The sequence below is a fragment of the Brevibacillus aydinogluensis genome, assembly GCF_961514395.1.
Classification (GTDB): Bacteria; Bacillota; Bacilli; order Brevibacillales; family Brevibacillaceae; genus Brevibacillus; species Brevibacillus aydinogluensis.
Genome location: NZ_OY569118.1, coordinates 2,592,501 through 2,650,171 on the forward strand (window position 1 = coordinate 2,592,501; position 57,671 = coordinate 2,650,171).

At 58.1% G+C, this 57,671-nt stretch carries 56 protein-coding genes, 1 pseudogene and 1 riboswitch (2 of these 58 cut by a window edge); of the genes and pseudogenes, 3 read left to right on the forward strand and 54 right to left on the reverse strand.

The window, feature by feature from the left end; all coding sequences use genetic code 11:
* From Q7F15_RS12800 to rpsU, 29 genes are all read right to left on the reverse strand, one after another.
* Positions 1–797, reverse strand: the 5' portion of a protein-coding gene (locus Q7F15_RS12800; RefSeq protein ID WP_171565299.1) for an alkaline phosphatase family protein. 685 nt of this gene lie to the left of the window's left edge; 797 of the gene's 1,482 nt are visible here — the first part of the coding sequence; it begins with the start codon at positions 795–797; its stop codon lies off the left edge, out of view.
* A gap of 110 nt (positions 798–907) precedes the next feature.
* A complete protein-coding gene (locus tag Q7F15_RS12805; RefSeq protein ID WP_171565300.1) occupies positions 908–2,419 on the reverse strand; it encodes a S41 family peptidase in 1,512 nt (503 codons plus the stop codon).
* On the reverse strand, positions 2,416–4,410 hold the full coding sequence (locus Q7F15_RS12810; protein ID WP_171565301.1) for an S-layer homology domain-containing protein: 1,995 nt from the start codon (positions 4,408–4,410) through the stop codon (positions 2,416–2,418). The genes Q7F15_RS12805 and Q7F15_RS12810 overlap by 4 nt, the downstream gene beginning before the upstream one ends.
* A gap of 110 nt (positions 4,411–4,520) precedes the next feature.
* Positions 4,521–5,636: a Nif3-like dinuclear metal center hexameric protein gene (locus Q7F15_RS12815; RefSeq protein WP_212132398.1), complete on the reverse strand. Its 1,116-nt coding sequence runs from the start codon at positions 5,634–5,636 to the stop codon at positions 4,521–4,523.
* On the reverse strand, positions 5,612–6,349 hold the full coding sequence (locus Q7F15_RS12820) for a tRNA (adenine(22)-N(1))-methyltransferase (RefSeq protein ID WP_171565303.1): 738 nt from the start codon (positions 6,347–6,349) through the stop codon (positions 5,612–5,614). The genes Q7F15_RS12815 and Q7F15_RS12820 overlap by 25 nt, the downstream gene beginning before the upstream one ends.
* Before the next feature lie 119 nt (positions 6,350–6,468).
* On the reverse strand, positions 6,469–7,608 hold the full coding sequence (locus Q7F15_RS12825; RefSeq protein WP_212132399.1) for an acyl-CoA dehydrogenase: 1,140 nt from the start codon (positions 7,606–7,608) through the stop codon (positions 6,469–6,471).
* Between the two features lie 161 nt (positions 7,609–7,769).
* Entirely contained in the window at positions 7,770–7,934 is a 165-nt protein-coding gene (locus Q7F15_RS12830; RefSeq protein WP_171565305.1) for a hypothetical protein, read from the reverse strand.
* A gap of 67 nt (positions 7,935–8,001) precedes the next feature.
* The gene (locus Q7F15_RS12835) at positions 8,002–8,907 is read right to left on the reverse strand and encodes a hypothetical protein (RefSeq protein ID WP_171565306.1); all 906 of its coding nucleotides are present in this window, start codon (positions 8,905–8,907) and stop codon (positions 8,002–8,004) included.
* Between the two features lie 131 nt (positions 8,908–9,038).
* Positions 9,039–10,163: an RNA polymerase sigma factor RpoD gene (rpoD, locus tag Q7F15_RS12840; protein WP_171565307.1), complete on the reverse strand. Its 1,125-nt coding sequence runs from the start codon at positions 10,161–10,163 to the stop codon at positions 9,039–9,041.
* Between the two features lie 34 nt (positions 10,164–10,197).
* A complete protein-coding gene (gene dnaG, locus Q7F15_RS12845; protein ID WP_171565308.1) occupies positions 10,198–12,078 on the reverse strand; it encodes a DNA primase in 1,881 nt (626 codons plus the stop codon).
* Between the two features lie 193 nt (positions 12,079–12,271).
* On the reverse strand, positions 12,272–13,102 hold the full coding sequence (locus tag Q7F15_RS12850) for a pyruvate, water dikinase regulatory protein (RefSeq protein WP_249178960.1): 831 nt from the start codon (positions 13,100–13,102) through the stop codon (positions 12,272–12,274).
* 17 nt (positions 13,103–13,119) lie between these two features.
* A complete protein-coding gene (gene ccpN, locus Q7F15_RS12855) occupies positions 13,120–13,767 on the reverse strand; it encodes a transcriptional regulator CcpN (protein ID WP_029097288.1) in 648 nt (215 codons plus the stop codon).
* Positions 13,768–13,887: 120 nt separating this feature from the next.
* Entirely contained in the window at positions 13,888–15,960 is a 2,073-nt protein-coding gene (gene glyS / locus Q7F15_RS12860) for a glycine--tRNA ligase subunit beta (RefSeq protein WP_304414448.1), read from the reverse strand.
* Complete coding sequence (gene glyQ / locus Q7F15_RS12865; RefSeq protein ID WP_171565310.1) at positions 15,953–16,900, reverse strand: glycine--tRNA ligase subunit alpha; 948 nt, start codon at positions 16,898–16,900, stop codon at positions 15,953–15,955. Before glyQ ends, glyS begins: the two co-directional genes overlap by 8 nt.
* A 483-nt stretch (positions 16,901–17,383) precedes the next feature.
* Entirely contained in the window at positions 17,384–18,136 is a 753-nt protein-coding gene (gene recO, locus Q7F15_RS12870) for a DNA repair protein RecO (protein WP_171565311.1), read from the reverse strand.
* Positions 18,127–18,279, reverse strand: coding sequence for a YqzL family protein (locus Q7F15_RS12875; protein ID WP_171565312.1), 153 nt, complete (start codon positions 18,277–18,279; stop codon positions 18,127–18,129). Before Q7F15_RS12875 ends, recO begins: the two co-directional genes overlap by 10 nt.
* A 91-nt stretch (positions 18,280–18,370) precedes the next feature.
* Complete coding sequence (gene era, locus Q7F15_RS12880; RefSeq protein WP_171565313.1) at positions 18,371–19,285, reverse strand: GTPase Era; 915 nt, start codon at positions 19,283–19,285, stop codon at positions 18,371–18,373.
* Positions 19,278–19,676: a cytidine deaminase gene (locus tag Q7F15_RS12885; RefSeq protein ID WP_171565314.1), complete on the reverse strand. Its 399-nt coding sequence runs from the start codon at positions 19,674–19,676 to the stop codon at positions 19,278–19,280. Before Q7F15_RS12885 ends, era begins: the two co-directional genes overlap by 8 nt.
* 124 nt (positions 19,677–19,800) lie before the next feature.
* Positions 19,801–20,184, reverse strand: a complete 384-nt coding sequence (locus tag Q7F15_RS12890; protein WP_171565315.1) for a diacylglycerol kinase — start codon at positions 20,182–20,184, stop codon at positions 19,801–19,803.
* Between the two features lie 10 nt (positions 20,185–20,194).
* On the reverse strand, positions 20,195–20,674 hold the full coding sequence (gene ybeY / locus Q7F15_RS12895) for an rRNA maturation RNase YbeY (protein ID WP_171565316.1): 480 nt from the start codon (positions 20,672–20,674) through the stop codon (positions 20,195–20,197).
* A 16-nt stretch (positions 20,675–20,690) separates the two neighbouring features.
* On the reverse strand, positions 20,691–21,665 hold the full coding sequence (locus Q7F15_RS12900) for a PhoH family protein (RefSeq protein WP_171565317.1): 975 nt from the start codon (positions 21,663–21,665) through the stop codon (positions 20,691–20,693).
* A gap of 38 nt (positions 21,666–21,703) precedes the next feature.
* Positions 21,704–22,918, reverse strand: a complete 1,215-nt coding sequence (yqfD, locus tag Q7F15_RS12905; RefSeq protein ID WP_171565318.1) for a sporulation protein YqfD — start codon at positions 22,916–22,918, stop codon at positions 21,704–21,706.
* Between the two features lie 42 nt (positions 22,919–22,960).
* Positions 22,961–23,245, reverse strand: coding sequence for a sporulation protein YqfC (gene yqfC / locus Q7F15_RS12910; RefSeq protein WP_171565319.1), 285 nt, complete (start codon positions 23,243–23,245; stop codon positions 22,961–22,963).
* A gap of 165 nt (positions 23,246–23,410) precedes the next feature.
* Positions 23,411–23,608: a sigma-70 family RNA polymerase sigma factor gene (locus tag Q7F15_RS12915; RefSeq protein WP_171565320.1), complete on the reverse strand. Its 198-nt coding sequence runs from the start codon at positions 23,606–23,608 to the stop codon at positions 23,411–23,413.
* Between the two features lie 166 nt (positions 23,609–23,774).
* Positions 23,775–24,287 (reverse strand): hypothetical protein, encoded by a 513-nt coding sequence (locus tag Q7F15_RS12920; RefSeq protein ID WP_171565321.1) that lies wholly within the window; start codon positions 24,285–24,287, stop codon positions 23,775–23,777.
* A 13-nt stretch (positions 24,288–24,300) separates the two neighbouring features.
* Positions 24,301–25,308, reverse strand: a complete 1,008-nt coding sequence (gene floA / locus Q7F15_RS12925) for a flotillin-like protein FloA (protein ID WP_230076759.1) — start codon at positions 25,306–25,308, stop codon at positions 24,301–24,303.
* 7 nt (positions 25,309–25,315) lie between these two features.
* Positions 25,316–26,659 carry an NfeD family protein gene (locus tag Q7F15_RS12930; protein ID WP_171565323.1) on the reverse strand — a complete coding sequence of 448 codons (1,344 nt, stop codon included), beginning with the start codon at positions 26,657–26,659 and terminating at the stop codon, positions 25,316–25,318.
* A gap of 171 nt (positions 26,660–26,830) precedes the next feature.
* Positions 26,831–27,277, reverse strand: a complete 447-nt coding sequence (locus tag Q7F15_RS12935) for a GatB/YqeY domain-containing protein (RefSeq protein WP_171565324.1) — start codon at positions 27,275–27,277, stop codon at positions 26,831–26,833.
* Positions 27,278–27,294: 17 nt separating this feature from the next.
* Positions 27,295–27,468 carry a 30S ribosomal protein S21 gene (rpsU, locus tag Q7F15_RS12940; RefSeq protein WP_029097302.1) on the reverse strand — a complete coding sequence of 58 codons (174 nt, stop codon included), beginning with the start codon at positions 27,466–27,468 and terminating at the stop codon, positions 27,295–27,297.
* A gap of 650 nt (positions 27,469–28,118) precedes the next feature.
* On the opposite strand from rpsU, the gene Q7F15_RS12945 reads away from it, so the two are divergent.
* Entirely contained in the window at positions 28,119–29,498 is a 1,380-nt protein-coding gene (locus tag Q7F15_RS12945; protein ID WP_212132404.1) for a UDP-N-acetylmuramoyl-tripeptide--D-alanyl-D-alanine ligase, read from the forward strand.
* Between the two features lie 101 nt (positions 29,499–29,599).
* Here Q7F15_RS12945 and Q7F15_RS12950 read toward each other — a convergent pair whose 3' ends face one another.
* Positions 29,600–30,718: a D-alanine--D-alanine ligase gene (locus Q7F15_RS12950; RefSeq protein ID WP_212132405.1), complete on the reverse strand. Its 1,119-nt coding sequence runs from the start codon at positions 30,716–30,718 to the stop codon at positions 29,600–29,602.
* 232 nt (positions 30,719–30,950) lie between these two features.
* On the opposite strand from Q7F15_RS12950, the gene Q7F15_RS12955 reads away from it, so the two are divergent.
* Positions 30,951–31,442 (forward strand): hypothetical protein, encoded by a 492-nt coding sequence (locus Q7F15_RS12955; RefSeq protein ID WP_171565327.1) that lies wholly within the window; start codon positions 30,951–30,953, stop codon positions 31,440–31,442.
* A gap of 86 nt (positions 31,443–31,528) precedes the next feature.
* Here the strand turns inward: Q7F15_RS12955 and Q7F15_RS12960 are convergent, their stop codons facing one another.
* On the reverse strand, positions 31,529–32,986 hold the full coding sequence (locus Q7F15_RS12960; RefSeq protein ID WP_212132439.1) for an alpha/beta hydrolase: 1,458 nt from the start codon (positions 32,984–32,986) through the stop codon (positions 31,529–31,531).
* Between the two features lie 274 nt (positions 32,987–33,260).
* Positions 33,261–34,556 carry a class I SAM-dependent rRNA methyltransferase gene (locus Q7F15_RS12965; RefSeq protein ID WP_171565328.1) on the reverse strand — a complete coding sequence of 432 codons (1,296 nt, stop codon included), beginning with the start codon at positions 34,554–34,556 and terminating at the stop codon, positions 33,261–33,263.
* 150 nt (positions 34,557–34,706) lie between these two features.
* Between Q7F15_RS12965 and Q7F15_RS12970 the strand changes: the two genes are divergently transcribed.
* On the forward strand, positions 34,707–35,648 hold the full coding sequence (locus Q7F15_RS12970; protein ID WP_304414449.1) for a Na/Pi cotransporter family protein: 942 nt from the start codon (positions 34,707–34,709) through the stop codon (positions 35,646–35,648).
* 6 nt (positions 35,649–35,654) lie between these two features.
* On the opposite strand, the gene Q7F15_RS12975 is transcribed toward Q7F15_RS12970, so the two are convergent.
* The 22 genes and pseudogenes from Q7F15_RS12975 to Q7F15_RS13080 form a co-directional block, all read right to left on the reverse strand.
* Complete coding sequence (locus tag Q7F15_RS12975) at positions 35,655–36,320, reverse strand: LrgB family protein (protein ID WP_171565330.1); 666 nt, start codon at positions 36,318–36,320, stop codon at positions 35,655–35,657.
* A complete protein-coding gene (locus Q7F15_RS12980; protein WP_171565331.1) occupies positions 36,313–36,705 on the reverse strand; it encodes a CidA/LrgA family protein in 393 nt (130 codons plus the stop codon). Before Q7F15_RS12980 ends, Q7F15_RS12975 begins: the two co-directional genes overlap by 8 nt.
* A gap of 174 nt (positions 36,706–36,879) precedes the next feature.
* A complete protein-coding gene (gene deoC / locus Q7F15_RS12985) occupies positions 36,880–37,545 on the reverse strand; it encodes a deoxyribose-phosphate aldolase (protein WP_171565332.1) in 666 nt (221 codons plus the stop codon).
* A 5-nt stretch (positions 37,546–37,550) separates the two neighbouring features.
* On the reverse strand, positions 37,551–37,979 hold the full coding sequence (locus Q7F15_RS12990) for an NUDIX hydrolase (protein WP_171565333.1): 429 nt from the start codon (positions 37,977–37,979) through the stop codon (positions 37,551–37,553).
* Positions 37,976–39,334: a tRNA (N(6)-L-threonylcarbamoyladenosine(37)-C(2))-methylthiotransferase MtaB gene (gene mtaB, locus Q7F15_RS12995; protein WP_171565334.1), complete on the reverse strand. Its 1,359-nt coding sequence runs from the start codon at positions 39,332–39,334 to the stop codon at positions 37,976–37,978. The genes Q7F15_RS12990 and mtaB overlap by 4 nt, the downstream gene beginning before the upstream one ends.
* A gap of 46 nt (positions 39,335–39,380) precedes the next feature.
* Positions 39,381–40,124 carry a 16S rRNA (uracil(1498)-N(3))-methyltransferase gene (locus Q7F15_RS13000; RefSeq protein WP_171565335.1) on the reverse strand — a complete coding sequence of 248 codons (744 nt, stop codon included), beginning with the start codon at positions 40,122–40,124 and terminating at the stop codon, positions 39,381–39,383.
* Positions 40,125–40,142: 18 nt separating this feature from the next.
* A complete protein-coding gene (prmA, locus tag Q7F15_RS13005) occupies positions 40,143–41,084 on the reverse strand; it encodes a 50S ribosomal protein L11 methyltransferase (protein ID WP_304414450.1) in 942 nt (313 codons plus the stop codon).
* Positions 41,085–41,149: 65 nt separating this feature from the next.
* Positions 41,150–42,280 (reverse strand): molecular chaperone DnaJ, encoded by a 1,131-nt coding sequence (gene dnaJ, locus Q7F15_RS13010; protein WP_304414451.1) that lies wholly within the window; start codon positions 42,278–42,280, stop codon positions 41,150–41,152.
* Positions 42,281–42,389: 109 nt separating this feature from the next.
* Positions 42,390–44,228 (reverse strand): molecular chaperone DnaK, encoded by a 1,839-nt coding sequence (gene dnaK / locus Q7F15_RS13015; RefSeq protein WP_212132406.1) that lies wholly within the window; start codon positions 44,226–44,228, stop codon positions 42,390–42,392.
* A gap of 50 nt (positions 44,229–44,278) precedes the next feature.
* On the reverse strand, positions 44,279–44,863 hold the full coding sequence (gene grpE, locus Q7F15_RS13020) for a nucleotide exchange factor GrpE (protein WP_230076757.1): 585 nt from the start codon (positions 44,861–44,863) through the stop codon (positions 44,279–44,281).
* Positions 44,864–44,934: 71 nt separating this feature from the next.
* Complete coding sequence (gene hrcA, locus Q7F15_RS13025) at positions 44,935–45,963, reverse strand: heat-inducible transcriptional repressor HrcA (RefSeq protein WP_171565339.1); 1,029 nt, start codon at positions 45,961–45,963, stop codon at positions 44,935–44,937.
* Between the two features lie 122 nt (positions 45,964–46,085).
* Positions 46,086–47,228 carry a radical SAM family heme chaperone HemW gene (gene hemW, locus Q7F15_RS13030; protein WP_212132407.1) on the reverse strand — a complete coding sequence of 381 codons (1,143 nt, stop codon included), beginning with the start codon at positions 47,226–47,228 and terminating at the stop codon, positions 46,086–46,088.
* A gap of 58 nt (positions 47,229–47,286) precedes the next feature.
* Positions 47,287–49,104, reverse strand: coding sequence for a translation elongation factor 4 (lepA, locus tag Q7F15_RS13035; protein ID WP_171565341.1), 1,818 nt, complete (start codon positions 49,102–49,104; stop codon positions 47,287–47,289).
* A gap of 223 nt (positions 49,105–49,327) precedes the next feature.
* Positions 49,328–50,341, reverse strand: a complete 1,014-nt coding sequence (locus tag Q7F15_RS13040) for a hypothetical protein (protein ID WP_304414452.1) — start codon at positions 50,339–50,341, stop codon at positions 49,328–49,330.
* Positions 50,311–50,859 (reverse strand): sigma-70 family RNA polymerase sigma factor, encoded by a 549-nt coding sequence (locus Q7F15_RS13045; RefSeq protein WP_212132409.1) that lies wholly within the window; start codon positions 50,857–50,859, stop codon positions 50,311–50,313. Before Q7F15_RS13045 ends, Q7F15_RS13040 begins: the two co-directional genes overlap by 31 nt.
* 97 nt (positions 50,860–50,956) lie before the next feature.
* Positions 50,957–51,112 (reverse strand): annotated as a pseudogene (locus Q7F15_RS13050) (iron chelate uptake ABC transporter family permease subunit); the annotation flags it as partial.
* 165 nt (positions 51,113–51,277) lie between these two features.
* A riboswitch (cobalamin riboswitch) is annotated at positions 51,278–51,480 on the reverse strand.
* A gap of 14 nt (positions 51,481–51,494) precedes the next feature.
* Positions 51,495–52,589 (reverse strand): M24 family metallopeptidase, encoded by a 1,095-nt coding sequence (locus Q7F15_RS13055; protein ID WP_230077883.1) that lies wholly within the window; start codon positions 52,587–52,589, stop codon positions 51,495–51,497.
* Positions 52,590–52,744: 155 nt separating this feature from the next.
* The gene (gene nikC / locus Q7F15_RS13060) at positions 52,745–53,638 is read right to left on the reverse strand and encodes a nickel transporter permease (RefSeq protein ID WP_304414453.1); all 894 of its coding nucleotides are present in this window, start codon (positions 53,636–53,638) and stop codon (positions 52,745–52,747) included.
* A gap of 12 nt (positions 53,639–53,650) precedes the next feature.
* Positions 53,651–54,661 carry an ABC transporter permease gene (locus Q7F15_RS13065; RefSeq protein WP_171565343.1) on the reverse strand — a complete coding sequence of 337 codons (1,011 nt, stop codon included), beginning with the start codon at positions 54,659–54,661 and terminating at the stop codon, positions 53,651–53,653.
* A gap of 78 nt (positions 54,662–54,739) precedes the next feature.
* Entirely contained in the window at positions 54,740–56,389 is a 1,650-nt protein-coding gene (locus Q7F15_RS13070; protein WP_171565344.1) for an ABC transporter substrate-binding protein, read from the reverse strand.
* Positions 56,390–56,545: 156 nt separating this feature from the next.
* A complete protein-coding gene (locus Q7F15_RS13075; RefSeq protein ID WP_304414454.1) occupies positions 56,546–57,517 on the reverse strand; it encodes an ABC transporter ATP-binding protein in 972 nt (323 codons plus the stop codon).
* Between the two features lie 18 nt (positions 57,518–57,535).
* Positions 57,536–57,671, reverse strand: the end of a protein-coding gene (locus tag Q7F15_RS13080; RefSeq protein ID WP_171565346.1) for an ABC transporter ATP-binding protein. The gene runs 833 nt beyond the window's last position; 136 of the gene's 969 nt are visible here — the last part of the coding sequence; its start codon lies off the right edge, out of view — the gene reads right to left on this strand; the stop codon is at positions 57,536–57,538.

Genomic DNA, 57,671 nt, shown 5'->3' on the forward strand with positions numbered 1-57,671 from the left:
TTACGCTCCAGCACCTGTTCCCAGGAACTGTAGCTGTCCAAAAAACGCACCAACTGCTCATCCACTTCGGCCAGGTGCTCAACCGCCTCATGCGGCGAGACGTGCAGCTTGTGGTCGTTCTCCGGGAGATAGATCAGGGTAAAATCCGGCTGTTGGCCGCTGTTGATCACTTCGATCAGGACGTCAATGGCGTACGTATCGTTGATGCCGTACCCCTTGGCGGCAGACTGGGCCCAATTCCACACAATCGGGCGAAACAGGGCAGGGCGGACCAGCGTGCCCAGGCTCATGATCGTGGGGCCGCTAGCTTTTTCGCGCAGGTTGAAGCGGGTAACGGCATCCAGCACGGGCGGCATGTGCACCTTGTGGCGTTTGTGCCCGCGGTGGGCAATCACGTTGATCGAGCCAGAGACAAGCCCGTTTTCCTCCAGCACCTCGTGTATCGTCTTTACGTCCCGACTGAGGTGGCGTTCGTTCAAGTCGAACAGCACGTTTTTTGCGCAGTGTTCAAAGCCGAGTTTTCCAACCGAAGCGGTTCCGTTTATGTAGTTGATCATCTCGTTCGTCTCGGGATCGTACCAGACCAGTCCCGGCACCTTGTGCTGATCGGGGTATACACCCGTGATAAGCGAACAGTCGACGGAAGCGGTCATGGTCGGAAACACGGTCACGCAGTCCGAAATGTACTGCCCCCGCTCCATGAAAAACTGCAAACCGGGCGCTTTCCCCATCGCCACGCATCGCTCCAGCACATCCGACATCATGGAGTCGATGAGGAAGAGGAGAACTTTTTTCATCCGTCTGTCTTCCTTGTCCGTTAGTAGTTGTCGCACATGTTAGTGTTTGTCTTTTCATGTGCTCTATACAAAAAGGAAAAGCCCTGCCGAAGAAGGCAGGGGCTTCAAATTCATCGGGACGCGGCCGGTATTGGCGCCGTGTAGACGAGCACCGGCTCGTCGTTGATTTGTTGCAGTTTAAGCGTTTGGTGCCGCTGCAGGTACGGAGCGATCGGCACGTACTCCTGCTCCCCGACAGCGGCCTCGCCGAGCAGCGTGGAGAGAACGGCCGTCCTCACCAGCCACTGGCCGTTTTCCCGTTTGAACAAGGGATCGACCGCAGGAAACGCGATGCCGTTTATCACCGTGTCGCCGTTTTCTTCCGTCAGGCGATACGTCTGTACATGAAGCGATCGCAGGGCTTCCACAACCTGTGCCGCGTAGTCCTCCACCGCAAGGTCCGGCTCCAGACCGACGTGATTGACCACGGTGTGCTTGGGAGTAAAGTACTCGTGCAGCGTCAGCTTCAGCGCATCCCCGTTGGACAGCGGAATGATCTGTTGTGCGCTGCCTTTCCCGTAGGTTTTGCTGCCCACCAGCACGGCAATGCCGTGTTCGCGCAGGGCCCCCGCCACCAGTTCGGATGCAGAGGCAGTCCCTTCATTGACGAGTATGCGGACAGGATACCCGACGTTTCGGCCGTTGCGAACCCAGGTCTCTACTTCCACGCCGTTGCGGTTGGTCGTGTACATCAACAGACCTTCTTCCATGAACAAGCTGGCCACGTCACGAGCAGTGGACAGGTAACCGCCGCTGTTGTCGCGCAAATCCAGGATCAGCCCTTTCAAGGGGCGAACGCGGGAAAGCTGCTCCAGCTTGTCACGAAGCTGTACGGCCGCTGCCGATCCGAAGGTGGACAGGCTGACGTAGCCAATCGCGCTGCCTTCAAACAGGTCTCCTTCCACCTCGGGCATCGTCACGGCAGCCCGTTTCAGGCGGACCTGTTTTTCCCGTTTTTCTGAAGGGCGGTAGATGGTCAAAACGGCTTCGCTGTCTTCTTCTCCTTGCAGCAAGGCGAATGCTTCCTCAAAACTTTTGCCCTTGAGGGACTTGCCGTCTACTGCCAGCAATTGATCTCCTTTCCGCAGTTCGGAAGCGGCAGCCGGCGATCCCGGCACGATGTCACGGATCACCAGCAGTCCATCCAGCATCCGCAGACGGAAACCAAAGCCGACAAACTGGTTTTCGACGTCCGCCGCAAACACCCGTAACTCGTCCCGGGTGAAATACATCGTGTGCGGGTCGTCCAGCGTGGCAAGCATCCCGTCAATCGCCCAGCGGTTCAGCAGCGATTGATCCAGTCGTGCGGTACGCTGCCATTCCGCCAACCGCTGCACCATCTCCGGCAGCGTGTCGTCATCCTCCGAAGGTTTCAGCGTCAGGTGGGCTTGTTTGCCTGCCTCCTCGCTGACGTGACTGAGCGCTCCCTGTACCAACTGCTTGGCAGTGGGCTTGGTCAAATGATTGTCCAGTACATATTGAAATACTTCTGCTGTCACCGCAAACGGCTGTTCCTCCGCCTGCACGGGGACGGAAACGGCCGTCAGAACTGCGGCGAGCAGGCCCATGATCAAGCGCTTCATCGTGTCGCCCCCTTCACCGCTTCGTCCGGAATGCGCACATGCACCTCATAGGGGAAGGAATACGTTTCCTTGCCCGCAAAAGCCACGTACTCCTCGGTATCGTAAATCTCTTCATAGCGCCAGACCCGCTGCACCAGCAAATCCGTGTCGCGGTCGATGTAGTACTTGTTCATAAACACCGGGATCTGCTTCACCTTGCCGGCCTTAAACGAGCGGTTCTTCACCTGCTCCACCAAAGCGGGCCCGGGAATCCACTCGGTGATGACGTCGTAACGGCCGAGTGACTGCTTGAAATAGCGGGCGTGCAGGAGTTTCGCCCGTTCCGCGACGCTGAGTTCGGGTACCCATTCGTAGAGGAAATCAGCCTCGCCAATGCTGCTTTTTTCCCAGACTCCGCGTTCAACGTCTCGTTCGTAATGCAGTTTCTTACGGAGGTCCGTATAGCTCTCCCACTTGTCCAGCACGAGCTGCTGCGGGGACTGGAAGATACCGGACGTGTGGCCGATCCGTTCGCGTTGGTCCACTTCCTGTGTGTACTTCAACAAAAAGCCGCGCAGAACGGCCTCCCCGCGAGCGATGTAGCCGTCCTTGTTGTCCATCCGTTTGAATGTATGCGCAAGGTCCGTAATCAGCGAAGGCTGCTGCCGCAGCACAGCCAACTCCTGGGACAGCAGCTGCGCCAACTGCTGGACTGCGTCTGCCGCATCGGAGATGTCCGGACTGGCCAGCAACTTCTCCGCTTCATCCAGTCGGTTGGTTTCCACCAGATAGTACACCGCGTTGAGCAGTGCCTCCGTCTTTTTGTCGGCAAACGAGCGGTAGCGGGCCAGGGCTGCTTCCGTTTTGCCGCTTTTCACTTCCAACGCGGCCAGGTAAACGGCCAGCGATTGCCATTCTTCGGAACCTTGCCGCACTTTCGGTTCGTAGCTGCCCAGACGCTCCAGGATCTGCCCGTACACCGCAGGGTCTTCTGCCCCCATTTGCACCGCGATGTCGTAGACGTTGGCACAGAGCAGGCGAAGCGTGTCGGGCAGAATGATCTTGTCGGCGAAATACGCGTCGATGGCCAAAAATGCCTGGTCCAGATTGTCCGCAAGCGTGGTCCCCGAATTCCAGCTCAGGTAGTAGTGCACACCGACCTGGTTGTCAAACGTGGACCCGGCCAGACGCTCCAGGTCTGCAAACGTCTCCTCGCTGTCTTCGTGGTTGCGGATCGCTTCCACCGCTTGGACAAATGTCTCTTCGTCCTTGGTCAGCTGATTGGTGTAAGCCGCGAACATCGGAAACAGTTCCTGAATCTCCGGAATCGCAGGAAACTTTTGGCCGTTGTAATCAAGCAACGGCAGCAGCAAGTCCCCCTGCATGGAGGCGAGCAGCCGGTCGGCCACGACGGCAGCCTCACCCCGCTTCAGCTTCTGCTCCGGCCGACCGTCCATCCAACCAGTTTTGGAAATATTCTGCCAGGCCTGCTCCCCGTCTGTGCCCATCGTGTACATCTGCAGCAGTTTGGCCGCTTCCTCGCGGGTGATAGGCTGGTTGGGATGCAGTTCCTTGCCGGGAAACACCTGTTGAATCGCCCCGGGGCCGTACAGGCGCTCCAGCAAAACAGAGACGCGCAGGATCGGATCGTACATCCAGGTCAGCCGGTCCACATCCGCGTATGGCAGATACGGCTCGTCAAACCCTTCTCCAAAGCCGTACGCCTCGTGTTCGGACAAAAAGGTGAGCGGGTACAAATGAAGCTGTCCCAGTTCGTACAACCGATCCATCAAAGCGAGAAACTCGGCCCGGCTCATCTCCCGTTCCGGATAGAAGCGGTCAATGCCGGCGCCTGCCGCAAACAGGCCGGCCTTCACCCCGCGAACAATCGCTGCTTTGGCCCAGTGCTTCCCGATGTCCTCGTACGGGACTTCGCTGGCGCGGGCGGTCACTGGGGCAAACAGCACCGAGGCGAGCAACCCGCACGCCATGATTTGGATAGTTTTTCGCACAAAAATCCCCCTATCGTTTTACTCACACGCACCTTCCGCAAGCCGTATCGGCGCTCCGCCTGCGGTCAAACAGCCGGCTTTCCGCCTGTCGGCGGGCGCGCGCGGCCTGCCTATACAAATTGGAACGGATCCGTGTGTACGGAGGAAGGAAATACTTCCGTCTGGTAGCCGTTTGCTTTTAATTTTTCCGCCAGATAGGAAGCCAGCTTCTCTTTCATGATTTTTTCAATGTTGTGGCCGGCGTCTATGATAAACAGCCCCTCCGCCTGCGCGTCGTGAGCAGTATGATAGCCGATATCGCCCGTCACGAACACGTCGGCTCCGCGAAAAATGGCTTTGGACACAAACGAGCTGCCATCCCCGCCAACCACGGCCACTTTGCGCACAGGGGCGTCCAGATCGCCGACGACACGAACGCCGGTAAGCGAGAAACGCTCCTTGATCTGCTCCGCCAGCTCACGCAGTGTCACGGGCTGCGTCAGCTTGCCGATTCGGCCAATACCCAACCGGGTGCCGGACGCCTCCAGCGGAATTACGTCGTAGGCAACCTCTTCGTACGGATGGGCGGCCAGCATCGCCTTGATCACGGCTGCCTGACGGGAAGCCGGCATTACTGTCTCCAGCCGGACTTCTTCCACCCGCTCCAGCGTACCCTGCTGGCCGATGTGGGGATTGGTTCCCTCCCGCGGCAAAAACGTTCCCGTTCCTTCCACCTGAAACGAACAGTGACTGTAGTTGCCGACCCAACCGGCTCCTGCCTCGGATACGGCCTGAAACACCGCGTCCCGATGGGAAAGCGGGACGTAGACGACCAGCTTTTTCAACGGCTCCTGATAGCTGACGTCCAGCACCTCCACATCGCTCAGACCGATCGCTTCGGCCAGCCAGTCGTTCAATCCGCCGGCGGCAGCGTCCAGGTTGGTGTGTGCCGTATAGACGGCGATGTCGTGTTTCAAGAGTTTTTCAAAGACCCGCCCGGCGGCCAGATCCGTGCGCAAGTGCTTGAGCGGCCGGTAAATCACCGCGTGGTGGGCAACGATCAGATCCACTTTTTCGGAGATGGCTTCGTCGACGACCTCCTCCAGCACGTCAAGGGCCACCATCACTTTTTTTACCTGCTTGTTCAACGTCCCGACGTGCAGGCCAATCTTGTCCCCTTCCACCGCCAGCGCTTTGGGGGCCAACTGCTCCACGTATTGGATTACGGTTTGTCCGTGTGCAAACATGCGATCACCTCGTCTAACCATTCCAGTTCTGCTTCGATCTGCCGGGTCCGTTCCGCCGCCTCCGGCTTGCGCGACCGCTGCAGTTGGGACAGCACCCGCTGCCACTTGTCCCGCTCCTGCTGCCACTTTTTCAGGAGGATCGGCGACTTTTCCTCCCACAGGAACGGACCGATGCGCAGCAGTTCGTCCCGGCTGCGCTCCTTCCCTTCGTACGGCTTGACCGGCTCGCCCCGCTCCGCCACAAGGATTTCGTAGATGATGCCGTCTTCTTCCAAAATGGATTCCGCCACCAGCTGCCAACCGTTTTCCAGCAGCCAGCGGCGGACGAGTTCTTCTCCCACATTGGGCTGCAGGATCAGGCGCTGGACTCCCTCCAGCTTGTCAGTCCCGGCTGTGAGTATCGAGACAATCAATTGACCGCCCATGCCGGCGATGCAGACTGCGTCCACTTCGCCCGGGCGAAGGACCGACAGCCCGTCACCCTTGCGCACCGACGCACGGTCCCGCAACGCCAGCGTCTGGATTTGCCGGAGAGCCGCTTGATACGGACCTTCGTTCAGCTCTCCGGCGATCACGAACGAAGCGATGCCCCGCACAAGCAAATAAGAAGCCAGTAACGCGTGGTCCGAACCGATGTCGGCAACGCGGGCTCCCTGCGGACAATAGCGGGCAATCGTCTCAAGCCGCTTGGAAATGATTAATGATGATGTCATACCTGTTCTTCACCTTCCATGTCCTTTATTCTACCCTATTTCTCCAAGATTGCCCAATGCAAAAAAGCACGAAAAAAACCCCGCCTTTTGACAAGGCAGGGAACACGTTCGCCACTTCATTAACAGCCGATTTCTCGGGCGATCACATTTCGCAGGATTTCCGAAGTGCCTTCGCCGATTTCCAGCAGACGGGCGTCGCGGAAGAAACGCTCCACCTGGTATTCCCGCATATACCCGTAGCCGCCGTGGATCTGGATTGCCTGATGGGTGACGGCCATCGCCACTTCCGACGCGTACAGCTTTGCCATTGCCGCTTCCTTGGTGAACTTTCGGCCGCTGTCTTTCAGCCAGGCAGCCTTGTACACCATATTGCGGGCCAATTCGATCTGCATCGCCATGTCCGCCAGCTTGTGCTGGATGGCTTGGAACTTGGAAATGGACTGACCGAATGCCGTCCGCTGCCGGGCGTACTCCAACGCCTTGTCGTACGCCGCCTGGGCGATACCGACAGCCATCGCGCCGATCCCGATGCGCCCGCCGTCCAGCGTGATCAGGAACTGCTTGAAGCCCTCGCCCTGCTTGCCGAGGATGTTTTCGTCCGGCACGCGAACGTTTTCCAAAATCAGCTCCGTCGTGTTGGAGCTATGCAGACCGAGTTTTTCGTAGTTGGCCAGCACCGTGAAGCCGGGCGAATCCGTCGGTACAATAAACGCGGTGATACCCCGCGAGCCTTTTTCTTTGTCTGTGACGGCCGTCAGCGCGACAAATTGGGCGTACGAGGCATTGGTAATGAAGCACTTCGACCCGTTGATCAGCCACCCGTCGCCGTCCCGCACGGCAGTCGTTTTCGTGCCGCCCGCGTCCGAACCGGCGTTCGGCTCCGTCAGGCCAAAGGCGCCCAAGCTCTCGCCGGAGCAGATTTTCGTCAGGTACTTCTGCTTTTGCGCTTCCGTGCCAAACAGGGCGAGCGGCGCCCCGCCCAGCGAGATGTGGGCCGAATAGGTGATCCCGGTCGAACCGCACGCACGGCTCAGTTCTTCGACGACAATGGCAAAGCTGACCGTATCCGCCCCCGCACCGCCGTACTCCTCTGGAAACGGCAGCCCGAGCAGATTCAGCTCGGCCAGCTGCTTGAAAATCTCAACGGGAAACGTCTTGGTGCGATCCCGCTCATCCGCTCCCGGTGCCACTACTTCATCGGCGAACGAACGGATCATGCTTTTTAGCATCCGCTGTTCTTCCGTCAGGTCAAAGTGCATGGTTGTCCGCCTCCTTGCAAGCGATTTTTACTCGATCATCAAGATGTCACCCATTCTGACTGAGCGTTTGTTCAGATGGTATCTCCATTATACATCAGCAAACTGTCGGATGTGTATGTTTTTTCTGAAAAGTATTGATCGAGAAAACAAAAAAAGCGCGCTCACCGCCTGCGCGCCCCGATAACAATTCCCGCCATGAACGAGAGAATGCCCAGAATGTATCCAATATTATAGGTCGGAACGTTGACCACTTTGGCAAACGTCTCGACGCCGAAGAACACGGCGGCCAACACGATGAATAGCAATACCCGCCATTTGGTATCCACACACTTCACCTCGCACGTTGCATGTAGCCCAATCGTACACCTTTTTTGTCCACCGGCCAAGCAGGCTCTACAGTCTGAGCCACTGAAACCAGTAGGACCGCGTCAGAAAAAACAGCACGGAACTTGCGAATACTTTGACAAACAGCAGGAGCTGGATGACGTCCTGCCGAGCCTGTGGGATGTAGAGGGACTGAATCTCCGCGCCAAACCAGATGATCATGCCGCAGACGGCGAGAACGCCTGCCCACTTCGGATGACGGCCGTGCAGCAAAAATCCGAACCCGGTCATCAGGCAGGCAATCGGCACCCAGTACAGTTCCGCCCGCCACCAGGCATACCCTGTCCCCACCCGCTCAAGCGTGGCCACTCCATACACCAGGCTAAGTCCGATCAGCCCGCAGTACAGCAGATACTCATAACCGAACAGAAACGCGCTGGCGCACCACAGCAGACAGACGACGGCCAGGTACGCGAGCAGGAGCGAAAGTGACCCTTCCCACTGATTCAGGATGTAGACCCCGCCGAAAATCAGCAACAGGGACGACAGCCCCAGCAACAGATGAGGCAAAGGTGTGGCAGACCGGCGGAAAATGAATGCCAGTATATAGAAGAGAACCACAAAAAAGGTAAAGATGGCAATTTGCATTAAGGGGGTGAAACGGTTAAAATGGAAAGCAAGTAAGATCATTCCTGCAAGCAGGCAGGCGCCCAACAGCCAGGCCAGGATCATCTTCCCCGATACGGGATGGTTGCTCCCGGACACGTACGGCCGCGTTGTTTTCGTCCCTCCCGCAGACGCCGAAGCAGATCCTGTTCCCTTCTCTCCTTCTTTGCCAACGGCAGCAGGAGTTGGCGGACAATCTCCTTCGGTGTACAGATTCAACAAGAAGATGCAGTAATGTTCAGGCAGCAGGTTGTTGCGCCGCCAGTTTTCGATCTCGGCGATGATGATGCGTTTGCGCCGATCGTCCAACGCGAGCCCCTCCTCACGACAGGTACTATGGTGGAGGGCAAACTGCAGCAGCCGTGGGCGCGTATCGTTTGCCCGTTGGAAAAAGAAAAGCCTACGCCGGCTTCACGTAGGCCACTTACTACCTATATCGGTTATTCGAGGAAATCTTTTAAGCGTTTGCTGCGGCTCGGATGGCGAAGTTTGCGCAGGGCTTTCGCTTCGATCTGGCGAATCCGCTCACGGGTCACGCCAAACACCTTTCCTACTTCTTCCAGCGTGCGGGTGCGACCGTCATCCAAGCCAAAACGCAGACGAAGCACGTTTTCTTCGCGATCGGTCAGCGTATCCAGCACGTCTTCCAATTGCTCTTTCAAGAGTTCGTAAGCGGCTGCGTCAGACGGTTCCAGCGCATCCTGGTCTTCGATAAAGTCGCCCAGATGGGAGTCGTCTTCCTCGCCGATCGGCGTTTCCAGCGACACCGGTTCTTGTGCGATCTTCATGATCTCCCGCACTTTTTCCGGCGTCAGATCCATTTTTTCCGCGATCTCTTCCGGCAGCGGCTCTCGTCCCAGTTCCTGCAGCAGTTGGCGGGATACGCGAATCAGCTTGTTGATGGTCTCCACCATGTGAACCGGAATGCGGATCGTGCGCGCCTGGTCGGCAATGGCGCGGGTGATGGCTTGGCGAATCCACCAGGTCGCGTAGGTGCTGAACTTGTATCCCTTGCGGTAGTCGAATTTCTCAACGGCTTTGATCAAGCCCATGTTACCTTCCTGGATCAGGTCGAGGAACAACATGCCGCGACCGACGTAACGCTTGGCGATGGATACCACCAGGCGCAGGTTGGCTTCCGCCAGACGCCGCTTGGCCTCCTCATCCCCCTGCTCGATTCGCTGTGCCAGTTTGATCTCCTCTTCGGCGGAAAGCAGAGGAACACGACCGATTTCCTTCAGATACATGCGTACAGGGTCGTTGATCTTAATTCCGGGTGGTACGGAGAGATCGTCGAAGTCGAACTCTTCGGTGTCCTCGTCTTTCATGATCAAATCGTCCACATCGTCGTCGTCATCGCTGTCGTTGTTCAGCTCGATTCCCTGATCGCTCAGATATTCAAAGAACTCATCCATTTGGTCCGAGTCCTGCTCAAATCCGGAGAGGCGTTCCATGATTTCCTTGTATGACAGCGCACCGCGTTTTTTACCCAACTCGACCAACTGTTCCTTCACTTGTTCAATGGACGCTGCTTCCAAGTCTGACGTGATGTTTTGTTTGTTCATCTACTATCCCTCCTTCCCCGGGAATGATCGGATGCTACCCTTCCTTTAAAGCATTTTCCAATTCAAGAATCTTCATCCCTATGACGGCTGCTTGAATTTCCAGTTCTCTGCGCGCTTCCTCGCTGTCTGCGGAGGAGGCTTGGAGGTGCAGGCTGCGTTGTTCTTCCCGCAGTCGCTCCAGCTCGGCGCGCTTCGGGTAGTGATTCACTTGCTTGATGTAGTCCCCGATCTCTTGATCAGATACCTCTTCTTTACACTCCATCATCGCCAATCCCGAGGCTAATTGCTTTAACGATTCATCTTGCAGGTAATGGATAAACTGTCCAGGGTCTTCCGGATGTCCTTCTGCGAAGTAAGCGTACAGATAGGCAGCCAGCGCGTCGTGTTCATCCACCTGAAAAGAGGCATTGCACTCTGTCTGGACGCGTTCTGCAATGTGCCGGTTTCGCATCATGTAGTACAGCAGCATGCGCTCGGCCGTATGGTAAGCGGGCGGCAGTGTTTTTGCGCGCGTAACTTTTCCATTATTTATACTATTATTCCATGCTGGCGATACTTTATCCCTGTGGCTGTTATTTTTTTGCTGTTTGTACAGCCGACGGGCCTCCCACTTGAGCGTGTCAAGCGAGATTGAGTATTCTTCCGCCAACTGCCGCAAATACAAGTCCCGCTCTACCGGGCTGTTCAGTTCGATGACGATGGCAAGCGCCTTTTCGATGAACCGCGCCTGGTCTGTCTCATCCTGTATTACGTGGCTGGCGCGCAAATGTTTCAAGCGAAACGCGGTCACCGGCATCGCCTGCAGCAGCACCTGCTGCGAAAACGCCTCCGGGCCGTGCTGGCGGATGTAATCGTCGGGGTCTGTTCCCTGCGGCAGCGGTGCCACCCGCACGATCAGTCCGGCCTCCTGCAGGATGTGAATCGCCTTGGCCGTCGCCTCCTGGCCGGCAGCGTCTCCATCGTAGCAGAGGACGACCTGTTCCACGTTGCGGCGGATGATCCGCGCCTGCTGCTCGGTCAGTGCGGTCCCCAGTGTGGCAATGCCCTGGTGAAAACCGGCCTGCCATGCCGAGACGACATCGACGTAGCCCTCAAACAGCAGCGCCTGCTTTCGCTTTCGCATGAAAGGACGGGCCCGGTGCAGATTGAACAAGTTGGCGCTCTTGTTGAACAGCGGACTTTCCGGGCTGTTTAGGTACTTGGGCTGTTTGGCCTGCTGCCTGGATGCAGAAGCGGTTTCCAGCAGCCGGCCGCCAAAACCGATGATGTTTCCCTGCGAATCGTGGATGGGGAACATGATCCGTCCGCGAAAGCGGTCAAAGATGTTGCCTGTTTCACTCTTGACCAAGAGCCCCGCTTCCACCATCTGGTCCAGGGAAAAGCCGCGCTTTTGCAGAAACTGCGTGACGAAATCCCACGAATCGGGCGCGAATCCGATCTGAAAATCCGCAATGGTCTGCGGCGAAAGGCCGCGCTTCGACAGATAGGTCATCGCTTCCTTTCCGTAGGGCGTTTCCGTCAGGACGTAATGGTACAGTTTGCCGACCAATTGGTGGGCCGAAAGCATCGCCTGCTTGGCCCGATTCTCCGGCGGATCGTCATCCTCCTTGGCGTGCGTCATGGGCAGTTCAATCCCTGCGCGTTCCGCCAGCTTGTGCAGCGCTTCGGGGAAGGTCAACTGCTCCATCTTCATTAAAAAGGAAAAGACATCTCCGCCTGCCCCACAGCCAAAGCAATGAAAAAACTGTCGCTCCGCGTTGACGTTGAAGGAGGGTGTCTTTTCCGAGTGGAACGGACACAGACCGACGAACGACCGCCCACTTTTCCGGAGCTGAACGTATTCTCCCACCACGTCCACGATATCCACAGCGGCACGGACTCGGTTCACAAAATCAGCTGAATAGGGACCAGCCATGTCTTTCCACCTTTTTAGAGAATCGCACAATGAGGATATTTAGTTCGTCAAAATTCGTCATTTTCCTGCTGGGAAATGCACTCTTTTCTACTTTTCCACATTTCCGCAGACAATAAACGCCGCGCAGCCGCATTCAAAAAGGAAGGACGGCTATCTATTCTTCTACAAGAAACGCCAAAACCCTTTTTTTCTTCTACTTCTTTTCGCCACGCAGCTTGTTTTTGCGAATGATTTCCAGGATGATGTTGGCCGTCTCCTCCACAGCCTTGTTGGAGACGTCAATCACCGGGCAGCCAATCCGCTTCATGATCCGCTGCGAATACGCCAGTTCTTCGTTGATCCGTTCCAGATTGGCGTAGTTGGCCTGTGCGGTCAGGCCCAAGGCCTTCAGGCGCTCGGTGCGGATGCTGTTCAGCTGCTCGGGGTTGATCGTCAGCCCGACACAGCGCTCCGGCGGGAGTTGGAACAGTTCCTCCGGCGGTTCCACTTCCGGCACGAGCGGTACGTTGGCCACCTTCAGCCGTTTGTTGGCCAGGTACATCGAGAGCGGCGTCTTCGACGTGCGGGAAACGCCGATCAGCACCACGTCAGCGCGCAAAAGTCCGCGCGGGTCACGGCCGTCGTCGTACTTGACGGCAAACTCAATGGCGTCCACCTTGCGAAAATACTCCTCGTCCAGGCGGCGAACCAGACCCGGTTTGCCAATCGGCGGCTCGTTGAGCATCACCTGCAGGGAGTTCATCAGCGGCCCCATTACATCGACGATAGGAATGGCGTGCAAGGCGGCCTGTTCCAAAATGTACGCCTTCAGTTCGGGCACCACCAACGTAAAAACGATCATCGCTTTCGATTCCTTGGCCGAAGCGATGATTTCGTCGATGGATTCCTTGTCTTCTATATAGGGGTACTTGTACACGTCGATCGCGAAACGGTCGAACTGGCTGGCCGCTGCACGGACGACCAGCTCGGCGGTTTCGCCTATGGAATCAGAGACGACATAGATGAGCTGTGCTTGTTGAACCATGTGTATCGCTTCTCCTCCTAGACTTTCGATTCGCTGCCCAATTCCACAAACGCCTTGGCGATCGTCGTCTTCGTCACCCTGCCCACCAGCTCGTAATTTCGGCTGTCCTCTCCCTCGGCGGGACGGACAACGGGCAGCGAGTCGATCTGAAAGTCGATCAACTTTTTGGCGGCCGAATACAGGGTGTCCTCCGGCTGACAGGTAACAATGTTCGGCATGCGGGTCATGATGATCCCGACCGGCACGTCTTCCAGCGATTTGTTGCCGAGCGAAGCGCGCAGCAGGTCCTTGCGGGAGAGAACACCAGCCAGATAGCCTTTCTGGTTGACGACGAACAGCGTGCCTACGTCTTCCAGAAACAGTGTGACGATCGCGTCGTAGGCGGAAGCCGATTCGGAAACAACGATGGGCATCGCCTTGTAGTCATTGACGAGAAGCTTGTGAAGCCGTTCACTTATGACCGAGCCGGCAGGTCTGCCTGCATAAAAATAACCGACACGAGGTCTGGCTTCTAAATAACCGGACATCGTAAGGATTGACAGGTCGGGACGCAGCGTGGCCCTGGTCAGGTTGAGCCGCTCTGCGATCTGTTCGCCGGTAATCGGTCCTTCATCCTTAACGATCTGTAAGATCTGCTCTTGGCGTTTGGTAAGCTCGATGACCAATCCCCCCGGTTCATGTCTGGTACCTATCCCTAGTATTACTCTATTCGCACAGATTTTCCTTCTTTCCGCGGGAAAAAAGCTCGCCCCCGCCGGGCAGGCGGAGGCGTGTGCAGCCAGTCATCAGGCAAAAACCAGTTTGGAAAAATCGGCATATGCGCCAATCAGGCGGGAGATGTTGAGCAGGAGCGCCAGTCGGTTGCGGCGGACGGCTTGATCGTCAGCCATGACCATGACGGCGTCGAAGAACGATTGGATGGGCTCGCGCAGCTGGGACAGTGTCGCCAGCACCTGAGCCTGATCGTCGAGGCCCGTCACCTGCTCACGCACGGACAGATACGCCTTGTACAGGGTGCGTTCTGCGTCCTCGGTGAAGACGGCTTCGTCGATCGCGTCCCCCTCCGCTTTTTGTGCCAGATTGCCGGCCCGGTTGAACTGTTCCACGGTCAGCTTGAAGTCGTCCGATTGTACCGCTGCCATCAGCGCTTTCGCTTTGGCCAGCACGTCCGGCACCAGCGCGATGTCCGCCGACAGCACGGCGTCGATTACATCGTAACGAATCTGGTCTTCCTGCAGCGCATTTTTCAGTCGCAGCGCGAAGAAATCAGCCAGGTCTTTCTTCACCTCATCCCGGCCGCGCTTGGTTACGCCCTGAGCGGCATAGATGTCCAATGCGGCATCCCACAAGCGGTCCAGCGGCATATTCCAGCCGCGATCGAGCAGGATTGCCACGATTCCCGCCGCCATCCGGCGCAGTCCGTACGGGTCCTGCGAGCCGGTGGGGACGATGCCGATGGAGAAGCAGCCGACGATCGTGTCCAGCTTGTCCGCGATGCTGACAGCTGCACCTTCGGCAGACTGCGGCAGTTGGTCGCCGGCAAAACGGGGCAGGTAGTGTTCGAAGACACCTCGCGCCACCTCGTCGCTTTCACCTGCCTTGCGGGCGTAATCCTCGCCCATGATGCCCTGCAGTTCGGGAAATTCGCCCACCATGTTGGTCACCAGGTCAAACTTGGCAATCTCCGCGATGCGGTCCACGCGGGCGGCCTCCGCATTGCCCAGCTCCAGCTGACCGGCGATACGGCCTGCCAGATCGCGAATCCGGCGCACCTTGTCGCCGATCGTCCCCAGTTCTTCGTGGAAGACGATCGTCTCCAGCCGCTTCAGGCAGCTGTCGATCGACAGCTTTTGATCCTCCTCATAGAAGAAGCGGGCGTCGGACAGGCGAGCGCGCAGCACTTTTTCGTTTCCTTTGGCCACGTTGTCCAGCGCGCGGCTGTCGCCGTTGCGGACTGTGATAAAGTGGTTGAGCAGGTTGCCAGCCCCATCCTCTACCGGGAAGTAGCGCTGGTGCTCGCGCATCGAGGTGACCAGCACCTCGCGCGGAATGGAGAGAAATGCTTCGTCAAACGTGCCGTACAGCGCAGTCGGATACTCGACCAGATGAACCACTTCGTCCAGCAGGCCTTCATCCATCGGCACGCGCCAGCCGTTTTCCCGCTCCAATCGGTGAATCTGCTCAAGGATGGAACGGCGCCGTTCGTCCGGGTCGACGATGACGTGCTGTTCCGACAGCTTGGCTACGTACTCGCCCGGATGGGTCAGCGCCACGTCCTGACTGCCGAGGAAGCGGTGGCCGCGCGTCACGCGTCCCGATTTAACACCGGCGATCTCCATCTCGATCACGTTTTCACCGAAGAGGGCCACCAGCCAGCGGATCGGGCGCACGTACTTCAGCTCATACGCGCCCCAGCGCATGTTTTTCGGGAACGTCATGCCGGCGATCACATCAGCCAGTGCGGGCAGCAGTTCCTTGGTTGCTTTCCCGGCTTCCGACTTGCGGGCAAACACGTACTCGACGCCGTTCACGTCCTTGAAGTAGAGCTGATCGACGTCTACGCCGTTGCTGCGGGCAAAACCCTGCGCCGCCTTGGTCCAGTTGCCGGACTCGTCCATGGCGATTTTGCGGGCCGGTCCTTTCGCTTCGTCGTTGCGGTCCGGCTGTTTCTCCGCCACTCCGCTCACCAGAACGGCAAAGCGGCGCGGTGTCTCGTAGGAAAAGACCGCGTCGTAGGGAAGGCGTTCCGCCGCCAGCCATTTTTCCACCTTTTCCTTCAACTGCGCGGCCGCTCCGGCGACGAAGCGGGCCGGCATTTCTTCCGTACCGATCTCCAGCAACAAGTCGCGCTTACTCATCTGCGTTCACTCCTTCCTCACGGCTGGACGCGCTGTTGTGCGCAGCCGCCTCCTCGCTCGATTGTCCTTTTTTCAGCAAGGGGAAGCCGAGCCGTTCGCGCTCTGCCAGATAGGTGTGAGCCACTTCGCGGGACAGGTTGCGGACGCGGGCGATGTAGCCGGTCCTCTCCGTCACGCTGATCGCCCCCCGCGCATCCAGCAGGTTGAACGTGTGGGAGCACTTTAGCACGTAGTCATAGGCCGGAAACACCAGCCGCTCTTTCATCAGGCGCTTTGCTTCCGCCTCGTAGGTGTTGTACAGATTGAACAGCATGTCCACGTCGGACAGCTCAAACGTGTATTTGGAATGCTCGTACTCCGGCTGCAGGAAGACGTCGCCATAGGTGTAGCCGTTGACCCACTCCAGCTCGAAGACATTTTCCTTTTCCTGGATGTAGGACGCGAGGCGCTCCAAGCCGTAGGTGATCTCCACCGCCACCGGCTTGCATTCCAGTCCGCCCACCTGTTGGAAATAGGTGAACTGGGTGATTTCCATGCCGTCCAGCCACACTTCCCAGCCCAGGCCCCAGGCGCCAAGCCCCGGGTGCTCCCAGTTGTCCTCGACAAAGCGGATGTCGTGTTCCAGCGGTTCAATGCCCAGTTCGCGCAGACTGTCCAGGTAGATGTCCTGAATGTTGTCCGGCGACGGTTTCATGATCACTTGGAACTGATGGTGCTGGTACAAGCGGTTGGGGTTTTCCCCGTAACGGCCGTCGGCAGGCCGGCGGGACGGCTCCACGTAAGCCACATTCCACGGCTCCGGCCCGATCGCGCGGAGAAACGTCATCGGGTTGAGCGTGCCGGCCCCTTTTTCCACGTCGTACGGCTGCACAATCAAGCAATTTTGTTTTGCCCAAAAGTTTTGCAGCGTCAAGATGATGTCTTGAAAGGTCTTTTTCATGGTTCGTTCCACCTCCTGAAGGTAACAAAAACTCCAAGCGAAGCCTGCACAGCACGATCAGGCGTGAAAGCGCCCGTGTGCCATGGCCCCTGTTGGAAAGGACGCTGGTCTGCCGAATCAGGCCGCAGCTTAAAAAAAGCCGCTCCCCCCTGATTCAGCAAAAAACCTCCCGCCGCCTACACCGTGTCTTCCACAGTGTAGGGACGAGAGGTTATCCCGCGGTTCCACCCTACTTGACGAATCGGCATACCGGCCTCATCGTCCGCTTTTGCTGTTCACCTTGCTCCGGAACGCCGTTCATCGACATGACTACCAGGCTTCCACCCTCCCCGGTTCGCTACGTGAGAAGACGCGACGCCTTCTCGATCAGCCAGCGGTCGACTACTCCTTTCCTTCACAGCAACGGTCGATATCACATTTGGTACTTATCATAGCGAAAAGCAAAACGGATGTCAATGCAGATCCACATGACATTCCGGCCGGCTACAAGCCGATGTTTTCGATCTGATCCAGAAACGCCCGACTTTTCAGCCGCAAATCGAGATGTTGGTCCAAAAAGCTGCGCAGCACGTGTTTGAGCTGGCTGCGCGTCGCAGGTTTCACTTCAATCTCGCCCAGCCGCTCCAGATCAAACACCTGAAACAGGCGAAGCAGCTTCCAGACCGACGGGGTGACGGCGATTGCATACGGGTCCTGCGGAAGGCAGACGGGACAGATGAGTCCTCCCTGCGACACGCTGATCGCATATGGCTCCCGCTCCGCCCCGCAGCTGGCACATCCCGACAGGTGCGGGGCAATGCCCGCCACCCGCAGCATTTTTGTCTCGAAGATCCGGCAGAGAATTTCCGCATCCCTGCCTTCATCCAGATATCGAAACAGCAGCAATACCATGTGAAACAAAAAAGGATTGGCTTCCCGTTCATCCGTCAACCGGTCCAACAGCTCCGCTATGTACGCGGCATAAGCCGTGGCAGCCAGGTTTTGCCGCAAGTCCCGAAACGACTCCACGATCTCTCCCTGGGACAGGTCAGGCATGCCGCTTCCAGGCCCTGCCTTGCACAGATAGTATCCATGGGTAAACAGTTGGGAGACGGCCCCCAGGCGGCTTTTCGGCTTTTTCGCGCCGCGGGCCATGATGCCCACTTTGCCGTGCTCCCGCGTAAACAACGTCACCACTTTGCTGGACTCGCCATAGTCCACGCTGCGGATGACAATGCCTTCCCACTTTACAAGCATGCGTGTGTTTCACCCGGCTCCTTTTGGGCGAATTCAAACGTGTCCTCCTCGTCGGCAGTCGTTTGAAGGTGTTCTCTGTAGAGAAGGTAAGCATGGATGTCACCGGTCGAAGCGAAATATTTCCAAGAAAAGTCACGAAGCATGAAGCATCATCCTTTCTTGTTTCGGCTGAATCCACTTCCTTCTTAGATTCACCTGCGCCCGTTTTTCTATGCCATGGAAAAATTGACACCGCTATTCTTCATCGTAAAAACCAAAATTGCGCAGCATTCGCTCCTGATTGCGCCAGTCTTTTTTCACCTTGACCCACAGTTCCAGAAACACCTTGTCCCCCATCAGCCGCTCGATGTCCAGACGGGCGCGGCGGCCGATTTCCTTGAGCATCTGCCCTCTCTCGCCGATCAGGATGCCTTTCTGCGAATCCCGCTCGACGTAAATGGCCGCGTAGATGTACAGGGTCTTTCCGTTTTCGCCCCGCTTCATTTCTTCAACCGTCACGGCGATCGAATGGGGCACCTCTTCGCGGGTCAGATGCAGCACCTTTTCCCTGATCAATTCGGCCACGATGAAGCGCTCGGGGTGGTCGGTCACCTGGTCGGGCGGGTAGTACATCGGCCCTTCTTCCATCTCGTCAAAGATGGCCTGGATCAGCGGCCCGGTGTTGTTCCCCTCCAGAGCGGAAATCGGGATGATCTGTTTGAACTCGTACAGCTTCCGGTATTCGTCGATGATCGGCAGCAGTTCCTCCGGGTGAACCTTGTCAATTTTGTTGATCACCAGAAAGACGGGAGTTTTTACCTGCTTGAGCCGCTCAATGATGTAATCGTCACCCGGCCCCCGTTTTTCCGTTGCGTCGATGACAAACAGCACCAGGTCCACTTCGTTGAGCGTGTTTTCCGCGACGGCGACCATGTAGTCGCCCAGCTTGGACTTGGGCTTGTGAATCCCCGGCGTGTCCAGGAAGATGACTTGTCCCTGCTCTGTCGTGTAGACGGCGGTAATCTTGTTGCGCGTCGTCTGCGGTTTGTTGGACATGATCGCAATCTTCTGGCCGACGATGTGGTTTAACAGCGTGGATTTCCCCACGTTGGGCCTGCCCACAATGGAGACAAACCCGGATTTGAAACCTTTTTTCGTGCGATTATCCACGTAAATCCTCCTTGGCAAACGCCCCGGGAAGCAGGGCGGATACTGTTGTTTCTGTCACGTCACCGTTCATGTTGGCAAGGATGACCGGCATGTCGGGCGGGCACAGCTCCGCCATCACCTGCCGGCACGCGCCGCAGGGAGAGACCGGATTCGGCGTGTCAGCCACCACGGCGATCGCCTTGTAACGGGTATCCCCTTCGGAATACGCCTTAAACAGCGCGGTCCGCTCCGCGCAGTTGCACAGCGGGAAGGAGGCGTTCTCGATATTGCAGCCGAGATACACCTTGCCGCTGTCGGTCAAGAGTGCCGCTCCCACAGGAAAGTTGGAATACGGCACATACGCCAGCTTTCTCGCTTCTTTCGCTTGCTCCAGCAGGGCTTGTTTATCCATGTTCATCATCACCGTTCCCTCGCCAATCAATACATTTCAATACATATGTAGTGGGTAAAGCAAACGCGAGGCACCCGCCGGCCTGCAGGCGGTGCCGCAGAGCCGCACCAGGCCAGTCCTCCTGTTACACGGCCAGCCATACCGTGAGTTTCCCCCAGAGCGGTGGGCCGAAAACAGCGACGCCGATTACGACGGACAGGACAGCCGCCACCAGGACGGCACCGGCACAAGCGTCCTTGGCCGTTTTGGCCTTCGCGTGCCACTCGGGGGAGGACAAATCGACTGCTGCCTCCAGGGCGGTATTGACCAACTCGAGCGCCCACACCAGCGCGATAGAAAAAAAGACCAGCAAAACATCGCCGCGAGGAATGCGCAGCCACCACGCCGCCGCCAGCGCCAGCACGGCAAATGCGACGTGGATTTGCATGTTTCGCTGTGTCTTCACGGTTTGGACTATGCCTTGCAGGGCATAGGAAAAGCTGCTGACCAAACGGCGCCACTCTTTCAAACGCTATCGCCTACCTCGTCAAACCAATCTGCTGCAGCACTGCCTCCTGACGGGAAAACATCTCTTTCTCCTCTTCCTCCGTGCCGTGGTCGTACCCGAGCAGATGGAGAAAACCGTGAACAGCGAGAAAACCCAGTTCCCGTTCGAGCGAGTGTCCATACTCTGCCGCCTGCTCCTCCGCCTTGGGAACGGAAATGACAATGTCCCCCAGCATGTTGGGGAGCGCGTCCAACGCTTCCTCGTCCAAATAAATGTCCATTTCTCCCTCTCCCGACTCGTTCATCGCAAACGACAGCACGTCGGTGGGACGGTCAACGCCACGGTATTGGCGGTTCAGCTCATGGATGCGCTCGTTGTTCACCAGCGTCACCACCACTTCGCCGTCCACGCCTTCCCGCTCAGCAGCCGCTTCCAGGCAGCGGACGATCAGGTCCTGCAGGGATTCGTCAATCGGTTGGATTTCGTCGTGAAGAATTTCTACGGATAGCACGGGTACCCAATCTCCTTTACCGGTAGCTGTGTTCGTGTTCGTCTTTGGCGTACGCTTCGATGATCTTCTGCACCAGGCTGTGGCGCACCACGTCCGCTTCCTGGAAGCGGATAAATGCCACTTCGGGGATCGGGGCCAGAATGCGCTCTGCTTCCCGCAAACCCGATTTTTTCCCTTTGGGCAGGTCGATCTGGGTCACGTCGCCGGTAATCACCATTTTGGAACCGAAGCCCAGACGGGTGAGAAACATTTTCATTTGTTCAGGCGTGGTGTTCTGCGCTTCGTCCAGGATGACAAAGCAGTCTTCCAGCGTTCGCCCGCGCATGTATGCCAGCGGAGCCACTTCAATCAGCCCGCGCTCCATCATCTTGGCCACCTGTTCCGTGCCCAGCATGTCGTACAAGGCGTCGTAGAGCGGACGCAGATAGGGGTCCACTTTTTCCTGCAAGTCGCCGGGCAAAAAGCCGAGGCTCTCTCCTGCCTCCACGGCCGGGCGCGTCAGCACGATGCGCTTGACTCGTCCGTTTTTCAACGCGTTGACCGCCATTACCACAGCCAGGTACGTTTTGCCGGTACCGGCCGGCCCGATGCCAAACACGATGTCGTGCCGCTTGATGGCGGACAGGTAGTGGCGCTGTCCCAGCGTCTTGGCGCGAATCAGCTTGCCCTTTTGGGTGCGAGCCACTTCCTCGTCGTAGACGTCCAGCAATTGTTCCGCTTCTCCCCGTTCCACCAATTGCAGCGCGTACGAGACGTCGCGCTCGGACAGGGCGATGTCCCGCCGAATCAGCTGGAGCAGGACGGCAAACAAGCGGGAGAGCTTATCCACTTCGGCCTTTTCGCCGCTGATGACCAGCTCGCCGCTGCGTGTCATGATTTTTGCTGTGGTCGTTTCCTCGATCAATTTGAGATATGCATCGTGGGGACCGAACAGCAACAACGCTTCCGATGCGTCAACAAACGGAATTTTTACCTCTTCTTGTACGTGCAACAGGCTTCCATCTCCTTGCAGCGGTTGTCAGCAATCCATTACGAATTGCCGTTTGCCTGGGGAGCCGGCGGCAGGCCCAGAATCGGCTGCTCGACGGCAATGTCCTCAATAACGGAAAAATGAATACTCAAATAAACTTTACCATTCTCTCTCTTCACGTGCAAAACTTTTTCGTCCTGAATTACCGCATCTTTGCCCGCCTGCCGCAGCACGTCCTCGCGGGCCGCCTGCTTGGCAGCCTGCAGCGCTTCTTCCATGCTCAATTCCCGCCGTACTGGCTGCACCTCCGCCTGCGTGACCGTCTTCCAGCCGATCGGACTTGTAAAGCCCGCATACGAGGGTTGGAAGCGCTGCTCGACCGACTCGGCCTGCGCAAACGGCTGCTGTTTGAACGGCCATATCTGCACGGCGAAGGGGCCGACGAGCAGATACTGCGTCTGCTGCCGTTCACCGGTCAACTGATAGTGCACCTGGGCGAGCGGCATCGTGACGTTGCTGACGTACCACACCTCCCCTTTTACCGTGCCGCGGGCGGCGACTGCCTTTTGCCTGGTCTCATTGCCGATAATGCCGGATATCAGCGTCTGCCCTTTTTCCACAAACTGGTTGACAGACACCATGCTTTTGCCCGCTTCCGGCAGAATCGTGTGCACGACCGCCCGCTTCTTGGCAACCAGGTGGCGCGGACTGGGCGGGGCCGGCTTCTCCGGCTCTTCTTTCTCTACCACCTGGATAATCGCCTTGGTGCCTTGTATGTCAACGATGACCCTGGACGCTTCCGGCAGCAGGCTCATCAGTTCCCGCTGCAGCACGTGTGATTCTTTTAGTTTGGCCTTCCAGACCCCTTCTTTAATCCCGACCTGTGCCGCCGCATTAGTCACCGCCTCGGGGCGCATTTGCCTGACTCCCTGCACCTCCACCTGCCAGACGAACGAGGAGAGCATGTACATTCCGACCAAAAATAAAGAGGCGCCGATGACAAGACCGGCCCGCCGGCGCAGCCGGACCAGCCAGAAAGGCAGCCCGCCTCGTCGTTCCACGTGAGGGCGACAGCCTGTCTCCCGCAAAAACGGCCGCAAGCGAAAGTAATCGCGGATCAGGATGTCGCAGCGGCCCACCTCCTGCCCCACTCTGCGGATGTTCCAGATTCGGATACCTTCCCGTACCGCCATGTTCAACATTCGTTCAAACCGCTTTCCCCGGACGGTGATCGTGATATAGCCGTCCAACCATTCCTGCAATCCATTGCGCATGTGCCCGTCCCCACTTTCCCAGGTATTGTCGCGGAACGTTTCCTAAGGTTTCTCCAGAAACTTGACGCCGCCGATGCGCCCCTCCAACAGGATTTCCTCCGGCAGGATCGCCCGGATCACCAATTGTTCTCCAGTAACGAGCAGCTGTCCATTGGTCAACAGCAAGCGGAGCTCCTTTTCACTAAAGTGGAGAACTCCGCGGTGGTTTTCGATATACATTTGCAGATGGCCGATCATCGTGATGCGCGGGACTTCCAGCACCACATCTTGCGGCAAATCCAGCACTCCAACGGCCAGATGGCGCAGACGGCGGCCCCATCGTTTCATGAGCAAGCCCCCCTTTACTGGTGCTGCTGCGCCGGAATGCATCCCTCCAAGCCAGTCCGGGTGCCCGGTGCGTCCTTCTTCTATAACCGTATGCGGTGAGGGGAGAAAATCATGCAGAGAAAATCGCCCCGACACTCGCTTCCGCAAGCGTCGGGGCTCGTCCCGTCACGTCTTCTGTTCGTCGGTGGGAAAAGGCGTTCCGTACCGTTTGAGGGCCTTCCACTTCTTGATCACGCGCTTTACCTTTTCCGCCGTACATCCGCAGGCGATCGCCGTTTCATAGATCGATTTCCTTTCATAGATGACAAGCCGGATCACCTTTTGGCGAAACTTGCTCATCCTCTCCAGTTCCTGTCGATCCATTCGCCGCTCTACCCCTCACCCTTATTGTTAATAGTTCGTGCCTAGATCAAGAATAGTCAACCAAGACTTGAGGCACAAGACCAGATGTTCGATTTCTTTCGACAAAATGTTCAGTCAAAAAACAACAGGCGAACGGGAATGTTCGCCTGTCTGTTACACCCATGCGTCAAACGCTGCGGCGGTAGGGAAGGGGCCTGCTTTTGGCCCGGGGCGGACCGAAAATGATCGCCCACTTCATCCCTTCCCGAGGATCGAGCTCGGTTGGCTTTTCTGTTGCTTGCTCTGCCGGGGACGGTTGGAGCGCAGCATCATACCCAACAACTTGGGCGGCCGGTGCCGCTTCCACATTCGCCAGCGGCATATGCATCTCCTCTTCCAGCCATTCCGGTTCGGCGGCGCGTTCTTCCATGGCAGACCTGGATTCCTGCCGCACCACCATGCGCCGCTCCGGCTGCAACTCTACATCTGCAGGGAGCGGGAAATCGCCGCTGTCCACCGGGGTTAGCGGAGGACGCTGCGGTTTTCCCTGGGACATGCTGCGCCCTTGTTTGCCTTTTTTGCCAAACAGCAAGTAGCCGAAGAACCCCGCGATCAGAACCCAGAACTTGCCAAGGAGCGGTAAAACCCATTCCAACTGATCAATCAGCAGATCAATCAACAGATCAATAAGATCGTCCATTGGCTATCGCCTCTTACTCTTGGTCTTGGTCAGGCAGGTCGGACTTTTGCTTGCTGCCGGTGGCGCCGAATGCCTGGCGCATTTGCGTATCGGCGGAGATGTTTTGCAGGTTGTAGTAATCCATTACGCCCAATTTGCCGCTTCTCAGGGCTTCGGAGAGCGCGAGCGGCACCTGCGCCTCGGCTTCCACAACCTTGGCCTTCATCTCTACGACGCGCGCCTTCATTTCCTGTTCCTGGGCGACCGCCATCGCGCGGCGCTCCTCTGCTTTTGCCTGAGCGATGCGTTTGTCTGCTTCCGCCTGATCGGTTTGGAGCTGTGCCCCGATGTTTTTGCCCACATCTACATCAGCGATGTCGATGGAGAGGATTTCAAACGCTGTACCGGCGTCCAACCCTTTGTTCAACACGGTTTGCGAAATGCTGTCCGGATTTTCCAGCACGTCTTTGTGGGAGTTGGACGAACCGATCGTCGTCACGATCCCTTCGCCAACACGGGCGATAATCGTTTCTTCGCCTGCGCCCCCCACCAGTCGGTCGATGTTGGCGCGAACAGTCACCTTCGCCTTTGCCTTTACCTCGATCCCGTCCTTGGCCATGGCGGCGACGACGGGGGTTTCAATCACTTTCGGGTTTACGCTCATCTGCACCGCTTCCAGCACGTCACGGCCCGCCAGGTCAATCGCGGCGGCCCGCTCGAAGCCGAGCGGAATGTCAGCCCGCTGTGCAGCTACCAGGGCATCGACGACACGGTCTACGTTTCCGCCTGCCAGGTAGTGGCTTTCCAACTGGTTCGTGTCAAGCTCCAGCCCCGCTTTTCTCGCCTTGATCAGCGGGTTGACGATGCGCGAAGGAATCACGCGGCGCAGCCGCATGGCCACCAGCGTGATGATGCCGACGCGCACACCGGAGGCGAGCGCGGAAATCCAGAGCATTACCGGGACGAATGAGAAAAAGATCGACAGGACAACGATCGCCACTGCCACCATAAAAATGATAGGAATCAATCCGCTATCCAACATGAATCATCTACTCCTTTTGTTCTTGTTCCTGCACGACAACGCGGCTGCCTTCCACCTGTATTACGGTGATGGGGGTGCCGGCGGCAATAAATCCGCCTCCGCTGACGGCATCAATGCGCCGCCCCTCAATCTTGACCACGCCCGCCGGTCGAAGCGGCGTCAGGGCAATCCCCTCCTTGCCCAGCAGGTGCCGCTGGTCCTTCGGCGCCACGTAGCCCGCTTCATTGCGCTGCACGTCACCCAGCACAAACCGGCTGATCAGTCCTTTGATGCCGTATTTTTTAATCAGCGCGAAGGCGACGATCACCGTGACCAGGACAGCGATCCCCAGCGATGCAAGCCCCTGTTTTGTGTCGTAGGCAGCCATGACCAAGCCGGCGACAATGCTGATGAAGCCAAGCCCACCGACGATCCCGCCGGGAACGAAGATTTCCAATATCATCAGCAGGATGCCCAGAACAAACAGGCAGATATGCAGCCAATTGGCGAATCCCGCCACGTAATGGCCGAAGAAGTACAGACCAAAGGCGCACAACGCAACCGTGCCGCCCACGCCAAATCCGGGGGCAAACAGCTCGACGACGATGCCCACCAGACCAATGATCAACAGAAGGCTCATGACAACCGGACTGGTGACAAAACGGGCCACCCGCTCGCCGATTGTCGGTTCAATCGTTTCCAGCTCATCCGCATTGACGCCCAGATACGCGAGAAGCTGTGCCTTGTTGGCCACCACCTGTTCGGCGTAGCCCAACTGCTTGGCCCGCTCGGCATCCAGGGAAAGAACGGTGCCTTTCGGTTTCAACCCCGGAAACTCCCGGTCGATTTCCACCATGGCCCGGGCCACGTCCGGATTGCGGTTGTTCAGCTTGGCTGCCGCCTCCATTTTGTTAGCCCACCCGGAGATGATCTTCACGTCGGCGGCGTTGCCCGCCAGGTCAATCGGCGTCGCCGCCCCGATGCTGCTGCCTGGGGTCATGACAATTTCGTTTGCGTTCAGAGCGATATAGGTGCCGGCCGAAAACGCCTGATTGTCGATGTAGGCCACCACGTGGATTGGCGATTGTCTGACCAGTTGGCCGATGGAGTCGGCCGCATTGATTTCTCCGCCGGGGGTGTTGATGTGCAGCACGATCAGATCCGCGCCCTTACTCGTTGCTTCGGCAAACGCCCGCTTCAGAAAGCTTTCCAGCCCCTGCTCGATCTGGTGCTCCACGGGAATCCAGACCGCTTTCTGATACGGTTTGGCAGCAGCCGGACTTCCGGCCAGCAGACCGGCGAGCCCTATCGCCACGCAAAGCAGCGCCAGCAACAAGCGAACGGGACGGGAAACGATGCGTGACACATTCATTACCTCCACCTCCTTTCCTTATACAGCCTCCTCGAATGGCTACTTAGGTATACGGGTCAGATTCACGCCCGTTTCATAATTTTTTATTGATTGCCTTATTCGTGCCATAAAGAAAGACCCAGCCGCATGGGACTGAGTCTTTTGTGCGTATCTAGATGAGGTTGATCCTCATTACGATGGCAATTCCTCAGATACAATCTTTTGCACGAGAGCACCGTCGGCTCTTCCTTTTACTTTCGGCATGATCGCCCCCATCACCTTGCCCATCTCCTTTTTGGAGGTGGCTCCGGTGGCGGCAATCGCGTCCCGTACAATGCCGCGCAGTTCGTCCTCGCTCAATTGAGCGGGCAGATACGCGGAGAGCACGTCGATTTCCTCTCGTGTTTTGGCGGCGAGGTCGTCACGACCCGCCTTTTCGAATTCTTGGAGGGATTCACGGCGCTGTTTTAACTCGCGAGTCAAGATGGTCAGCTCTTCGTCTTCAGACAACAGTCTACCTTTACTAATCTCTTCGTTCTTTAACGCAGCTTTCACCATGCGAATAACAGAGAGTTTCAGCGCAGCTTTGTCCTTCATCGCTTGCTTCATATCTTGATCGAGTCGCTCCATTACACTCATGATGAGCCCTCCGTCAATTAGTACTTGCGCTTGCGAGCTGCTTCGGATTTTTTCTTGCGGCGCACGCTGGGTTTTTCGAAGTGGCGGCGTTTTCTCAGTTCCGCCATAACCCCTGCTTTGGCGCTCTCACGCTTGAAGCGACGAAGTGCCTGTTCCAAAGACTCGTTTTTCTTGACTCGAACTTCTGCCATCTGTCTTCCCTCCCTCCGCTAAAACCGTGGGACGCCTGTTACCAACAGACTGTCACACTACATTATAGGACAGAAAACCAAGACAGGTCAACCTTTCTTTCCAACTTATTCTTGGAAGCCAGCTCGGAAGAGGCAGCAGTGCGTTCACTCATGGCCTCCTTTCCTGCTGGGGTAAAGATCAGCTGACCGAGGCGCAATTCTGTCAGGAGAGGAAAAGCACGCTTACGCAAAACCGCTTTGCCGTAAAGAGAAATTGTTGCGACGTTTGTGACTGAACTGTTCAAACGCGCGGCATGATTGTGAATCGGAAGGGAATATATTACAATAAGAGGCAACTGGGTAATTGTACTGGTTAAAAAAAGTTATAAAAGCCGATCCAATATCTGAATAGGTCCCGCTGCCATACATGATGTAACAGACGCCCGAATCTTCGTTTTCGGGCGTTTTTCGCCGTCTGTGGCCATTATGCTTTTTTATCGCCACCTGAACTACCAGCAACCTGTACGCATGACTGTTTCATGATCATTGACCTGTTCGGCTGTCTGCGATGGGGACCGTCATTTTTTCCTTGCCGCGGCCGAACAGGAGTGTTAGCATGACTTCGTGGTTTCCACGATCGAAAACGATTCGATGAAAAGGGGATTGGACCTATGAGAGAAATTGCACTGGGACGAGCGGCCGTTATGGCGGAAGGGCTGCTGCTGGCGGGCGATCCCGGGCTGACGGTGACATCCGTTCACTTTGACACGCGTCAGCTTTTGCCGGGTGCCTTGTTCGTGGCGATTGCCGGAACGCGGGACGGACACGACTTTCTCCTGCAGGCGGCGGAAAAAGGCGCACGGGCAGCGATCATCTCCAACGAACAAAAGGTGCCAGACAGCCTGCCGGCGGGATTCGGCCTGATTCTGGTGAACGACACGCTGCGCGCGTTTCAAAAGCTGGCAGCTGCTTACCGCACGTCCTTTTCCATACCCTTTGTGGCCATTACCGGCAGCAACGGCAAAACGACAACGAAGGACATCGTCGCCCACCTGCTGGAAAGCCGGTTTTCCATCCACAAGACCTACAAAAATCTCAACAACCACCTGGGCGTTCCCTACTCCCTGCTGCAGGTGGAAGAGCAGCATCAGGCAGCCGTGCTGGAGCTGGGCATGAACCACGCTGGCGAAATCGACCTGCTGGCCTCGCTGGTCAAGCCGCAGATCAGCGTGATTACCTATATCGGCGAAGCCCACATCGAGTTTTTTGGCTCGCGGGAGAAAATCGCGCTCGCCAAGGCAGAACTGCTTCCCCACACTGATCCGGACGGACTGGTCCTTTTGAACGGAGACAGCGAATACCTGCGCAAGGTGGCGCCACTTTATCCGGGCCGCATCATGTACTACTCCGTCAACGCCCCCGCTGACATCTGGGCGGAGAATATCCAATCCGCTGACGACGGGACGCGATTTGACGTCTGCTTCCGGGACGGGGAGCGCTTCGCGGCCTTCCTGCCGCTGTTCGGCACGCACAACGTCCTGAACGCGCTGCCGGCTGTTGCGATCGGCCGCCACTTCGGCATGACGACAGCGGAGATCATCCGCGCGCTGGCGACGGTGCGCCTGTCGGCCATGCGTTTCGAGCGGATCGAGTCCGCCCATGGCCCGCTCTACATCAACGACGCGTACAACGCCAGCCCTTCGTCGATGGAAGCGGCGATCTCCACGTTTGCGGATCTGTTCCCCGAGCGTAAAAAGGTGCTGGTGCTGGGCGACATGTTTGAGCTTGGCGAGAACAGCCCGGCCATGCACGCCCAGGTGGGGGCTTTCGCCAACCGCTACCGCGACCGAATCGAACTGCTCGTGGCCGTCGGTGAGCAAGCGCAGCACCTGTATGACGCGTACGAGGGGAATAAGCGCTACTTCCCGACCAAGGCTGAAGCAGTCGAAACGCTCCTTGCGGTGCGCGACGCCCATCACGCCTTTCTGTTCAAAGCGTCGCAAGGCATGGGACTGTGGACGCTGCTTCAGGCGCTGGAAGATCACGCGTGACCACAATTGAAAACGAAAAACAGCAAGGAGCCTCGCTACAGAGGCTCCTTGTCCAAAAATGAACACGGGAGCGCCCCAGGGCACTCCCTCTACATTCCCCATTATTCCAACTCTTCTGCATCCACCACGTTTCGCTGTTTGTCGGCGTGGCGTTCCAGAGCAAGCTGGACCAGCCGGTCAATCAGCTCGCTGTAGCTGATGCCCGCTTCCTGGAACAGCAGCGGGTACATGCTGAACGGCGTAAAGCCGGGCATCGTGTTCACTTCATTGATATACAGTTGGTCGTTTTCCTCGTCCCAGAAAAAGTCTGCCCGCGACAGGCCCGACGCATCCAGGGCGCAGTATGCGATTTTGGCCATTTCAGCGATCCGCTCTGCCACGTGGGACGGAATCCGGGCTGGAATCTGCAGTTCTGTGCCGGCGCCTTTGTACTTGGCTTCGTAATCGTAAAACTCCTTGGCCGGCACGATCTCGCCCACGACCGAGGTGATTGGTTCCTCGTTGCCGAGCAGGCCGATTTCCAGCTCGCGCGCCTTGACGAACTGCTCCACGATCAACCGGCGGTCAAATTTGGCGGCCAGCATCATCGCGTCGATCAACTGCTGCCGGTCTTTTGCCTTACTGATCCCGACACTGGACCCCATGTTGGCCGGTTTTACGAAGCATGGGTAGCCCAGTTCCTGCTCGATGCGCGCGATGATTCCCTCCTGGTCACGTTCCCACTGCGACCGGAGCACGCCCACGTATTTCACCTGCGGCAGTCCCGCCTGGGCGAACACGTTTTTCATCATCCATTTGTCCATGCCCACTGCCGATGCCATGACACCAGCTCCGACATATGGCAGGTTGGCCAGTTCCAGCAGGCCTTGAATCGTGCCGTCTTCACCGTTTGGGCCGTGCACGACGGGAAAAATCACGTCCACTTCCTGGGCGACGCCAAAGATCGGCGAGGTGCGGCTGACAGCCACCTGTTCCATCTTCACCTCGCTGCTGACAGACACCGCCCCGTTTGTCAGGCGGAGTTCGTTGGTACCCTCCGGCAAAATGCCCCTGAGGTTCTCCCCTTTCACCCAGTTTCCATCCAGCGTCACGTAGATGGGCAAAATGTCGTATTTATCAAAATCGACCGCCTTCATAATCGACAGGGCGGTGCGCAGCGAAACCTCATGTTCCGAGGACTTCCCTCCGTAAATAATCCCCAGCCGAATTTTGTTCCCCATGAACTCCAAGCTCCTTTCGCCTTGCCTGCGCAAAAGCGCGTTCACGCGTCTCCTGCTCTCCCATGGTATGCAAACGCCCGCCTATGGTGTGCGCCGGGCGCAAATACCCCATTCAGCATACACAATCCCTTCCGCAAATACAAGGGGACAGGAGAAGCACAAGCAGCCGCCGTCCAACATATCCTGTGAAAAAACGTCACAGAAGACTTTTCTCAACGCAGGGGGAATGTCCATGAGAGACTATCTGCTCTTCTGTACGTACTGTTCGTCCTATACGCTCCTGCACCGCTACGACAAGGAGACCGGGACGTTTTTGGGCGAGTACTCCCTGTTGCACAACGCCTACACGCGCAACAGCGTCGTGCTCCACAAGTTTCTGCTCGCCCACCTCGGACACGCACTGCGCGTCATCCCCTCCCAAACGGACGAGTACCGCGAGATCATCTGCACAGCTTCCCGTTTTTTGGAAGACGATATCGACAAGTACGTGGAAGAAAGTCTGGCGCTGGTCAAGTACCAGGAACGGGATCGGCAGAGCGAACGGGAGATCGGCCAGGTGCGCCTCTACATCCTGGAACACCTGCTGACGCACGAACTGGAGGAATTGAGTAAAGTCAGGGCGGCCAGCTCAGCCGAGGGGCAGGTGCTGCTCGGCAAGGAACTGGGCATCAAACGAGCCCTGGAACTGGTTCGCGACATCCTGTCCGACAAACAGTTTGCCTGACCGCAGCGTTTTTCGACCCGCCGGACAGCGGGCCGTTTTTTTGTCGATACAAAAAAAGAAGCGGACGCATATGTCCGCTCAGCGTGTCAGTACGGGTCGATCTCTTCCCCCGTCCGGATGTCCTTCACCCGCAGGGGATCGCGCGGTGCAGAAATCGTCCCGCTTTCAGGCGGCTGCCTGCCCTCTTCCACCCAGCCGACAAGCAGGTCAAAGCATTGATGGACGTACGGTAACAGCGGCTGAAGTTCCTTGTCCGGGTCCGATGCGCTCCAGACCAGGCCGTCGACATGATTGCCCTTTTCCACCAGGTAGAGCCGGTGCAGGTTTTCCCGTCCCGCCGCTTTGACCAACCGCCGGTAGGCGTTCCCATGTACCTCGGGGAAGATCAGGGCGTCCCAGGTGCCGAACACGGAGATCAGCGGCACGTCAATCCTGCCCGTATTCTCGATCGCCTCCACCGCTTCTTTCACTTTTTTCGGCCGCTTGGTGAAATCGTAGGTGCGATAGATGCCGTCCAGCGAACGGTCGCGGGTGCCGTCGGCGTTGAACCGCAGGTAGTCCGGCCACTGCAAGCGCTTCGGCGCGTGCGGGTCAAACTCGTCCCGGTAGATGTTGAGGGTAAGGAACCAGTAGATCTGGTCGTAATAGGCCCACAGCTTCTCCGAGCCTTTGGGCACACCGGCTCGGTACAGGGCTGCGCGGGCGCGCTCCCGCTCGTTGCCCTGGCCGTAGATGGCCGCTTCCGCGTGGTTGACGACGTCGGTCAGTGTGGTGATCAGGTTGGGCCTGTCAGCGCGCCACAGCACCCCTTCCCAATCGACGCCGCCGTCGTACAGCCGCGGCTCTTTGGTCAGTTTCGGATCATCGTGTTCCAAAGCGTACCGGACCACGTACCCGCCGTTGGAAATACCGATGGCGTACGTGGGGATTGGATGCTGTTTCGAGACCAGTCGGGCAGCGGGTGTACTGTCGGAGGGATCGATCAGCCGGTCTCGATGATGCGCCGCCAGGTAGGCTTGCGCCGCCTTGGTCAACTGCCGGAAGCGGACATGCCACTCGGCTACCGAGTCTTCCTCGGACGCGAGGGCGTTTTTTACTTTGGCCAGCGGATCGGCGGGATCGCTTTCTCCCTGCGTCCCTTTGTCAATGGCCGCAAAGGCGTAGCCTTTTTCCAGCACGTAATCGCTAAACAACAGATCGGTGGCCGTCTCGTTGCGAGTGGCCGGGATGCCGGACACGACCAGCTTGCCGTTCCACTCATCCGGCACGCGAATGACGAATTGCGCATCGTCAAACGCGCCGTTTACTTGTGTGCCCGTCACTTCGGCCGGATCGTACATCGTTTCCCAACCGCCCCACGCGGCCGGGACCAGCCCCAGATTGCCGAATTGGACAGCCGCCGCGTACTGCTGCGGGTTGCGCGTGGTCAGCCAGTTTCCCGCCTGGCCGTCAAAGCGGGTGACCGTCACGCCATGCGCGCCCGGTACGACAGGTTCCGAGATCGCTCCGGCGGATGACAGGCCGGCCGGGACCAGCGGAACCATCAGCGCCGCCGCAAGCACAAGACGCGACCATGACATGCTCATCTCTCAATCCCTCCTCTTCTTCCTTCCCCTTTCTTTCTGAGAAGCGCTTTCATTTTACCAGTGCCGATTCGTTCCAGCAACTGCCATTTCTGTATGCGGATGACCCGTTCCGCAGCAGCCAGAGAAGCATGTTTCCCCTGCTGCCCGACGGAAGAACGGCGCAAAAAGGCGGCATGCCGCGCTGCTGCGACATGCCGCTCGTTTTTTGTCCGCCGCTCCTGGCAGCGGATGGTTACCGCCGATCCCTTACTTCAAAGATGGCAAACTTGAGGTAGTGGGATTCGTCCGCTCCGCTGATCTGTGGGTGGTCCTTGCCTGCTCCCCGCCACTCAATCAGCCGCAGGATTTTACGGGCATCCATCGCCGCGTCCTGGATCGTCTCCAGGAAAAGCTGGGGAGACATGTGGTACGAGCAGGAGGCCGTCACCAGATACCCTCCGGAGCGCACCAGCTTCATCCCGTTCAGATTGATGTCCTTGTAGCCGCGGCAGGCGCTCTTCACCGCCGCGCGCGATTTGGCAAACGCCGGCGGATCGAGAATGACCACGTCCCACATGCGGCCGGCATCGACGCACTCGCGCAGGTAGTCAAACGCGTTGGCAACGACGAATTCGACGCGGTGCAAAAAGCCGTTTTGCATGATGTTTCGCCTAGCCGTCTCGATGGCGTGCTCGGAGATATCGAGCGCCGTCACCTTTTTCGCGCCGTGCTTGCATGCGTTCAGCGTAAACGACCCGGTATGGGTAAAGCACTCCAGCACCTCTGCCCCGTCCCAGTAGGGGTTTTTTACCACTTTGCCGCGCCGGTCTACGGGGACGATCTTCTGTTCGCCGTCCACGTCCATCTCCTTCAGGGTGATGCCGTGCTTTTCTCCCCAGCCTTTCATCAGCGGGGCGATGGCGGCTCGGTTTTCCCGCTGGTCGTAAAAGAAGCCCGTTTTTTGCCCTTCGATGATATCCACAATGTATGTCAGGCCGTTTTCCGTAATTGTCACTTCCCGCGGACATTCCCCGTACAGCACTTCCTTGCTCTGGTTCAGCCCCTCCAGTTCACGCACGGGGACGTCGTTGCGCAGGTAGATGCCCTGCGGTTGAAACACTTCCACCAATGCGTCCCGAATCCAGTCGCGCCGCACGTCCATCCCAAGCGAGAGAATTTGCGCCACCAGCACGTCTTCGTACCGGTCCACAATCAGACCGGGCAGGAAGTCCGCCTCGCCGTAGACGACGCGGCATGCTCGCGGATTGTCGACGAACCGGGAGCGAAACGCGGCCGCTTCGCGGATGCGGCGGAGAAAAAAGTCATAGTCGATCGCTTCGTCCTGATTGTACGTCAGAACGCGAACGATGATTTGCGATGCGGGATTGATGTAGCCTTTGGCGAGGAAGTGGCCTTGGTGGTTGATTACCTCGACAATGTCGCCCGGCTTATACTCTCCTTGAATCTCCTTCACTTCCGATTGAAAAATCCACGGATGGCCCGCTTCCAGCCGCTTTTTTCGGTGCTTGTGCAGAATCACTCTTGCCAATGTTGTCGGTTCCTCCTTGTCATGCTCGTCTTGGTACAGGCATAGCGTATAGTAATTCAATCCCTCCCGACAGCCTGCACGGTGCCCGTTCAGATGGCACACGCTGGCTGCGCGAAGGGTGTTCTCATTGCTGGTAAGGAGGATCGCTCCGTGACTGCCATCCTCGCTCCCTTTACATTCGGTCTCAGTTTTTTTCTGTTGGGTATGTATGTCATGCGCACCGGTTTTCAAAACCTCGCCGGGAAGAAAATGGCGGACTGGCTGGGACGCTTCACGCGCACGCCGGTCCACAGCTTTTGGGTGGGTTTGTTGAGCACCATGGTGCTGCAGAGTTCCAGCGCCGTCACCGTCCTTACCATCGGGCTTACACATGCAGGCATGATCAGTTTTTCCCAGACCGTGGGAATCATTCTCGGCACCAATGTAGGGACGACGATCACAACCGAATTGATCGCGCTTCGGCTGGAGACGTTCGCCGTGCCCATGCTCCTGGTCGGCGTCGCCTTGTGGCTGATGCCGCGCCGTCTGACCCGCTGCATCGGACTGGTGGTGGCCGGCTTCGGCCTGATCTTTCTTGGGATCGACACCATGCAGGTGATGGCCAAACCGCTGGAACAGTCGGACGCGTTTCGCTCGCTGTTTCTGGAAAGCCGCCATTCCGTCTGGATCGGCCTGATCACCGGAATGGTGTTTACAGCGCTCATCCACAGCAGTTCGGCGACGACCGCCATCACCATGGGGTTGATGAGTCACCAGGTGCTCTCGATGGAGACGGCGCTGGCAATCGTGCTGGGTGCCAACATCGGCACCTGCTTTACCGCCATCATCGCCAGCATCGGCACCAATGCGGCTTCCCGCCAGGTCGCCTGGTGCCACACGCTGTTCAACCTGGTAGGCGCTCTCGCCTTTCTGCCGTTTCTTTCACAGCTTGCCATGGTCAGCAGCTTGTTGACAGACAGCCCGTCGATGCGAATTGCTCATGCCCAGACCCTGTTCAACGTGGTGTGCTCCCTGGCCGCCCTGCCGTTTACCAGGCAGATCGCCGCTGCCGTCCAGTGGCTGGTGCCGGACAGGAAACGACGACGCTGGTAACTCCGTCTACGTGGAAAACGGAATCAGGTACAGCGCTGTCACCACACCGGCCAAGATCATCGCCACACTGGACGCCGCCGTCTGCACCGGTGAGACGCGGTTCAGGTTGGCTGTGCCGATTGCATGAGAGCTGGTGCCGACGGCAATCCCAATTGCCCAATCATCCCTGATCCCCGCCCAGGAGAGGACCGGACGGGCAATGGTGACGCCGATGATCCCCGTCAATACGGTAAACAAGGCCCCCAGCGCCGGAATGCCGCCGATGCTGCGGGTCAGTTCCACGGCGATTGGCGTGGTCACCGATTTGGCCATCATGCTGTGCACCATCGTCTGATCCGTGCCCAGCAGCCATCCCACCAGCCGGACCGTCAGGATCGCAACGGCACAGCCCGCCGCCACACCCAGCAGGACGCCGCGCCAAATATGGACGAACTCCTTCAGCTGCTTGGCGAGCGGAACAGCCAGTGCAACCGTGGCCGGTCCCAGCCAAAACGAGATCCATTCCCCGCCGGCGCGGTACGCTTCCCAATCCTCGCCGATCAGCCACCAGGCAAACCAGACGCAGATTGTCGCCACGACCAGCGGTTGCAGACGGGGAAAGCGCTCCGCCAGCACACTCGCTGCCTTGTATCCCGCCAGTGTGACAGCAACGGCAAGCAATTGGTCAAACATCGAGCATCCTCCCTTCCAGTTGGTGATGCTCCATTTTTTGCTTGTGCCGGTTCAGATACCACTGAACGACCCGCCCCGACACCAGCATCACCGCGAGCGGACCCAGCACGAGCGACGAAACGATCGGCCACGGGTCGCCTGCAATCCACTTGAGATACGCAGTCACTCCCACCAGAATCGGTACAAAAAACAGCATCATGTGCCGAATCAACAGATTGCTGGCCGTCTCGACCCACTCCAGCTTGACCAGTCCCGTGCATAGCGCCAGCGTCAGCAGCAGCATGCCCAGCAAGTTGCCCGGCAGCGGGACGTGAAGCCATTTGTTGGCCAGCGTACCCATTCCAAAAAAGGCAAGCAGAATCAACACGCCCTTGATGGTTTTCATGTGATGCGCTCCTTCCACCCGGTTTTTGTCCATATGGTTACACCGGGATTTGTCAGGCGGTTCACTTCGCCAATATCCGCACTTCAGACACTTTGTCACATCCTGCAGAGCAGAGGTGTGACCCACCTGCAGAAAAAAGCCCGACCACTCATACGGTCAGGCTTTCCTTACGTGTCAGTAACCGCTGCCACCCGCGTTTGCGCCCGTCACGATCGCGACGCCGGAACTGGTGCCAATGCGGCTCGCTCCCGCTTCGATCATCGCAAGCGCCGTCGCGCGGTCGCGCACACCGCCGGAGGCTTTCACGCCAATATTCGGCCCCACTGTTTTGCGCATCAGGGCGATATCTTCCACGGTGGCACCGCCGTGTCCGAATCCGGTGGAGGTTTTGACGTAATCGGCGCCTGCTTCAACGCACAGCTTGCAGGCGGTCACTTTTTCTTCGTCCGTTAACAGGCCCGTTTCCAGAATCACTTTGACCAAAACGCTGCCAGCCGCTTCCTTGACGGCTTTCACATCCGCTTTTACCAGCTCCAGATCGCCGGATTTCAGCGCACCGATATTGAGGACCATGTCCACTTCCGCAGCGCCGTTTGCAATCGCGTCACGGGTTTCCGCCGCTTTCACCGCCGGAGTGCTGGCTCCCAGCGGGAACCCGATGACCGTGCACACCTTTACATCAGTGCCTTTCAGCAGCTCGGCGCAGCGCTTTACCCAAGTGGGGTTGACGCAGACGGAAGCAAAGTCGTGTTCTTTTGCTTCGGCGCACAGCTTGTCGATCATCGCTGCCGTCGTTTCCGGCTTCAGCAGGGTATGGTCAATGTACTTGTTCAGGTTCATCCTTCTCACACCTCGATCCCGAAATGTTGCAAAGCCTTGCGCAGGACGTCGTCGTTGTTGCGGTACCCTCGCTCCTGCTGGAGCGCCCACGCTTCCAGCGGCGTGTACCAGTGAACGTCGTTAATCTCCTCCACCTGCACGGTAATTTCCGTCGTGTACGCCTCCACCAGAAAATAGTGGACTTCCTTGTTGACCACTTCTCCCGTTACTGCGTGCTGGTAGTCGTAATAAATCGTGTCCAGCTTTTCTCCGAGCACCCCGCGGATTCCCGTCTCCTCCAGCACTTCCCGGAGTGCCGCTTCCTCAATAGTCTCGCCCAGTTCCTGTTTTCCCTTGGCCAGCGTCACCTTGCCGTAGCGGTCTTCAATCAGCAACAGCAGCAGTTCTTCGTCGTGAAAGCGGTAGACGACGCCGCCCGCTGATACCTCTTTCATATCGCCCGTTCCTTCAGTTGCACAGGACGCTCGTTGTCCAGTACGCGGACAAGCGTGCCGTTGCAGTATTCGGAGCCGGGTTCATCCAGCCGGACCTTGCAGATGTTGCCGATCATCGACGCATCGCCTGGGAAAACCACATTCAAATAGTTGTCGGAATACCCCATCAGCAAGCCGCTGTCCGGGTCTTCCTTGTACGGGCGTTCGGGAATCACTTCCAGCACTTCGCCGACAAACTGCTTGGCGTATGCCAGCGTCAGCTGCTGGTTCAGCTCCAGCAGTCGGGCGACCCGCTCATGCTTCACCTCTTCCGGAATCTGATCCGGCATGCGGGCAGCCGGCGTACCGGTGCGCATGGAGTACGGGAAGACGTGCAGTTCGGCAAACCCCACGGTTTTGATGAAATCGTAGGTGTTTTGGAACTGCTGTTCCGTTTCGCCCGGGAAGCCGACGATCACGTCGGTTGTCAGGGCGACGCCTGGCAGTGCTTCGCGCACTTTCACCATCTTTTCGTAGAATTCCGCCGTGGTGTACTTGCGGCGCATCCGCTTCAGCACCTCATCGTCGCCCGCTTGCAGGGGCACGTGCAGATGACGGCAGACGCGATCCGAATTGTTGATCACATCAATCACTTCGTCAGTAATCTGGCTGGCTTCGATGGAGCTGATGCGAATCCGCTTCAGTCCCTCCACCTGATGCAGATCCACGAGCAGTTTGGCCAGGTTGTAGTTCTCCAGATCCTCGCCGTAACCGCCGGTGTGGATACCGGTCAGCACGATCTCCAGATACCCGGCATCGACCAGCTTCCGGGCCTGTTCGAGAACGCTCTCCGGTTTGCGGGAGCGCATCAGGCCGCGTGCCCAGGGGATGATGCAGAAGGTGCAGAAATTGTTGCAGCCTTCCTGAATCTTCAGGGACGCGCGCGTGCGATCCGTAAACGACGGGACGTCCAGTTCTTCAAACTCGCGCGCCTTCATGATGTTGCTGACCGCGTTGATCGGTTGGCGCTCCCGGCGGATTTGCTCCACGTATTCGATCAGTTTCTCGCGGCCCTGTGTGCCGACGATGATATCTACACCCGGGATTTGCGCAATTTCCCCGGGGGAAGTTTGCGCGTAGCAACCTGTCACCGCGACAATCGCGTCAGGATTGCGGCGAATGGCACGGCGGATGACCTGACGGCTCTTCTTGTCTCCGGTATTGGTCACCGTGCACGTATTGATCACGTAGACGTCGGCGCCGTCCTGTTCAAAGTCCACCCGCTCGTAGCCGTTGGCCTTAAACAGCTGCCAGATCGCTTCCGTCTCATAACTGTTCACTTTGCAGCCCAATGTATGGAAAGCAACCGTAGACATGGCGCTTCCTCCTTTCTGTAAGTAGCCTTGACCCATCTTACGCGCTCTACGGGGCCAGGCGTTCAAACTGGTACGATGCGGCTGCCAGCACGTACTGGCTGGCCGTCTCCGTGCGCAGGATGCGCGGACCGAGTGATACGGACTGAAAGCCCATCAACTCTGCCTGCTTCACCTCGTCCAAAGAAAAGCCTCCTTCCGGCCCGATCAGCACAAAGAGCGACTCTCCCGGACTCATGCCGGCAAAGACCTGATGAAGCGTAGAGCCGCCTTCCTTTTCATAGGCGATCACACGCTGCGTGTAACCGGCGGCCGACGCGATTGCTTGTCGAAACGACGCAGGCGGCAGAATCTCCGGCAGCACCGCCCGGTGGGATTGTTCCGCCGCCTCCTTGACAATCTTGCGCCAGCGCTCCAGCTTCTTCGCCTCTTTTTTGGCGTCCAGCTTGACGATGGTGCGTTCGGAGGTAAACGGAAAAAAGGCATGCGCCCCCATTTCCGTCCCCTTTTGCAATATCCACTCCATCTTCTCGCCTTTCGGCAGTCCCTGTCCGATGGTAATGCGGATCGGCAGTTCCGTCTGCTCGTCCAGGAACTGGACGATCGATGCTGTCACTTCTTTTGCGGACAGGGAGACGAGCTGAGCGACAGCCGAACGGCCCGCCCCGTCGCACACGACGATTTTCTCGCCGGGTTTGGCCCGCATCACGTTTACGATATGATGAACGTCGTCGCCGACAATCGTTACCTCTTGTTCGGAAAAGAGGTGTGGCTCGACAAAATATCTTTGCATCTCGCCAACCTCACTATTCTACCGTTTTTTTGCCACAATTGCTACCCAGTCATCGATGAAAATGGTTTCCACGAGTTCAAGGCCGGACGCCTCCATTGCCGCTTTCACATCCGCTTCCCGCGCGGCGATGATCCCGGACGCGATGAACACCCCGCCCGGTTTCAGCACGCGGTATACGTCGTCGGTAAAGCGGACGATCACTTCTGCGAGAATATTGGCCACCACCAGGTCGACCTGCTCGTCCACTCCGTCCAGCAGGTTGTTCTGCCGGACGGTGATCCGCTCGTGGACGCCGTTCAGTTCGATGTTGGCCTCCGCGGAGCGGACCGCCACCTCGTCCAGATCCATCGCCAGCACGTGGTCGGCGCCCAGTTTGACGGCGGCGATGCTGAGGATGGCCGTTCCCGTCCCTACGTCGTAGACGCGGTCGCCGGGCTGCAGGTATTTTTCCAACGCGCGCAGGCAGAGAATCGTCGTCGGATGGGTGCCGGTGCCGAAGGCCATGCCCGGGTCCATCTCGATGATGATCTCGTCTGGCCGCTTCGGCTCGTATTCCTCCCAGACCGGTTTGATCGTCATCCGCTCGGAGACGTTGACCGGTTTGTAATACTTTTTCCAGGCGTGGGCCCACTCGTCTTCGTGCACGTCATTGACGGCAATCGTGCCTTTGCCGATGTCGAGACCGTAGTCGGTCAGGTGGCTGAGCTGCTCCTTCAGCTCATCCAACACGTCGACCAGCTGACTCGAATCCATCGGCAGATACGCCTTGACGAATACGCCCTCGTCCGGAAAATCATCCGGGGAGAGCTGGTAGATTTCACCAAACGGCGTATCCCAATCGCGATGCAGCACCTCGGGGTCTTCAATGACGACACCGTTGGCCCCCATCTCGTATAGCAGGTTGGACACTGCTTCCACTGCCTCCGCTGTCGTGTGGATACTGATTTCCGACCATTTCATGAACTACCAACTCCCCAATTTTGCTCATGTTCTGCCAACGTCTCGCTGACAGACGCGATTCCCGGCTACTCGCCGCGGAACGCCCGCTTCATTTTTTCAAAAAAACCCTCATCTTCCACGCCGTACCCGCTTATCGACTCACCAGACAGGGAGGCGAATTCGCGAAGAAGTTCCTTTTGCCGCTCGTTCAGCTTGGTCGGGGTGACGACGCGCACCTTCACATGCTGGTCGCCGCGGCCGCTTCCGCGCAGGTACGGCACCCCTTTGCCGCGCAGCCGGAAAAAAGTCTCCGTCTGCGTACCGGCGGGAATCTTCAATTTAACCCGGCCGTCGACCGTCGGCACTTCAATTTCGTCCCCGAGCGCTGCCTGGGCAAAGGTGAGCGGCACTTCGCAGTAGATGTCGTTGCCTTCCCTTTCAAAAAACTCGTGCGGCTTCACCCGCAGCACGACGTACAAGTCGCCGGGAGGGCCGCCGTTTATGCCCGGTTCGCCTTCGCCCGCGACGCGAAGCTGTGCTCCGTCGTCGACGCCTGCCGGAATGTTGAGGTGAATTTTGCGGCGCACCTTCACCCGGCCCGTACCGCGGCAGGATGTACACTTCACCTTGACCACCTTGCCCTTGCCTTCGCAGGTCGGGCACACGCGACGGTTCACGATGCGGCCAAACGGGGTATTTGCCACCACTTCCTGCTGACCGGTGCCGCCGCACGTCTTGCATGTCTCTATGCCGGAACCCGGCTTCGCTCCCGTGCCACGGCAGGTGTCGCACTCCGCCTCTTTGGGAATCTCCACGTCCGTTTCCTTGCCGAAGACGGCATCCGTGAAGTCAATCGACAACCCAAACTGCAGATCCGCCCCTTTTCTCGGCGCATTCGGGTTGGACCGTCTGCCGCCGCCAAAAAACATGTCAAAAATGTCCCCAAAGCCGCCCATGCCGGACGTGTCAAATCCGCCGAACCCGCCGCCAAAGCCCTGGCTGGGGTCTTGATGGCCGAACCGGTCGTACTGGGCACGCTTTTGCGGGTCAGAGAGGACATCGTACGCTTCTTTTACTTCCTTGAACTTCTCTTCCGCATCCGGCGCCTTGTTGACGTCGGGGTGGTACTGGCGCGCCAACTTGCGGTACGCCTTCTTGATCTCGTCGGCATCCGCTCCCTTGGAGACACCCAGCACCTCATAGTAATCCCGTTTCATCTGCTCGATCACTCCCATGACAGTCAACTGTTATCATAGCATGTGACTGACTTGAAAAAAAGTCAAAGTCAGCATTCCGTGACTTTGACTTTTTTTCGTTCACACTCGGTTACTTCTTGTCGTCGACGACCTCGTAGTCAGCATCGACGACGTTGTCTTTTTTCGGTTCGCCGGATGCGCCTTGGCCAGCCGCGTTTTGTGCTGCCTGAGCGGCTTGAGCGGCCTGTTCGTACAGTTTCACGGAGATTTGTTGAATGACCTGGGACAGTTCGTCCTTGGCGGTCTTGATCTCGTCGATCTTGCCGCCTTCCAACGCCTTTTTCAGTTTGTCCTTGGCTTCGTTGGCCTTGTCGATCTCCGCCTGATCCACCTTGCCTTCCACTTCTTTCAGGGTCTTTTCGGTCGTGAAGACCAGCTGATCCGCTTCGTTGCGGAGCTCTACTTCCTCCTTGCGCTTTCTGTCCGCCTCTGCGTTCAGCTCAGCCTCTTTCACCATGCGCTCGATCTCTTCGTCCGTCAGGCCGGAGTTGGACGTGATGGTGATGCGCTGCTCCTTGCCGGTGCCGAGGTCTTTGGCGCGCACGTTCACAATCCCGTTGGCGTCGATGTCAAACGTTACCTCGATTTGCGGAACGCCGCGCGGAGCCGGCGGAATGTCGGACAGGGTGAAGCGGCCCAGCGTCTTGTTGTCGGCTGCCATCGGACGTTCGCCCTGCAGCACGTGGATTTCCACGGAGGTTTGGTTGTCGGCAGCCGTAGAGAAAATCTGCGATTTGCTGGTCGGGATCGTCGTGTTGCGCTCAATCAGCTTGGTAAACACGCCGCCCAGCGTTTCGATACCCAGAGACAGCGGTGTTACGTCAAGCAGCACAACATCCTTCACATCACCGGTCAGCACGCCTGCCTGAACGGCTGCGCCCAGCGCCACCACTTCGTCCGGGTTAACCCCTTTGTGCGGCTCTTTGCCGATAAATTTCTTAATGGCCTCCTGTACGGCTGGAATCCGCGTGGAACCGCCGACGAGGATGACGCGGTCGATGTCGCTCGGGCTCAGTCCCGCATCTTGCAGCGCCTGGCGAGTCGGTCCCATGGTGCGCTCTACCAGGTGCGCGGACAGTTCTTCAAACTTGGCGCGGGTCAGGTTTACCTCCAGGTGCTTCGGACCGGTCGCGTCCGCGGTGATGAACGGCAGCGAGATGGTCGTGGTCAGCACGCCGGAAAGGTCTTTTTTCGCTTTTTCCGCGGCGTCTTTCAAACGCTGCATCGCCATGCGATCCTGGGACAGATCGATGCCGTGTTCCTTTTTAAACTCGCTTACCAGGTAGTCGATGATCACCTGGTCAAAGTCGTCACCGCCCAGGAGGTTGTCGCCGGAGGTGGCTTTTACTTCAAAGAAGCCGTCAGACAGCTCCAGAATGGAAACGTCGAACGTACCGCCGCCCAGGTCGTAGACAAGCACGGTTTGGTCTTCCGTTTTTTCGATGCCGTACGCCAGTGCAGCCGCTGTCGGTTCGTTGACGATGCGGAGCACTTCCAAACCGGCGATCCTGCCGGCGTCCTTGGTCGCTTGACGCTGGCTGTCGTTAAAGTAAGCCGGAACGGTAATTACCGCTTTGGTGACCGGTTCGCCCAGGTATGCTTCCGCGTCGGCTTTCAGTTTTTGCAGAATCATCGCCGAAATTTCCTGCGGCGTGTACTCCTTGCCCTCCAGGGTTACCTTGTGGTTGGTTCCCATGTGGCGTTTAATGGAGATCACCGTGTTGTCCGGGTTGGTGATGGCTTGACGTTTGGCCGCTTCTCCCACGATCCGCTCGCCGTTTTTAAACGCGACGACGGACGGCGTAGTGCGGCTGCCCTCCGCATTGGCGATGACGACCGGTTCGCCGCCTTCCATCACGGCTACGCAAGAGTTTGTGGTTCCAAGGTCAATACCGATAACGCGACTCATACTGGATATCCTCCTTACACTTCTGTCCAACTGGAATTATATAAGTACAATCAGGCGTTTACCTTGACCATCGCAGGACGGATGACGCGATCCTTGAAGAGGTAGCCTTTTTGGAATTCCTCCACGACCACGCCCGATTCGTATGCCGGGTCTTGGGCCTGCATTACCGCCTGATGGACGTTGGGATCAAAGGGCTGGCCTGTCGCCTGGATCGCCGTCAAGCCTTCCCGTTCAAAGATCTGCAACATCTGGCGGTACACCATGTTGACCCCTTCGAGCAGGGATTCGACCGTCATCGAATCCTTGTCAGCACTCAGCGCGCGTTCAAAGTTGTCAATCACGGGCAGAAGCTCCGAGATAACCTTGAGCGAGGCGTATTTGGCCAGATCCTCCTGCTCCTTGCGCGTCCGCCGCCTGAGGTTTTCCATGTCGGCCAAGGCGCGCAGCATGCGGTTATGATTTTCTTCCGCCTGTGCCTTCCAGCGTTCCGCTTCCTGCTGCCAGTCGATCTCTGCCGCCGGCTCCTGCTCTTGTGCGGCGGCTTCCTGCTGCTCCTGGTCAGCGGTTTCCTGCTGCTCGGCTGCTGCCGCTTCCGCTTCCTGTTCGTGGTCTCGCGTCAGTTTGTCCTCGTTCAACGTTCCGATACCTCCCCAGGCTGTCCGCTGCCGCTGCACCGGGTCAGCCTTTCACTCCATTACGATTTCTACTATTTCTCAAACTGCGATGTCAGCATACGCGACAGACCTTCCGCCAGATAGTTGAGCACGGTGATCACCCGGCTGTACTCCATCCGCGTCGGCCCCAGGATTCCCACCGTCCCGACCGGCTTGCCGCCGATGTAATAGGCGGTGGTGATGATGCTGCATTCCTTCATCGCGTCAAGCTGGTTTTCCTGTCCGATGCGAACGGTGATGCCCTCACTCGGAGGTCCGAACAAGTGGACCAGTTGATCGTTTTGTTCCAGCAGTTCCAAGATGTCCTTCACTTTGTCCACGTCGCGGAACTCCGGCTGATCCATGATCTTGGTCGCACCACGGAGATAGACGCGTTCGCCTTCCTTCCGCTGGAGAGACTCTTCCAGAATCCGCAGCATCTCTTCGTACTGCTCCACATGACGCCGCATCTCGCCCGCCACTTCCAGATACATGCGCTGGCGAAGCTGCCACAGCGGCACGTCGCTCAGCTTGCTGTTCAGCAGGTTGACCAGCTTCTCGATCTCCTGCGGTCGAACGCCCTGCGGCATGTCAATCAGCTTGTTTTCCACGCGGCCGGTGTTTGTGACCACGATGGCCACTGCCTGTGTTTCATTCAGGGGAACGATCTGAATGTGTTTCAGCCGATGCTCGAAAATCTCCGGACCCAACACGATGGCCGTGTAGTTGGTCACGTGCGAGAGAATTTGAGCAGTGTAGTCGATCACCTTCTCAAAGTGATGAATCCGTTCGGCAAACAGCTGTTTCAGTTTGCTCAACTCCAACTCACTCAACATGTGCGGTTTGATCAAGTTGTCGACGTAAAAGCGGTACCCTTTCGTGGAGGGAACGCGGCCAGCTGATGTATGCGGCTGTTCCAGGTACCCGAGTTCTTCCAGATCAGCCATCTCGTTGCGGATGGTCGCGGAGCTGAAACCGATGTCCTCCCGTTTGGAGATGGTGCGTGAGCCTACGGGTTCGGCGGAATGAATGTAATTATCGACAATCGCATTGAGAATCAGTCGTTGGCGTTCCGATAACATGCTGTCTTCGCCCCCTGTTGTTAGCACTCAACAGCATCGAGTGCTAAATCTATTTACTAAGGTATCAATACGCGAAGGTTTTGTCAATGTTTTCCCAGCACGCTGTCCACCCGATCCTGCCGCTAATCGCGCAGGAAGCGGGCGAACACTTCGTTTCCCAACGGCAAGGCCTGTTTGGTCAACCGCAGGTGGCCGTCCACACGTTCCAACATCCCTTTTGCCACCTCTTCGTCAATCACCGGTCCGAACACCTGCTCCGCCGTGACGCCGAAGCGCTCCGCGAACCGGGCGAGGTTCACCCCGTCGCGCAGCCGCAGCCCCAGGATCATCTGTTCCTCCATGGCATCTTCGCGGGAGACGGCAAACTGCTCCACTCGGGGCAGCCCTTCCTGGCCCATGCGCATGTAGACGGCCAGCGGTCCTGCGTTGACGTGCCGTTCGCCGTTTACATAGCCGTGGGCTCCCGCGCCCAACCCATAGTATTCATCATTGAGCCAGTAGGTGCAGTTGTGACGGCTTTCATAGCCAGGCTTGGCAAAGTTGCTGATCTCGTACTGGCGATAACCGTGCGCTTCCATCTCCTCGATCAACATCAGATACATTGCCAGCTCAGCCTCTTCCGAAGGGAGCGGAAGCTGGTCTTTTTGGTACAGCGTGTGGAACAGCGTGTTTTCTTCCACCTTCAGACTGTACGCGGAAAAATGCGTGGTCGGCAGCTCAAACGCCAGTTCCAGCGTGCGGCGGAAAATCTCTTCCGTCTGGTCCGGCAGCCCGAACATCAGGTCGATGGTCAGGTTGGAAAAGCCGACGGTCACGGCGTTGTCGATGCTGCGGTAGACGTCGTCCACGTCGTGAATCCGGCCCAGCCGCTTCAAGAGCGCATTGTCGAACGACTGCACGCCAAAACTGAGCCGGTTGACGCCCAGCTCGCGCATCAGCCGGAGCTTTTCCACGTCGGTGGTGCCGGGGTTGGCTTCCATCGTGAATTCCAGATCGTCGGCCCAGAACCGTTCTGTATGCTTCCGCACCGCCTCCAGAAAGACCTGCATCTGGCGGCGGTCGAGAAACGTCGGCGTCCCCCCGCCGACGAAAATGGTTTTGATCTTCTCCGGCGGCCACAGGGCAAACGTCCGCTCCATCTCCTTGTCCAGTGTGTCCAGATAGTCTTCGATCACCTGCGGGTTGCTGGTGACGAACGAATTGAAGTCACAGTAGTAGCACTTGTTGGTGCAAAAGGGAATGTGGATGTACACCGACTGCGGCATATCCGCTCCCCTCCTTTTTGCGATAGTGGAATGGAAAAGACCTGACGCGCGGTCAGGCCTACTTTTTGTCGTCCATGCGCAGCACAGCCATAAACGCTTCTTGCGGCACCTCGACGGAGCCGACGGCTTTCATGCGCTTTTTCCCTTCTTTTTGTTTTTCCAACAGCTTGCGCTTCCTGGTGATGTCGCCGCCGTAACACTTGGCCAACACGTTTTTCCTGAGCGCGCTGATCGTCTCGCGCGCGATCACCTTGTTGCCGATGGCGGCCTGGATCGGCACTTCAAACTGCTGGCGCGGAATCAGTTCTTTCAGCTTTTCGCAAATGACGCGTCCGCGCTGGTAGGCGCTGTCGCGGTGGACGATGAACGACAATGCGTCAACCACTTCGCCGTTGAGGAGGATGTCCATTTTCACCAGCTTGGAGGGCTTGTAGCCGGCCAGTTCATAGTCAAAGGACGCGTATCCCTTGGTGCCCGACTTCAACAGGTCAAAGAAGTCGTAGACGATCTCGGAGAGGGGCATGTCGTACTTGAGCTGAACGCGGTTTTCCCCCATGTACTGCATGTCGAGGAATTCCCCGCGCTTGCCCTGGCAGAGCTGCATGACGTCGCCGACGTAATCGTTGGGCACCATGATTGTCGCCGTGACGTACGGCTCCTCGATCTGTTCGATTTTTTGCGCCTCCGGCATTTTCGAGGGGTTGTCGATCTCAACCACTTCGCCGCTCGTCTTGGTGATGCGGTAGATAACGCTCGGCGCGGTGGTAATCAGGTTGATGTTAAACTCCCGCTCGATCCGCTCCTGGATGATCTCCATGTGCAAAAGTCCGAGGAAGCCACAGCGGAAGCCAAATCCGAGCGCCTGTGAGGTCTCCGGTTCGAACTGCAGCGACGCGTCGTTCAACTGCAGCTTTTCCAGCGCCTCGCGCAGATCGTTGTACTCGCTGGTGTCGATCGGGTAGAGACCGCAAAACACCATCGGATTGATTTTGCGGTAACCTGGCAGCGGTTCGGCGGCCGGACGATTGGCATCCGTGATCGTATCCCCGACACGGGTGTCGCCCACCGTCTTGATAGAGGCAGCCACGTAGCCCACGTCACCGACGGTCAGCTCGTCTACCGGCGTCTGACGGGGGGTGGAGGTGCCCACTTCCGTCACTTCGAATGTTTTGCCGGTGGCCATCATCTTGATTTTCATACCTTTTTTCAGCGTACCGTTGACGATCCGCACGGATGCGATCACGCCCCTGTACGGATCAAAGTAGGAGTCGAAGATCAGCGCCTGCAGCGGCGCATCCGGGTCTCCCTCGGGTGCCGGCACCTTTTTCACCACTGCCTCCAGCACGTCCTTGATGCCGATCCCTGCTTTGGCCGAGGTGAGGCAGGCGTCGCTGGCGTCCAGCCCGATGACGTCCTCCACTTCCTGCTTGATGCGCTCCGGCTCCGCGCTGGGCAGGTCGATCTTGTTGATGACCGGGATAATCTCGAGATTGTTGTCCAGCGCCAAATAGACGTTGGCCAATGTCTGCGCCTCAATCCCCTGGGCGGCGTCCACCACCAGGAGCGCCCCTTCACAGGCGGCAAGGCTGCGGGATACTTCGTACGTAAAGTCGACGTGTCCGGGGGTGTCGATCAGGTGCAGGATGTACTCCTCTCCGTCATCGGCTTTATAGTTCAACCGCACGGCGTTCAGCTTGATCGTAATGCCGCGCTCCTTTTCCAGCTCCATCGTGTCCAGAAACTGGTCTTCCATCTCGCGGGCCGACAGTGCTCCGGTCAGCTCCAAAATGCGGTCCGCCAGGGTTGACTTTCCGTGGTCAATATGGGCGATAATGGAAAAATTGCGAATTCGTTTCTGTCTTTCACGGCGATCCATCTGTGTCTGTTCCCTCCCACGCCATCCGAAAGTCGCTTTCAGATAGCGTTCCGAAAAAATACACTAAGGTCAATTATAACAAAGGCCGGATAGCGGAGCAATAAGCAGGAACGAGGCGGAAGGAGAGGGAAGATGGGAGATGGAAGGGGCATGACGGGGCGCACCCCTTCTGGAGGAGAGGGCGACGGGGGAATTAGGGGAGCAGCACCCGGGTACGGCCCTGTCAGTGTGCAGAGCCGTACCTTTTCAGTTTCTGCACGATCTGCGGCGGAAACATCGACTCGAGGCTGCTCTGGTAACGGCTGCCGTCCTCCGGCATGCGGTGGCTTGTGACCTGGTACCCGGCGCTGCCGCCGCGAGAGACCCTGTACGCGATGTCAAAGACCATCGGGGCGCTGAGCGCGAGCTGCTGTTGGTCCCCGCCCCTGCCGGTAATCTGCACCCATGCGTACACGCGCCGGTTCTCCGCATTGGGGGCTTCCACGCCGATTACATCCAGTTTGACGTCCCGCTCACCGCCGAGCCAGTCAAGATCACCCCGGATGCTCTGCAGGTAGCGGGTAATCAGCGGCGTGACCAGTTCCCGGTTGGCCGGCGACACGCCCTCCTTCACCTCGACGAACACCTGTCCGAAATGCTTGCCGCCGGAGACGACCTGCAGCTTCCAGATACCCGCATGCGGCAAAACGATGCCGGAAGGAAAATGGCCGTCCGCGTCATACTGCGGTCCCGCCACCCGGTAGCTGCCCAGATCCACGCGCTCCCCCTCGGTGCTCCACCCGACCAGATTCACTTCCGGGGCAAACGGACCATTCAGCAGCCAGAACACGTTTTGCATCTGTCCTTCGTACAGCTCATCCGTGATGATGCGCACCGGCTTCTCGCCGACATAGCGGAACGGTTTGCCGTCATGGACCGTCTCCATCTGCGGCGACGTTTTCCACAGCACGGGAGGAGAGGAGACGAGGCCGAACAGCGGCGGTGCGGTTGTCTTCGGCGCGGGGCCAGGGGCGGCCGGTTGCTTGGGCTGCAGCGCATCGGGCCACCACATCCACAGGGCCAGCAGCGTCACCGCAGCGGACGCCGACGCCAGAAGCGGTCCGCGCCTCTGCCGCTGCGACCGCTGTCTGATGTGCTTTCGCACGGCTTCTTCCATTCCGGGGGTAAACGTCACGTCCTTGCACACCGTTTCGTCGGCCCGCTCCTTCAGCTCTCGCAGCCATTTGTCCCGTTCCATTCCCATTCCTCCCTTGACTCCATCCGCTGTCTCAACTGCTGCCGGGCGCGGTGCAGCCGTGTCCGGACCGTTCCCTCCGTCACGCCAAGCACTTCGGCCGTTTCCGCGATGGACAGATCGGCGTAGTAGTGCAGCGCGATCACCTGGCGGTACAGCGGCGGCAGCTCCAGCACCAGGCGAACCAGCTCGTCCCGTTGCGCCCGCTCCATGACCTGCCGCTCCGCGGACACGTCGCTCTCCCGGCTGATCCAGGAACGAGGCAGCAGGTTGCGAAACGCCCAGGAGCGCAGGCACCCTTTGCACTCGTTCACGGCGATCCGGTAGAGCCAGGTGCGGATGCTGCTCTCGCCGCGAAAACGGGGCAGGTGACGGTACGCTTTCAAAAAGACGTCCTGCGTGATGTCTTCCGCCAGACTGCGGTCTTTCACCATCAAGGTGACCAGGCGAAGCACGCGCGTCCCGTATTCCCGCATGATCTGTTCCAGCACCGCTTCCACCGTCGGCTGCAGTTTTTCCACGCGGCGCGCCTCCCTTCGTGTGCATTCACCTGTTTAGATGCGGCCGGCCGACGAAATGTTACAACGTTTATGGCGAAAAACGGGTCCAGGGGAGCGGGAGTGCGCCAAACAGCATGACCGATGTCGCCCCGACCGACGCCCCCGAAGAGACGCCCAGGATGTCGGGATCAGCGAGGGAATTGCGGACAAGTGCCTGGATGGCCGCCCCGACTACGGAGAGGCCATCCCCGACGAAAGCACCAATACATACTCGCCTGCCTGTTGTAAACCTGGCTCACATGTTTACGCACAAACAAAAAAGCACCTCCCGTATTGGACGGAAGATGCCTGTCTGCATGCGGACACGACAAAAGAACAGACGCGGAGCGCCGTTTCTTTCTGTCCCCTGCTTTCCACACATCCCCATCCTCGTGGGTAAAAGCGTGATCGCTTCACGGCAGGTCTCCTGGCTTGGGTTCATCGCTCCCTGCACCTTCCCATCTCGCCAGACCGGCGAGACAGTGGCTGTCGCAGGGCGCTCCCGTTACAGTGGCGGGACCGCGTCGGACTTTCACCGAACTTCCCTTTTAAGCCCCCCGGGCGGACCTGCACCCGGACGGCACCGTGAAACACCATATTCGTTTTTCGTCTGAGCCTTACCTGATGACGGTCAGCTGTTTCGGGAACTGCGTCAATACATCGCAGCCGCTGTCGGTCACCAGCACGTCGTCCTCGATTCGCACGCCCCCCACGCCCGGGAGGTAGATCCCCGGTTCGATCGTGAAGACCATGCCGGGACGAAGCACGTCCTGGTTTTGTCCGTGAACCGACGGATATTCGTGGACGTCCATGCCCAATCCGTGCCCCAGACGGTGCATGAAATACGGACCATACCCTTTTTCCTCGATTACGCGGCGAGCCGTTTGGTCGAGGTGAGCCAGCGTGACACCCGGACGCACCTCAGCGATGGCCGCTTCGTTGGCCGCAAGCACCGTCTCGTAGATTTCCCGAAGCTGTGCACTGATCTCGCCGATCGCAAAGGTGCGGGTGATGTCGGACACGTAGCCGTCAGCCGCCACGCCCAGGTCAAACAACAGCAGGTCTCCCTCGCGCACCTGCCGGCTGCCCGGGGTTCCGTGCGGCAGCGCCGATTTTTCGCCGGCCAGCACCATCGTGTCAAACGACGGCCCGTCAGCCCCCAACCGCTTCATCTGGTATTCCAGTTCGGCGACGATCTCCATCTCGGTGACGCCCGGTTTCACTTTTTTCAGACTCTCGCTCAGTGCCTGTTCCACCAGCCGCACGGCGTGCCTGATGCGGGCCACTTCCTCCGCCGACTTGATCAACCGCATTTCGCGGAGCGGTTCCTCCACGTCGGCGTACCGCTTGGCCGACACGACCGCGCTCATCGCTTCAAAGCGCTCCACAGTCATGTGGCTCTTCTCGATGCCCAACCGCGTCACTCCGGCGGGCAGCGCCTGCTTCAACACGTCATACGGATTATCCGTATCGGTATGCGTCAGGATTTGCTTGACCCCGGAAGCCGCCGCTGCCGCCGCTTCACGATCCAGCGCCGGGACGATCAACGACGGTTCGCCCTGCGCCGGGATGATGAGGCCCATGAAGCGTTCGTGGGGTTCCGTAAAAAAGCCAGTCAGATAGTAAACGTGTTTGGGCGAGGTGATCAACACCGCGTCCAACTCTTCCTTTTCCATATACGTGTGCAACTGCTGCATGCGCTCCTGGTACAACTTGCTCACCCTGCTTTCTCTTGGTATCTACTAGCGAGGATACCATGTCCTCGGAAAAAAAGAAGCGAGCGGGCCCTATCACCCATGCTCCACGGACTTTGTCTATATACGGGAAGGCTGCCGAGCAGCCTCGACAGCCGGACGGAATGGCGTTTTCAATGTTTCATCCGCGGGTCAAGCGCGTCGCGCAGACCGTCGCCGATCAGGTTGAAGCAGAGCACCGTCAGCATGATGGACAAGCCGGGGAAGATGACGGTCCACGGCGCTTTTTGAATGTACTGGCGTGAGTCGGACAGCATCAGCCCCCACTCCGGCTGCGGCGGCTGCGCCCCCAGTCCGAGGAACCCCAGGGCAGCCGCTTCAAGAATTGCCGTCGCAATGCCCAGCGTGCCGGTGACGATGATCGGCGCCAGGCTGTTCGGCAGGATGTGATGCAGGATAATCCGAGAGTTTTTCGATCCGATCGCCTTCGCTGCCATGACAAACTCTTCCTCTTTCAGGCTTAACACGCGCGAACGGACCAGCCGTCCGTAGGTAGGAATGTTGACGATGGCGATCGCCAGCAGGGCGTTCTCCAGCGATGGTCCGAGCATCGCCACAATCGCGATGGCGAGCAGAATACTGGGGAAGGCCAGCATGATGTCAAACAGCCGGGAGATGATCATGTCCACCCAGCGGCCGTAATAGCCGGCAAGCAGGCCGAGAAACGTGCCGACGATTACCGATCCGATGACGGAGAACAGCCCGACGCGCAGGGAGATTTGCGCCCCGTAAATCACCCGGGTGAACACGTCGCGCCCGTTGTAGTCAGTTCCAAACCAGTGCTCGGCCGACGGCGGCTTGTTCTTGTTGATCAACTCTCCCTTGTCGTATTCGTAGGGGGTAATGTATGGAGCCAACAGGGCCAGCAGTACAAACACGAAAATGATGATGAAGCCGACGATGGCCAGCTTGTTTTTGCGGAGCGTCCGCCAGGCGTCGCGCCAAGGGGACGAGACCGGCTCGTCGGTTTGCTGCACGCGTACCGTTTCCACATGGGTTTCTGCCATAAGACGTCCTCCTTAGCGGTATTTAATGCGCGGATCGACATAGGCGTAGAGGAGGTCGACCAACAGGTTGATCAGGACAAAAATCGTAGCGATGACGAGAATGCTTGATTGAATGACGGGATAATCGCGGTTTCCAATCGCCGTAAAAATGTATCGGCCAACGCCGGGCCAGCCAAAAATCGTCTCGGTCAGGACGGCTCCGCCGATCAACAGCCCTGTCTGCAGCCCGACGATGGTCAGGACGGGAATCAGCGCATTTTTCAAGGCGTGCTTGTACACCACGAAAAACTGTCCCAGCCCCTTGGCACGTGCCGTCCGAATATAGTCGGAGCGCATCACTTCCAGCATGCTGGAACGGGTGATGCGGGCGATGATCGCCATCGGGATGGTCCCCAGCGCGATGCTCGGCAAAATCAGGTGCTCGATCACGTCGCGGAGATGGTCCCAACGACCGGCCAGCATCGCATCAATGATATAGAAATGCGTAATCGCCGTTACGGGATCACGCGGATTGTCGCGTCCAATGGAAGGCAGCCACTTCAACTCCTGGGCAAACAGCCACTGCTCCATCAACCCCAGCCAGAATACGGGCATGGATACGCCGATCAACGCAACCAGCATGCAGATGTAGTCAAACCACGAGTTTTGCTTCCAGGCCGAAATGATTCCGGCATTTACGCCGATGAAAACGGCAAATATCATGCTGACCAGCGTCAATTCAATGGTGGCAGCCAGGTACGGCCCCAATTCCTTCGCGATGGGAGCCTTGGTGTGCAAGGATACGCCCAGGTCTCCCCTGAGAACGTCCCACAGGTAGTGGAAGTACTGCACGTACCAGGGATTGTTCAGCCCGAGCTGCTGCCGCAGATCCTCCAGAGCTTTGGCACTTGCCTTTTCTCCCAAAATGGTCAGCGCCGGATCGCCGGGGATGGCGCGAATGATGGCAAATACAATCAGCGACATGCCAAGGAGCACGGGAATCAGCATCAACAATCTACGAATCGTGTATGACAGCAAGGCCATCTCCTCGCTTTCCTCGCGTTTTGCACATGAGAGAAGGGTAAGAAGAAGGGTTCCTCTTACCCTTTGTTGCCGTCTTCCTTATTGGATGTCTACCTTTTCTACGCTTTCGCTGCCTTTGGGATGAGGCTGATAGCCCGTGACGCTCTTCTTCGCGGCGAGCGGCGGAGTGGAGTGCACCAGCGGGATCAGCGGCGCGTCGTTGAAAATGATCTCCTGGGCTTTCTTGTACAGGGCTTCCCGCTCCGCTTGATCGGGCAAGGACTGCGCTTTCAGCAGCAGTTGGTGGACTTCCTCATTGCTGTAGCGGGAAATGTTGTTGCCGTTGATCGTGTTTTTGTCAAGCAGTGTATACAGGAAGTTGTCCGGGTCGCCGTTGTCGCCAGTCCACCCGAGCAGGCACATGTCGTGCTCGCCTTTCCGCGTTTTTTCCAGATAGGTGGCCCACTCCATCGTGACAATTTCCGTCTCGATGCCGATCTTTTTCAGATCCTGCTGAATGGCCTCGGCAATCTTCTTGCCGTCGGGGATGTACGGACGCGGCACCGGCATCGCCCAGAACTTGACCTTGAAGCCATTGGGATAGCCTGCCTCCGCCAGCAGCTGCTTGGCCTTTTCCAGGTTGTACTCGCGGTCCTTGATCTGGTCGTTGTAACCCCAGAGGCTGGGCGGCATCGGGTTGGTTGCCGGTTCACCCAGGCCGCTGTAGAACGCTTGGACCAGTTCCGGCTTGTTGATGGCGTAGCCGATGGCTTGACGCACTTTCGGATTGTCAAACGGCTTCTTCTCCGTGTTGAACGCCAAATAGCCGACGTTCATCGACGGGCGCAGGATCAACTGCAGGTCCTCGTTCTCCTTCACGCTCTCTGCATCGTCCGGATTGAGACCGTCCATCAGGTCGATTTCGCCGGAGGCAAGCGCGGTCAGGCGCGCCGTGTTTTCCGGAATGACTTTAAAGACGACCTTGTCCAGCTTGGGCAGCCCCTTGTTCCAGTAGTCGGGGTTTTTCTCCAGCGTGATGGTGTCGTTGCGAACCCATTCCACGAACTTGAACGGTCCCGTACCGACCGGCTTCTCCCCGAGCGTTCCGCTTTCGATCGCTTTCGGAGACGCAATCGCAAACGGCGACATGCCCAGGTTGGCCAGGAACGGCGCCATTGTCCGGTTCAGCACGAACTGCACGGTGTACGGATCGACCACCTTGACTTCCTTGATTACGTGATCCTTGTCGCCTTTGTAGCCGCCGAACATGTCGTTGTAGTACGGGTAGCCCTCGGGGTTGTGGTACTTGTTGCTCTTGTCCATCCAGCGGTCAAAGTTGAACTTGACCGCTTCGGCGTTGAAATCGGTGCCGTCGTGGAATTTCACGCCCTGGCGGAGCTTGAAGGTGTAGGTCAAGCCGTCCGGTGAAATCTCCCAGCTCTCCGCCAATCCGGGAATGACCTTGGTGCTGGTGTCTTCATAGCTGACCAGCGTTTCGTATATGTTTTCCGTCACCTTAAAGGTTTCACCGTCGGTCTCCCGGATGGGATCAAGGCTTTTCGTATCAGCGCCGCGGCCGATGATCAACTGCTTGGGACCGTTGTTGGCCGGTTCCGTCGCCGTCTGCGCCGGTTGTTGCCCCGATTGGTCAGCCGGCTGCTGAGCCGTTTGCGAGCCGCTGCATCCTGCCAGCGCCATGGAGAGCGCCAACAGGCTGGCCATTGCAGCAGTAAGCACGTTCTTCTTCATGGATGAGTGCCCCCTTTTCCTCCGTTTTTCTTCACGCCATTATTCGAAAGATTTGGATCGTCACCGTTTTTCCGCATCCCCCCCTTTGCCAGGGAACAGGCAGCGTTGCTCCCGACCGTGCGGGTGCTTTTCGCTCCTCCCCGGTCCCCTCGTGACTCACGTCTTGTACAAATGACAGGCGATGAAATGGCCGCCGCCAACGTCCTGAAATGCGGGACGCACGCTGCGGCATTCTTCGGTCACATGGGGACAGCGGGTGTGAAATGTGCATCCGCCGGGCGGATTGGCCGGGCTGGGCACATCTCCCTGCAGGATGATCCGTTCCCGCACGGCATCCGGATCAGGCGACGGCACGGCTGACAGCAGCGCGCGCGTGTACGGGTGCAGCGGCTGGTCGTACAGCGTTTCGCTGTCGGCCAGTTCCACCAGTCGCCCCAGGTACATCACGCCGACGCGGTCGCTGATGTGGCGTACGACGCTCAGATCGTGGGCGATGAACAGGTAGGTGAGCCCCAATTCCTGCTGCAGATCCTGCATCAGGTTGAGCACCTGCGACTGGATGGATACGTCCAGCGCCGACACCGGTTCGTCTGCCACGATCAGTTTGGGGTTGAGCATCAGGGCCCGGGCGATGCCGATCCGCTGCCGCTGGCCGCCGCTGAACTGGTGCGGATAGCGCTGTGCGTGGGCGCTGCTCAAACCGACCACTTCCAGCATCTCCCGCACCCGCTTTTTCCGTTCGTCTGGCGTGCCGATGCCGTGCACCACGAGCGGTTCTTCCAAAATCTTTTCAATATTGTGACGAGGGTTGAGAGAGGCGAACGGATCCTGAAAGACAATCTGCATGTGGCGGCGCATCCTGCGCATCTCGTCCGCTGTGAGCGCGGTGACATTGACGCCGTCAAATATCACTTCTCCGGCGGTCGGTTCGATCAGCCGCAGCAGAGAGCGTCCGGTCGTCGACTTGCCGCAGCCGCTCTCGCCCACCAGGCCGAGCGTCTCCCCCCGCTTGACCGTGAACGATACGTCGTCCACCGCCTTGACTACGCCAACCTCTTTCCCGAAAACGCCGCCTGTGATGGAGTAGTATTTTTTCAGATTCTTGACAATCAGCAGATCTTCAGCCACCTGCATGCTCCTTTCGGGTTAATCGTACAGCCAACAGCGAGTGCGTCGATTCGGTCCTGCCGCTTTCAGTTCCGGCATCTCTGCCCTGCACCTGTCGGTCGCGTGCTCGCAGCGCGGGGCAAATCGGCAGCCTACGGTGAGCGATCCGGGGATG

Excerpts from the sequence above, each read along its gene's own strand:
- hrcA (WP_171565339.1), bottom strand. The coding sequence starts at position 45,963 with ATGTTATCGGAACGCCAACGACTGATTCTCAATGCGATTGTCGATAAT.
- Q7F15_RS13040 (WP_304414452.1), bottom strand. The coding sequence starts at position 50,341 with ATGGAACGGGACAAATGGCTGCGAGAGCTGAAGGAGCGGGCCGACGAA.
- Q7F15_RS12935 (WP_171565324.1), bottom strand. The coding sequence starts at position 27,277 with ATGAGTGTAATGGAGCGACTCGATCAAGATATGAAGCAAGCGATGAAG.
- dnaK (WP_212132406.1), bottom strand. The coding sequence starts at position 44,228 with ATGAGTCGCGTTATCGGTATTGACCTTGGAACCACAAACTCTTGCGTA.
- lepA (WP_171565341.1), bottom strand. The coding sequence starts at position 49,104 with ATGGATCGCCGTGAAAGACAGAAACGAATTCGCAATTTTTCCATTATC.
- dnaJ (WP_304414451.1), bottom strand. The coding sequence starts at position 42,280 with ATGAAACGGGATTACTATGAGGTGCTGGGTGTCTCCAAGGGAGCGGAT.
- hemW (WP_212132407.1), bottom strand. The coding sequence starts at position 47,228 with ATGCCGCAGTCGGTGTACATCCACATTCCCTTTTGCACCAACAAGTGC.
- rpsU (WP_029097302.1), bottom strand. The coding sequence starts at position 27,468 with ATGGCAGAAGTTCGAGTCAAGAAAAACGAGTCTTTGGAACAGGCACTT.
- Q7F15_RS12945 (WP_212132404.1), top strand. The coding sequence starts at position 28,119 with ATGAGAGAAATTGCACTGGGACGAGCGGCCGTTATGGCGGAAGGGCTG.
- Q7F15_RS13070 (WP_171565344.1), bottom strand. The coding sequence starts at position 56,389 with ATGAAGAAGAACGTGCTTACTGCTGCAATGGCCAGCCTGTTGGCGCTC.
- Q7F15_RS12955 (WP_171565327.1), top strand. The coding sequence starts at position 30,951 with ATGAGAGACTATCTGCTCTTCTGTACGTACTGTTCGTCCTATACGCTC.
- Q7F15_RS13065 (WP_171565343.1), bottom strand. The coding sequence starts at position 54,661 with ATGGCCTTGCTGTCATACACGATTCGTAGATTGTTGATGCTGATTCCC.
- Q7F15_RS12875 (WP_171565312.1), bottom strand. The coding sequence starts at position 18,279 with ATGCTTCGTGACTTTTCTTGGAAATATTTCGCTTCGACCGGTGACATC.
- Q7F15_RS13000 (WP_171565335.1), bottom strand. The coding sequence starts at position 40,124 with ATGCAAAGATATTTTGTCGAGCCACACCTCTTTTCCGAACAAGAGGTA.
- dnaG (WP_171565308.1), bottom strand. The coding sequence starts at position 12,078 with ATGGCTGGTCCCTATTCAGCTGATTTTGTGAACCGAGTCCGTGCCGCT.
- Q7F15_RS12990 (WP_171565333.1), bottom strand. The coding sequence starts at position 37,979 with ATGAAAGAGGTATCAGCGGGCGGCGTCGTCTACCGCTTTCACGACGAA.
- rpoD (WP_171565307.1), bottom strand. The coding sequence starts at position 10,163 with ATGAACAAACAAAACATCACGTCAGACTTGGAAGCAGCGTCCATTGAA.
- mtaB (WP_171565334.1), bottom strand. The coding sequence starts at position 39,334 with ATGTCTACGGTTGCTTTCCATACATTGGGCTGCAAAGTGAACAGTTAT.
- Q7F15_RS12930 (WP_171565323.1), bottom strand. The coding sequence starts at position 26,659 with ATGAATGTGTCACGCATCGTTTCCCGTCCCGTTCGCTTGTTGCTGGCG.
- Q7F15_RS12920 (WP_171565321.1), bottom strand. The coding sequence starts at position 24,287 with ATGGACGATCTTATTGATCTGTTGATTGATCTGCTGATTGATCAGTTG.
- Q7F15_RS12850 (WP_249178960.1), bottom strand. The coding sequence starts at position 13,102 with ATGGTTCAACAAGCACAGCTCATCTATGTCGTCTCTGATTCCATAGGC.
- Q7F15_RS12825 (WP_212132399.1), bottom strand. The coding sequence starts at position 7,608 with ATGCACTTTGACCTGACGGAAGAACAGCGGATGCTAAAAAGCATGATC.
- Q7F15_RS12915 (WP_171565320.1), bottom strand. The coding sequence starts at position 23,608 with ATGGATCGACAGGAACTGGAGAGGATGAGCAAGTTTCGCCAAAAGGTG.
- prmA (WP_304414450.1), bottom strand. The coding sequence starts at position 41,084 with ATGAAATGGTCGGAAATCAGTATCCACACGACAGCGGAGGCAGTGGAA.
- Q7F15_RS12815 (WP_212132398.1), bottom strand. The coding sequence starts at position 5,636 with ATGTTTGCACACGGACAAACCGTAATCCAATACGTGGAGCAGTTGGCC.
- deoC (WP_171565332.1), bottom strand. The coding sequence starts at position 37,545 with ATGAACCTGAACAAGTACATTGACCATACCCTGCTGAAGCCGGAAACG.
- Q7F15_RS12885 (WP_171565314.1), bottom strand. The coding sequence starts at position 19,676 with ATGGATAAACAAGCCCTGCTGGAGCAAGCGAAAGAAGCGAGAAAGCTG.
- Q7F15_RS12960 (WP_212132439.1), bottom strand. The coding sequence starts at position 32,986 with ATGGTTCCGCTGGTCCCGGCCGGCCTGTCATCCGCCGGAGCGATCTCG.
- nikC (WP_304414453.1), bottom strand. The coding sequence starts at position 53,638 with ATGGCAGAAACCCATGTGGAAACGGTACGCGTGCAGCAAACCGACGAG.
- yqfD (WP_171565318.1), bottom strand. The coding sequence starts at position 22,918 with ATGCGCAATGGATTGCAGGAATGGTTGGACGGCTATATCACGATCACC.
- glyS (WP_304414448.1), bottom strand. The coding sequence starts at position 15,960 with ATGAGTAAGCGCGACTTGTTGCTGGAGATCGGTACGGAAGAAATGCCG.
- recO (WP_171565311.1), bottom strand. The coding sequence starts at position 18,136 with ATGCTTGTAAAGTGGGAAGGCATTGTCATCCGCAGCGTGGACTATGGC.
- Q7F15_RS12980 (WP_171565331.1), bottom strand. The coding sequence starts at position 36,705 with ATGAAAACCATCAAGGGCGTGTTGATTCTGCTTGCCTTTTTTGGAATG.
- Q7F15_RS12950 (WP_212132405.1), bottom strand. The coding sequence starts at position 30,718 with ATGGGGAACAAAATTCGGCTGGGGATTATTTACGGAGGGAAGTCCTCG.
- Q7F15_RS12975 (WP_171565330.1), bottom strand. The coding sequence starts at position 36,320 with ATGTTTGACCAATTGCTTGCCGTTGCTGTCACACTGGCGGGATACAAG.
- Q7F15_RS12820 (WP_171565303.1), bottom strand. The coding sequence starts at position 6,349 with ATGACATCATCATTAATCATTTCCAAGCGGCTTGAGACGATTGCCCGC.
- floA (WP_230076759.1), bottom strand. The coding sequence starts at position 25,308 with ATGTTGGATAGCGGATTGATTCCTATCATTTTTATGGTGGCAGTGGCG.
- yqfC (WP_171565319.1), bottom strand. The coding sequence starts at position 23,245 with ATGAAACGATGGGGCCGCCGTCTGCGCCATCTGGCCGTTGGAGTGCTG.
- Q7F15_RS12805 (WP_171565300.1), bottom strand. The coding sequence starts at position 2,419 with ATGAAGCGCTTGATCATGGGCCTGCTCGCCGCAGTTCTGACGGCCGTT.
- glyQ (WP_171565310.1), bottom strand. The coding sequence starts at position 16,900 with ATGAAAAAGACCTTTCAAGACATCATCTTGACGCTGCAAAACTTTTGG.